The following is a 57671-nucleotide window of genomic DNA, read 5'->3' as shown; positions in this document are numbered from 1 at the left end:
GGGCTATGGGCAAAGCCTGTTTATCGACCAGACCAGCGCGGTGGATTCCCTGAATCTGGCGGTCTCCGTGGCGGTGGGGACGTATGTGTTCACCCAGAAAAACGGAAGGCTGGGATCGGAAAAAGGCTGAACTGCTGCTGTTCTATCAGAGGTTCGGAAAGAAATAAATTTTAGAAAGGAAGAGGTCGCCATGATAAAAAATGTAGTGTTCGATATGGGAAATGTGCTTTTGCGTTATGATCCGGAGCTTCCGCTGGAGGCGTTTTGCGGCTCGGAGGAGGAGAAGGCGCTGATCCGCCGGGAACTGTTTCAGGGGCCGGAATGGGTCCAGGGAGACCTGGGGCTGATCCGGGACGAGGACCGGTTCGAGTTAATTAAAGGCCGCGTTCCCCGGGAGCATTGGGGGGCGCTGCAAAGCTGCTGTGAAAAGTGGTATCACTATCTGCGGCCCATCGAAGGCGCCTTTTCCTTTTGCCGGCGCCTAAAGGAGCGAGGCTACCGGCTGTTTGTACTGTCCAATGCCAGCAACGCGTTTTACCGGTATTTTCCGGCATTGGTACCGGAGGAATATTTTGAGGGGATCGTCGTTTCCGCCGACCTCCATCTTCTGAAGCCGGATCGGAAAATCTATGAGCATTTGCTTTCGCAATATGGCCTCAGGGCGGAGGAATGCCTGTTTCTCGATGATCTGCTGGAAAACGTGGAGGGCGCCCGGGCCGCCGGAATGCAGGCTCTCCAATTTCAGGGGGATTACGGCCCTGCGGCGGAGCTGCTTTTGTAAGACGATCACCACTTGAAAAGAGGTTTTTTTATGTGGCCTTGGATCTTATTGGCTGTTTTCCTGCTGCTGGTGCTGGCCCTGCTGGGAGCGGGGCAGTATTTTTTCCGGTTCGCCGTTCTCCGGCAGCCTCAGGAGCGGGGAGATGAGGAGTATGAGCAGGAAAGCTCCATCTGGAATCCCTTCCGGGAACGAATGCGGGAGGCCCAGAGGTGGATCGGAGAACACACGGTGGAAACCCTGGAGCTTACCTCCCATGACGGCCTGAAGCTGCGGGCTCTGTTTCTTTCGGCGGAGGGGGAAGCTCCCAGGGGGATCGTTTTGGCCTTTCACGGCTACCGCTCCCTTGCCACCATCGATTTCGCGCTGGAGGCGAAATTCTTTCACGACCTGGGCTATGGAGTGGTGCTGCCCTACCAGCGGGCCCACGGGCTCAGCGAGGGAAAGTACATCACCTACGGCGTAAAGGAGCGGCTGGACTGCCGGGACTGGGCCCGGTATCTCGCAAAGCGCTTTGCCCCCCAAAATCTCTTCCTCGCAGGCATTTCCATGGGGGCCTCTACCGTGCTGACGGCTTCTTCTCTGGAGCTGCCGGACACGGTGCGGGGCGTGATCGCCGACTGCGGCTTTACCTCTCCCTGGGAGATCATGAAGCACGTTGCTCAGCGGGATTTTAAGCTTCCCGGCTTTCCGCTGCTTTCTGTTCTTGACCTGATCACAAGAATGCGGGCAGGCTTTTCCCTGAAAGGGGCGGATTCCCGCAAGGCACTGGCGGAGAGCAGCCTTCCCGTGCTGTTTCTCCACGGCGAGGCGGACGATTTTGTTCCCCTTTCCATGACCAGGGAAAATTTCGCCTCCTGCGCCGGGGAAAAAGACGTATTCCTGGTGCCGGGAGCGGGCCACGCCCAAAGCTTTGCCATGGACACCCCGGGCTGTGAAAAAAAGATCGCAGCCTTTCTGGAAAAGTATGAGCGAAAATTCTGAAAAAACCTTCGAAAAGGGTATTGCAAACCCCGATAGACCATGATAAGATAGCAATATTCGGCCTGAAAGCGGCGAAGGCGAAACAATTCGCTTTCGCTGCTTTTTCGATGAGAAATTAGGAATGAGCAATGAGCAATTTAAGGTCAAGGACGGAGTTTGAAAAATTGGAATAGATATGGCACCCTTGGCTTTCTCGCCTGCCGGCTCGGTCAGGTCAGAACGGTCTCCACTGGAGACCTTCCCCCCCCCCACTGGGGCACAGCAACCGAAGCGAAGCGTAGAAAGCTGGCATGCGTTAGCATGACTGAGGGGTTCTGTGGTGACGAAGTAGAAAAGTCAGGTTTTATGCGGTCCGCCAGCGAGCTGGAACCTCTCCACCACCTGACGGTGGTCCCAGAAGGTTGCAAAGCAACCTTCTCCCCCTATTCAGGGGAGGCAAGGGTTTCTGCTGGTCATCGGTTCGCTAAATTCCAATTTATCGAATAATTCCTTCAAAACTCTCTAACTGGAAAGGAAGCGTTTCATGGCACAGCGGATCCGGAATATGACGGAGGGCTCTCCTGTTCGGCTTTTGATCTCCTTTGCCCTGCCTTTGATGGCGGGCAATGTGTTCCAGCAGCTGTACACGGTGGTGGATACCGCCGTGGTGGGGCAGGTGGTGGGGGTCAAGGCCCTTGCCGCGGTAGGCGCGGCGGACTGGCTGAACTGGATGGTGCTGGGCATCGTACAGGGATTGACCCAGGGCTTTTCCATTTTGATGGCGCAATATTTTGGGGCGGGGGACCATCGGGAGCTTTCCCGGTCTGTGGGGGCCTCTCTGACCTTGTGCGCCGTTTCTTCCGCACTGATCCTGCTTTTGAGCCAGCTTTCCGCCGGGCCGGTGCTGCGGCTTCTCAATACCCCGAACGACATTTTCGGGGATTCCCTGCTCTATCTGCGGATCATTTTCGCGGGTGTTCCCGTGATCACCGCATACAATTTCCTGGCCGCCATTCTTCGGGCTTTGGGCGACAGCAAAACGCCTCTTTACGCTATGATCGTGGCGGCGCTGATCAACGTGGGGCTGGATCTGCTGTTTGTTATGGGCTTCCACTGGGGCATTGCCGGCGCGGCGGCGGCCACTGTCATCGCCCAGGTGTTTTCCGGGGTATACTGCTTCTTTAACGTGAAAAAGGTCACTTTCCTCAAGCTGGAAAAAAAGGATCTGCTGCCTTCCCGGCAGATGGCGGTCTCCCTGTTGAAGCTGGGCACTCCCGTGGCCCTGCAGAACGGCATTATCTCCGTGGGCGGCATGGTGGTGCAGTCCGTTATCAACCGCTATGGAATGCTGTTTATCGCGGGCTTTACCGCCACCAATAAGCTCTATGGCATTTTGGAGATCGCCGCCACCTCTTACGGCTACGCAGTCACCTCCTATGTGGGGCAGAACCTGGGCGGAAGGCTTTTACAGCGCATCAAGCGGGGCATGCGCAGCGCCGCCGTGATCGCTCTTGCCACCTCTGCGGTGATCGCCGTGTGCATGCTGCTGTTCGGGAAAATCTTTTTAGGCTTGTTCATTTCCGGTACGCCGGGGGAGGTAGAGGCCTCCATGGGGATCGGCTATCATTACCTGGCGATCATGAGCCTGTGTCTGCCGATTCTGTATCTGCTTCATATTTACCGGGCGGCTCTGATGGGGCTGGGGGATACGGTGATCCCCATGGCCTCGGGCTTTATGGAAATGGCAATGCGGATTGCGGTGGCGCTGCTTCTGCCCCTTGCGATCGGGCAGGAGGGCATCTTCTACGCGGAGGTAGGCGCGTGGCTGGGCGCGGCGGTTTTGCTGACGATCTCATACTATGGAAGAATGCATGGACTCTCCCGCTCCAGGGGCTGGCGGCAGGAAGTAGCGGAAGGAGAAAACGGACTTGAGTAAGGTGAGAAACAGGGAAAACGGCATTACTGAGGGCGTGATCTGGAAGCAGCTGCTGGGGTTCTTTTTCCCTATTTTGATCGGCACCTTTTTTCAGCAGCTCTATAACACGGTAGATACCGTGATCGTGGGGCAGTATGTGGGCAAGCAGGCATTGGCCGCCGTTGGTACCACCGGAACGCTGATCAATCTGCTGGTGGGCTTTTTTGTGGGCCTCGCTTCCGGCGCTACTGTGATCATTTCTCAGTTTTACGGCGCCGGGGACGCGAAAAATGTTTCCAAGGCGGTACATACCTCCATGGCCCTGGCTCTTGCGGGGGGCGTGCTCCTCACTGTGGCGGGTATTCTCACCTCCCGGCCCGCCCTGCTGCTGATGGGGGTGCCGGAGGAAATTTTGGACGGGGCGCTGACCTATATCAATGTGTATTATGCGGGAGTCATTGCCTGCCTCATTTACAATGTGGGCACCGGGATCCTTCGGGCCATCGGAGATTCCAAAATGCCCCTTTACGTGCTGATGGTTTGCTGCCTGGTCAATATCGTGCTGGATCTGCTTTTTGTCGTGGCCTTTCATTGGGACGTGTTCGGCGTGGCGCTGGCGACCGTGCTTTCCCAGGTGGTAAGCGCCGTGCTTGTGATGCTTCGGCTGCTGCTGACCCGGGATTCCTATCGGGTGGAGCTTCGTCAGATCCGCTTTCACCGGGACGTTTTTAAGAATGTACTTCGGATCGGTCTGCCCTCCGGGGCTCAGTCTGTGCTGTATTCCATCTCGAACCTGCTGATCCAGGCCTCCATCAATTCCTTCGGCACGGACGCTATCGCCTCCTGGGCCGCCATCGGCAAGATCGACGGCTTTATCTGGATGGTAATGGGGGCCTTCGGCATTTCCATTACCACCTTCGCGGGCCAGAACTTCGGCGCGGGGAAATACGACCGGGTGAAAAAAGGTACCCGGGTCTGCCTTTTTATGGCGCTGAGCTCCACCATTGCTCTTTCCGCTGTCGTATTTTTCTTTGGCGGCCGGCTGCTGCGCTTTTTCACGGCGGACGAGGCTGTGATCTCCATCGGGCAAAGCTTTTTCCACGTGCTGGCGCCCTCGTATTTTACCTATGTGTTTATCGAGATCCTTTCCGGCACTATTCGGGGCGCGGGAGAGGCCCTGCAGCCTATGCTGATCACCTGCTTCGGCGTGTGCGGCCTGCGCATTCTCTGGATCGCGGCGGCGGTACCCCTGCACCGCACCATGCAGATGGTGGCCATGAATTATCCCGTCACCTGGGTGGTGACCGCCGCGGTATTTTTGATCTACTATTTCCGCATGAACTGGTTGAAGCGGAGCATTGCCAGGCAGAATCCGGAAGGGCCGCCCACGGCGGAAAGCGGGCAATAAACCAGGAAGGGCGGAGGCGGCAATTCGCCGTTTCTGAATCTTCAAAAAGGATTGCTTTTTTTCCTGGTCTGCATTATGATAGAGATAATAGCCAGCGGCAGCGGGCTGCTTGAAAACAGAAAAATCCCCTGGCTTGTTCGGGTGCGGGCGGTTTCAGAACGAAAACCGCAGGAAACCGTCTGCTTCCGGTGAAACAGACGGTGCTTTTGGCCTTTCAAGCGACCCTGAATAATAAAAACGGGAGGAACTGCTATGAAGAACATTCCAGAAGTAAAAATAGGTGTGGTGGCTGTTTCGAGAGACTGCTTCCCGGAAAGCCTTTCCGTAAACCGCCGGAAGGCGCTGATGAAGGCCTTTTCGGAAAAATACGGAGCGGAGAGCGCCAGTGTGTACGAGTGCCCCATCTGCATTGTGGAAAGCGAGATCCACATGGTACAGGCGCTGGAGGACGTAAAAAAGGCCGGGTGCAACGCTTTGGTGGTGTACCTGGGCAATTTCGGCCCGGAAATTTCCGAGACTCTCCTGGCAAAGCACTTTGACGGCCCCGCCATGTTTATCGCCGCGGCGGAGGAAAGCGGAGATAACCTGATCGGCGGACGGGGCGACGCTTACTGCGGCATGCTGAACGCCAGCTACAACCTGAAGCTTCGGGAGATCAAGGCCTATATTCCCGAAAACCCCGTGGGAGACGCGGAGGAGTGCGCGGATCGGATCCATGAGTTCCTGCCCATTGCCAGGGCTATTGTGGGTCTGCGGGGCCTGAAGATCATCAGCTTCGGCCCCCGGCCTCTGAACTTCCTGGCCTGCAACGCCCCTATCAAGCGGCTGTACGACCTGGGCGTGGAAATCGAGGAAAATTCTGAGCTGGATCTGTTTGAATCCTTCCACAAGCATGCGGGCGACCCCCGTATTCCGGAGGTCAAGGCCGATATGGAGCGGGAACTGGGCGAGGGCAACCAGAAGCCGGAGATCCTTGAAAAGCTGGCCCAGTATGAGATCACCCTGCTGGACTGGATCGAGGCCCACAGAGGTTACCGGCAGTATGTGACCCTCACTACCAAGTGCTGGCCCGCCTTCCAGACCCAGTTCGGCTTTGTGCCCTGCTATGTGAATTCCCGCCTGACCGGCCGGGGAATTCCCGTTTCCTGCGAGGTGGATATTTACGGCACACTTTCCGAATTCATCGGCACCTGCGTCAGCGGTGATATTGTCACCCTGCTGGATATCAATAACACCGTGCCCAAGGATATGTATGAAGGCGAGATCCGGGGGAAATACCAGTATACCCTGTCCGATACCTTTATGGGCTTCCACTGCGGCAACACCTGCTCCAAGAAGCTCTGCAAGCCCACCATGAAGTATCAGATGATCATGGCCCGCACCCTGCCGGAGGAGGTCACCCAGGGAACTCTGGAGGGCGATATTACCCCCGGTGATATCACCTTCTTCCGGCTGCAAAGCACGGCGGACAGCATTCTTCGGGCCTATGTGGCACAGGGAGAGGTTCTGCCTGTCGCCACCCGTTCCTTCGGCGGCATCGGCGTGTTTGCCATTCCGGAGATGGGCCGGTTCTACCGCCATGTGCTTATTGAGAAGAATTATCCCCATCACGGGGCCGTGGCCTTCGGCCATCACGGCAAGGCCCTGTTCGAGGTCTTTAAGTACCTGGGGGTTGCCGACATTGGCTTCAACCAGCCCAAGGGTATGCTCTACCCCAGTGAGAATCCCTTCGCCTAAAGCATTTTTTGCAATTGAAAGAGCCGTGCGGCATGTTACTTGCCGCACGGCTCTTTTGTCTAATATCATGTCCTTTTAGAGCTTGTTATTCATGCCACGCCCTTTGGCGCGGTATTGATGTTTTTTGGCTAGCGGCGGAGCAGCAGGCAGGAAAGGTCGTTGACGTTGGTACCGGTGGGACCGGTGAAAAGAAGACCGTCAATGGCTTTCAAGGCGTGGTAGGCGTCGTTTTCCCGGAGGACCTCGTCAGGGCTTAGCCCCGCTTGCCGAAGCTTTTCGGCGCTTTCTCCGGTGCAGATGCCTCCGGCGGCATCGGTGGGGCCGTCTGTGCCGTCGGAGCCCAGGGAGAACACGGCACAATTTTCGATGCCATCGATCCCCTTGGCGGCGGACAGGGCGATCTCCTGGTTTCTGCCGCCCAGGCCCTTTCCGGTCAGGTGGACCACCGTTTCTCCGCCGGCGATATAGGCCAGCGATTTTCCATCGCCTTTGTGGGTTTGGGCGATGGCGGCCAGGAAGCTGCCGGCCTCTCTAGCCTCGCAGCAGAGGTCGGCGGTGAGAATGACCGGCTCATAGCCAAGCTCCACGGCGGCCTTGGAGGCGGCCGCACACAGTTGGCGGACAGACCCGGTGATCTGGGAGCGGACGTTATGGAGCTCCTTGGGTGTTTCGGTTTCCAGCAGGGCAAGAGCCTCCGGAGAAAGCTTTAGACCGTACTTTTCCACAATGGCCCGGGCCTGGGCGCTTGTGGCGCTGTCGGGATAGGCGGGGCCGGAGGCGATCATATCCATGGGGTCCCCTAAAATATCGGAAAGCACCACGGAAAAAACCTGTGCCGGGGCGCAGAGCTGGGCGAATTTTCCGCCCTTTACGGCGGACAGCCGCTTTCGCAGGGTGTTCATTTCCACGATATCCGCCCCGCAGGCCAGAAGCTGGCGGGTGATATCGTCCATTTCCACCGTGTCGATCAGGGGCTTTTCAAAAAGGGCCGAGCCGCCGCCGGAGATCAGGAACAGCACCAGGTCGTCCGCCCCCAGGGGCGTGATCAGGTCAATGGCGGCCTGGGTGGCGGTGTAGGAATCCTCATCGGGCACGGGGTGGCCCGCTTCCCGAATCTCCAGGGGGCCGATGGGCCCCTGGGAATGGTCGTGCTTTGTAATAACAATGCCGCCGTCAACGCGCTCCCCTAAAACATGCCAGGCGGCCGAGGCCATTTGCCAAGCGGCCTTGCCGATGGCCACCAGGATCAGCCTTCCCCTGTACAGGGGAAGCTCTGTCAGCGCCTTTTTTACGGCGGTATCGGGCAGGGCCGCGTCTAAGGCGGCCTTCATGATGATTTGAGCGTCTTCTGTCACACGCATGGTTTGTTTCCTCCGCTTCCAGTAAAATGGCCGCCGCTGCCGCGGCGGCCACAGGGTCACTAACGAATAAAATCAGTGCACAATAAGGCTGACGACAAATACGGCGAGCATGGACGTAACGCCGATGACCAGAGTGGACATGGTCTGGGTCTTGTAGCCGTCCTCTACCGTCATATCACCGAAATTGGTAACGACCCAGAAGTAGGAGTCGTTGGCATGGGAAACCGTCATGGCGCCCGCGCCAATGGCAATGACCGTCAAAGCGGCGCGCACCGGGCTATCCAGCCCCAGCTGGGGCAGCAGGGGGGCGATGATGCCGGCCGTGGTGGTGATGGCCACCGTGGAGGAGCCCTGTGCAGACTTCAAAATGGCCGCCAGCAGGAACGGGAAGAAGATCCCCAGTGCGGAAAGCACGGTGGAATGGTCGGTAATGTACTGCACCATGGAGCCGGCGCTGATGACCTTGCCCAGCACGCCTCCGGCGGCGGTTACGAACAGAATGGGGCCAACGGTCTTCAGGGTCTCGTTGGTGATCTCATAGAATTCGGCGGTCTTGCCGGAAGAGAGCAGTACAAAAACGCTGAAGATCACGCCCACTGCCAGAGCGATCACGGGAGTGCCCAGGAAGGCAAGGGCCGGAACGCTGATGCCCGCCATGGAGAAGGCGGAGCCCAGGCCCATGAGAATGATGGGAACCAGAATGGGAGAGAAGCTCAGGAAAGCGCCGGGAAGCTTACCGTAGGAAGCCACCAGCTCTTCGTAGGTCTGTACCACCTCTTCGCTGTTTTCTTCCCGCTCGGACTTATCCTTCACGCGGCTGCCAATGAACTTGGCATAGAAATAACCGGCGACCAAGGCGGGAATAGAGATCAGCGCGCCCAGGCCCATTACGGTGAGCAAATGGTCGCCAACGCCCAGAGTTCCGGCGGCGGCAATGGGGCCCGGCGTGGGCGGAATGAAGCAGTGGGAAATGTAAAGGCCCACGGAAAGGGCCACCGTCATGGCCACGGAAGAAGTCTTGGTGCGCCGAACCATAGCGCGGCGAATGGGATCGAGAATGACAAAGCCGGAATCACAGAACACAGGAATGGAAATGATCCAGCCCATCAGCAAAATCGCCAGCTCCGGGTGCTTTTTGCCCACGAGCTTGACAACGCAGTCGCTCATTTTCAGAGCCGCGCCGGTCTTTTCCAGAACCAGGCCGATCAGCGCTCCCAAAATAATGACGATGCCGATGCTGGAGAAGGTACTGGAGAAGCCTGCGCCGATGGTGCCGGGCACATCGCCCAGCTCCAGGGAGAGCAGCGCCAGGATCAGGGACACCCCCATGATCGAAAGGAACGGATGGATCTTGAACTTACTGATTGCCACGATCATTACCACAATAGCCAGCACAAAGGCAATGATTAGAGGAATACCGGACAGCATATTTCTACCTCCTTCAATTTCCGGAGCCTGCCGGTACCGCATAAAATTTTTCCGGTAGGTTCCTGTATGGTAAATAGTATATAATAAATTAGTGAAAAATTAAATAACTTTATGAAATATTTGGGATGGCTTTGTTCCTTTTTGCGTTGCGGAGGCTATTATGGCAGGGAAAGGGCGGCAAGCTTCCGGTTGATGGCGTTTAATACTTTCTTTTTGTTCCGCGTCCAGTCCGGCGCCAGCAGCAGCCGGGCGGGACCGTCGCCGGTGAGGCGGTGAAGCACGGTCTGTTCCGGCAAAAGCCTTACGCTTTCGGCAATGAGGTCTGTGTATTCCTCCATGCTCAGCAGCGGGAAAGGGGCTTTTTCATAGCGTCGCCCCAGTTCGGTGTGCTTCAGCACATGAAGCATTTGCAGCTTCACCCCGTCCGGCGGCGGGGTCAGCCGGGCAAGATAGCGTACCGTTTCCAGCATATCCTCACGGGATTCCCCCGGCAGGCCGAAAATTACGTGGATAACGGCTGTGAGCCCCGCTTCCTTTACCCGGCGGTAGCCCTCCTCAAATACCCGAAGATCATATCCCCGGTTCAGGGCCCGGGCGGTTTCATCGTGGGCGGTCTGCAAGCCCAGCTCGATCCAAACAGGTTTGTGGGAATGGAGCTCCCGCAGCATTTCCATAACCTCTTCCCCCAGGCAGTCCGGCCGGGTGCCCAGGGAGAGAACAGCGATATCGTCCCGAAGAATGGTTTCCCGGTACAGGGCCTTCAGGCGGTGGATATCGCCGTAGGTGTTGGTGAAGGACTGAAAATAGGCGATAAAGAGCCGGGCGTTTGTCTTTTTTTGAATCAGGCGCTTTGCCGCTTGGATTTGTTCCTCAATGGGCAGAAACGGCGGGGCAAATTCCCCGGAGCCGCCCTCGGAGCAGAAGGCGCAGCCGCCCACGCCCACCGTACCGTCCCGGTTGGGGCAGGTACAGCCGGAATTCAGGGAAAGCTTATACACCTTTTCCCCGTACTCTTCCTGTAAAACTTTAGACAGCCTGCGCATGGTTCCTTCTCCGTTTCTCAGCCCGCGTTTTCCGGATCGGCAAATTCCTTGATGGCGGCAAGGAAATGCTTTCCATACCGGTCGGCCTTGTGCACGCCCACGCCGGAAACCGCCAGCAGTTCTTCCCGGGTGGCGGGCCTGCGCCGGGCCATGTCCGCCAAGGCGGCGTTTGTGAATACCACATAGGCGGGAACGCCCTCCCGCTCCGCAATTTTTGTGCGAAGCCTCCGCAGGGCCTCATACAGGGGGTCTCCCGAAAGGTCTGCTTTGGACCTTGCCTTTTTCACGGAGGAAGTCGTGGGGGCGGGGCGGTCCACCCGGACGCGCATGGTCACGGTCTCGCCCCGGAGCAGTCCCAGGGCGGTCTCTTGGGGCTTTAAGGTGTTGTATTGGGGGTCTACCAGCAGATATCCTGTTTGGATCAGATGGTTCAAAAGCTCCCGAAGCTCTGTTCTGGTTCCCGCCATGGAGCCGTGGCAGGGCAGTTTGTGCAGCCCCAGCTCCAGCACCCGCTTTTCCCTGCTGCCGCACAGGGTGCGGACAATGAGGGTGGCCCCCACATAATAGCCCAGTTTTTCCCTGATCGCCAGGATACCTTGCACGAGCTTTCGCGCCTCCTCCGAAATGTCCCGTTCCCGGTAGTCGGTAAGGCAGTTGCCGCAGTTGCCGCAGGTATCTGGGCCCTTTTGGCCGAAATAGCGCAAAATTTTATGGCGGAGGCAGGTTTTTGCCGTGCAGTAGCGCACCATTTGCTCCAGCCTGTGATAATCCTTCTGCCGTACCTCCTCCTGCTGCGCCGGGGTAAGCTCTTCGTTTCCGCTGTTCTGGATCAGATACCGGGCCGTGGCGACGTCTCCGGCGGAGTACAGCAGAATGCAGTCCGCGGGGTTGCCGTCCCGCCCGGCCCGGCCCGCCTCCTGATAATAGGCTTCCATGCTCTTCGGCATATTGTAGTGAAGGACAAAGCTCACATTGGATTTGTCGATGCCCATGCCAAAGGCGTTGGTGGCCACCATGACAGTCTTCCGGTCGAACTGAAAATCCTCCTGGTTTTCTTTCCGCTCCTCGTCAGGAAGCCCGGCATGGTATTTTGCGGCGGGAACGCCCTTGGCGCAGAGCAGCTCGTACACCGCCTCCACCGTTTTTCGAGTGGAGCAGTAAACAATGCCGCTTTGATCCGTTCTCCGGGAAAGCAGACTCAGCAGCGCCTCCGGCTTTTTGCGGGGCGTCTGTACATCGAAGAAGAGGTTTGGCCGGTCAAAGCCGGTCAGCTCCGTAAGGGGCGATCTCAGCTCCAGCAGGCGAATGATATCCTCCCGCACGGGGGCGGTGGCGGTGGCGGTAAGGGCGGCCACCGGGGGCCGGTGAGGCAGGGCGCTGAGAAATTCCGCGATCTTTAAGTAGCTGGGGCGAAAATCTTGCCCCCATTGGGAAATACAGTGGGCTTCGTCCACCGCGAAAAGGGAAAGGGGCAACCCTTTGGCGGTTTCCAAAAAGTCCGCCGTCATCAGGCGCTCCGGCGCCACATAGACAATTTTATATTGCCGCTGCCGAACGTTTGCCGTGGCGTGCCGCAGCTGGCCAGGGGTCAGCGAACTGTTCAGATAGGCGGCGCTGACTCCCGCGTTTTTCAGGGCGGCCACCTGATCCTTCATCAGGGAGATCAGGGGAGAAACCACAAAGGTGACCCCCGGCAGGAGCAGGGCGGGGATCTGGTAGCACAGGGATTTCCCGCCGCCGGTGGGCATGATCCCCAAAATATCCCGCCCGCCGAGAAGCCCGTCGATCAGCTTTTCCTGGCCGGGCCGAAACTCCGTATAGCCGAAATAGGTCTCCAGAGCCCCGTACTTGTCCATCATAAAGCACCGCTTTCTTTTTCTATCATTTCTGCACATAAGACAGGGAACCTCTAAACTCTGCCATTTTTGCACGATTTGAGTGTTTAGAGGTTCCCTTTTGAATACTGGTCTTTAAATCAACTGGTTATAAATACTGTCTACCTTGCCGTGCTTCAGGTAGACTCGGGGGACGCGCTTGGAGAGGGCGCAGATCACCTCATAGCCGATGGTGCCCTCCCGGGCAGCCAGTTCGCCGGCGGTGATCTCCTCTTCGCCGTCTCTGCCGATGAGGGTCACCAGGTCGTCGATTTTTACGTCTTCCAAAGCGGAAACGTCCGCCATCAGCTGGTCCATGCAGATCCGGCCCAAAATGGGGCAGCGCTTGCCGTGGATCAGCACCTGAGCGCCGCCGGGGGCCAGACGGCGGGGGTAGCCGTCCGCGTAGCCGATGGGAATGGTGGCTACCCGCAGCGCCTTGTCCGCCGTAAATTCTCTTCCGTAGCTGACGGTAGCCCCGGCCTGAATGGTTTTCACATGGGACACCACCGAATACAGGGAAAGGGCGGGAGAAAGGGAAGGGCGGTTCCGCAGCTCATCGGAGGGGTACAGGCCGTAAATGACGATGCCCGCCCGCACCAGGTCCAGGTGGGAGAGAGGATAGTCGAAGATGGCGGCGGAATTGGCGCAGTGACGCACTTCAAAGGAAAGGCCCTCCCGCAGCAGGGCCTCGATCATTTCCTTGAAGCAGCCGAATTGGCGCATGGTGAAGGCGTCTCCCTCCCTGCCGTCGTCGGACACGGCAAAATGGGTGAAAATGCCCTCCGGATACAGCCCGGGCAGAGAACAGACGGCCTTGATCTGCTCCACGGCGCCCTCGTCCCGGTTGATATCCTGAAAATAGAAGCCCAGGCGGCTCATGCCGGTATCGACCTTCACATGGATCTTCACCGTTACGCCGGCTTCGAAGGCGTGGCGGGAAAGCTCCCCTGCGTATTCGGGAGAATAAACGCACTGGGAAATATTGTGCCCGGACAGGGTTTTTGCTTCCTCGGCGGGAGTAAAGCCCAGCACCAGAATGGGCTTCTCGATGCCGGAAAGCCGAAGCTGCAAGGCCTCCTCCAGATTGGAAACGGCGAACCAGTCCGCCCCCAAGGTCTCATATTCCTTTGCCATGCGCACGGCCCCGTGGCCGTAAGCGTCTGCCTTTACCACACAGCACACCCCGGCGTTTGGGTGGGCGGCCCGGCGCACCGCCTGAAAATTGCGTGCCACAGCGTCCAGGTCGATCTCCGCCCAGGTTCTTCTGAGGATTTCCTTCATTTTGTCACCCCGGATTTTAGTAGTGAGTAGTGAGTAGTTAGTTGTTAGAGAAGGGCGAGTTCTCCTTTCCGTTGTCATTACTGAGGAAAAGAAGCTTCGCTTCTTTACGAAGAATCTCGCTCTCAATTCCAGGGCAAAAGGACAAAGGACGAGATTCTTCACAAGAAAGCAAAGCTTGCTTTGCTTTTTGTTCAGTAATGACAGATGGGAAGAAAGCGGCTTACCGATAAATTGCATTGCCCTTCGGCTCCACTTATCTATAAGGGGAGCTGTCAGCCTTCGGCTGACTGAGAGGATTGAAATCCAGCGATTTGATGCGGCTTTCTGTGCAAGCCCGATCCCTTCCGTCATGCTTACGCATGCCACCTCCCCTTGTAAACAAGGGGAGGCTAAGGGCAAATAGATTCCAATTTATCGCTCAGTTTGCGGTCGGGTCAGAAACCGATTTCCCGTACCAGGCAGCTTCACGAGTGCAGGCAACACAAGTGTTGCCTGCGGCGGCTCGCCGCCCGTTACTTAAAATATTTTACGCCGGACTCAAAGAGAAGTTGATCCTTTTTGCCGGGAACATTTTTGTAGAGATCTTTTCCCTTTCGCTCGGAATGGCCCATTTTGCCGAGAATTCTGCCGTCGGGGCTGGTGATGCCCTCAATGGCGCACACAGAGCCGTTGGGGTTCCAAAGGGTCTCCCCGCACACCGTACCGTTGGGGTCCACATACTGGGTGGCGATCTGCCCGTTTTCCACCAGCCGCTTCAGGGTGGCGTCGTCCGCCACAAAGCGGCCCTCACCGTGAGAAACGGGAATGGTGTGGAGCTCTCCGACGGTCACCCCCGCCAGCCAGGGAGATTTTACGCTGGTGATCCTGGTGTATGCCATACGGGACACATGGCGGCCGATGGCGTTGAAGGTCAGGGTGGGGTCATTTTCCTTGGGTTCTGTGATCTTTCCATAGGGGACCAGGCCCAGCTTGATCAGGGCCTGGAAGCCGTTGCAGATGCCCAGCATCAGGCCGTCCCGCTGCTCCAGCAGGTCGGTGACCGCCTGAGCCAGCTTGGGGTTGCGGAAGGTGGTAGCAATAAACTTGCCGGAGCCCTCCGGCTCGTCCCCGCCGGAGAAGCCGCCGGGAAGCATGATGATCTGCGCCCGGCGAATGGCCTGCTCCATGCGGTCGATGGTTTCCTCAATATCCTTGGGGGTGAGGTTTTTCACCACCAGAATTTCAGTTTCCGCGCCTGCCTTCCGGAAGGCCCGGGCGCTGTCTACCTCGCAGTTGGTGCCGGGGAAGGCGGGAATAAACACCCGGGGCCTGGCCGTTTTGATGGCAGGGGCCTTCTGCTCCCGGCGTTCCCACAGGGGGATATCCGCTGTAAGCCTGCCGGGCTCCGCGGAATTGGGGAAGATCTTCTCCAAAGTGCCGTTCCAGGCGTCGATCAGCTGGTCAATGCCGATCTTCTCCCCTTCCAGCTCCACCATGCCCGTGCCGGTGGTACGGCCCAGCACCGCGCCGCGGCTGTAATGGAGCTCGGCCTCGCTGGAAAGCTCAATGACCAGCGCCCCGGCCTTGGGGGCAAACAGCGCTTCTCTGGAAAGGCCTTTTTCAAATTTGAAGCCCAGCTTTTCGCCGAAGCACATTTTCAGCACACAGGCGGCTGCGCCGCCCTCCCGCACCACACCGGCGGAAAGAATATCCCCTGCCTCCATGTGGCGCAGAACAGAACGGTAATATGCTTTTAGCCCGTCCCAATCCGGCGTGCCGTCCGCCCGTTCCGGAATGGGGAGCAGCACTACTTTAGCGCCGGGATGCTTCAGAGAGGCGGAAAGGGTTTTGCTGGCCTTTGTCATGGCTACGGCAAAGCTGACCAGGGTGGGGGGCACGTCCAGCTGCTCAAAGGAGCCGGACATACTGTCCTTGCCGCCGATGGCCGGCAGCCCCAGCCCCAGCTGGGCGGACAGTGCCCCCAGTAAGGCCGCGGCAGGCTTTCCCCACCGGGCGGGGTCCTCGTGAAGGCGCTCAAAGTATTCCTGGAAGGTAAGCCGGGCCTTTAAGGGGTCCGCCCCTACGGCGGCCAGCTTTGACAGGCTTTCCACCACGGCGTACTGGGCCCCCAGGAAGGGGGAATACCGGGCAATGCCGGGAATATAGCCATAGGACATGGCGGTGCAGTCGTCGGTTTCTCCCTCCAGCAGGGGGATCTTCGCCACCATGGCCTCCTCGGGGGTCAACTGATACCGGCCCGCGAAGGGCATCAGTACCGTGGAAGCGCCGATGCTGGAATCGAACCGTTCCGAAAGGCCCTTCTGGCCGCAGACCTGCAGCCGGGAAAGGTTTTTCTTCAAAGCCTCCGCGGCGGATAAGCCCCGCAACTGCTCCGGTACGGCACTGCGGTAGTTTTCTCCTTGGGGCGCGGAAATTTTTGCACGGGCGTTCTGGGTAACGCCATTGGTATCCAAAAAGGCGCGGGACAGATCCACGATCCGGTCTCCCCGCCATTCCATTTTCAGCCGGGGTTCTTCGGTGACCGCAGCCACCGCCTGGGCATCCAGGTTTTCCTCAGAGGCAAGGGCGCAAAACCGCTCCGCGTCCTCCGGGGCCACCACCACCGCCATGCGCTCCTGAGATTCGGAAATGGCAAGCTCAGTGCCGTCCAGGCCCTGATACTTTTTGGGTACCCGATCCAGATCGATCTCAAGGCCCGGGGCCAGCTCTCCGATGGCAACGCACACGCCGCCCGCGCCGAAATCGTTGCAGCGCTTGACGAGCCTTGCGGCCTCCGCGTTGCGAAACAGCCGCTGAAGCTTCCGTTCGGTAGGTGGATTTCCCTTTTGCACCTCGGCGCCGCAGACCTCCACGGATTTTTCCGTGTGGGCCTTGCTGGAGCCGGTGGCGCCGCCGATGCCGTCCCGGCCGGTAGCGCCGCCCAGCAGAAGAATGGTATCTCCGGGGGCGGGCTCCTCCCGGCGGACATTTGCCTTGGGGGAAGCGCCGATCACCGCGCCGATTTCCATGCGCTTTGCCACATAGCCGGGATCGTAAAGCTCTGTGACCTGTCCTGTGGCAAGGCCGATCTGATTGCCATAGGAGGAATAGCCGGCGGCGGCCCCGGTGGTGATCTTCCGGGTAGGCAGCTTACCGTGTAAAGTCTTTTCAAAGGGAACGGTAGGATCACCGGAGCCCGTGACGCGCATAGCCTGGTACACATAGGCACGCCCGGAAAGGGGGTCCCGAATGGCACCGCCCAGGCAGGTGGCCGCGCCGCCGAAGGGCTCGATCTCCGTGGGGTGGTTGTGGGTCTCATTCTTAAACTGAATGAGCCAGGTTTCCGTTTTGCCGTCTACGGTAATGGGGGCCTCAATAGAGCAGGCGTTGATTTCCTCGCTGACGTCCAGATCCGGCACCAGGCCCTGTTTGCGAAGGGACTTTCCGCCGATGGTGGCCATGTCCATCAGGCAGACGGGCTTGTCCTTTCCGGCGTACAGCTCCTCCCGGACAGTGAGATATTGCTTCAGGGCGGCCTCCACCGCATCGTGAAGGGGCCCGGCCTCGATCTCGATCTCGTCTAAACGGGTCAGGAAGGTGGTGTGGCGGCAGTGGTCGCTCCAATAGGTATCGATCACCCGCAGCTCCGTTACAGTGGGGTCCCGTTTTTCCTCGTTCCGGAAATAGGTCTGGCAGAAAAGCAGGTCGGAAAGGGTCATGGCAAAGCCCATGGAATCGAAATACCGCTTCATTTCGTCTTCCTTCCACTGAATAAAGCCGGAAACGCGGGCCACGTTTTCCGGAACGGCGGCGTCAAGCTCCAGGGTTTCGGGCTTTTCCATGGAGGCAACGCGGGATTCCACCGGGTTCACCAGATAGGCCTTGATCTTTTCAAATTCCCCATCGGAAACCTGTCCCTTTACGCCGATGACCTTGGCGGAAAGCACGGCGGGGCGCTCTCCCTGAGTGAGAAACTGCACGCATTGGGCGGCGGAATCCGCCCGCTGGTCATACTGGCCGGGCAGGTATTCCATGGCGAAGGTCCGGTATTCTCCGGGTAGGCGGAACTCCTCTCCGTACACGGTATCCACATTGGGTTCGGAAAGAATGGTGCGGGCTGCCGCCTGAAACTGCTCCGGGCTCAGCCCGGAAACGTCGTAGCGGTTGAGAATGCGTACCTCCTCCACGCCGGAAATGCCCAAGTTTCCCGTAAGATCCGCCTTGAGGTGAGAGGCCTCGATATCGTATCCCTTTTTCTTTTCCACAAAAACTCTCGTTACCATGCTGCCGGTTCCCCTTTTTTATGAGAATTTGATTCGGTTCCCTTTTCAAAATTTTGAAAAGGGAACACAGAAAATAGCAACGACATTTGTCGTTGCTATTGTATCACAAAAGCTTTTTTGTGGAAACAAAATTCCACTTTTTTTAGAAAAGTTCTCTGTTCTACACAAAATCATTTCTGAGAGGGATCGCTCAAATCTCCAATGGACACCGCCACCGAGTGGCGAATAGGCTTCCACTCCACATTGCCAAATACCGCCAGCAGCATGGCAATACCGAAGGTGAAAACAAAGAGGGGAAAGGTAAAGGCGTAAAGCACCCGTTTCCGGCGGGAGCAGCGGATCCGCTTCCGCTCGGTCACAAGGGGCATCAGGCCCATGAGAAACAGCACGCCGTAGGAGTTTACCAGGGCGCTGATCACGGAAAAGGCGAAAAGCCCCATTTCATGGCGGGCGGAAACCATGCCCACAAAGAACATGACCGTGTTTACCAGAAAGCTCAAAACGGTCAACACCGCCGCGGGAATGGTGTTCATCAACATATCGTAGCAGGCAAAGCGGCCGGTGGCGGTAAGGGTGTGCAGCAGATCCCCGCCGTGCTCCGCAATGACCTGAAAATAGCCTTTGATCCACCGGGAACGCTGGCGAAGGGACTGCTTAAAGCTGCTGGGCTGTTCATCGTACAGAACGGCGTCGCCGCAATAGGCGATCTTTTCTCCCCGGATCACCATTTCCGCGGTAAATTCCAGATCCTCCGTCAGGCAGAACCAATCCCAGCCGCCCTGCTCCTTCAAAATGCTGTCGGCGAACAGAAAGCCGGTGCCGGACACGGCGCAGCCGATATTCAGCGTATCCCTGGGGCGGTTCAGATATTCGGATTCCCGCAAGAACCATAAGCCGTACCCGGCGGTGATCCAGTTATCCTCAAAATTTTTAGTGTTTCGGTAGCCGGTGACCACCCGGTGACCGGAGGAAAACACCTTGTTCATTTCCGCAATGTAATGGGGGTCCAGAAGGTTATCGGCGTCAAAGACAAAATAGCCGTCATAGCGCTTTTCCCCGTGCTCCTCCTGAAGCTTTCCCAAAAGGAACGCCAGGGCAAAGCCCTTGCCCACCTGGGCCTTGTTCTGCCGCTGATAGACCATAGCCCCGTGGGAGGCCGCCACCTGAGCGGTACTGTCGGTACAGTTATCCGCCACCACATAGGTGTCAATGAGCTCCGCGGGGTACTCTTGCCCCCGAATGCTGTCCAACAGCTGACCGATCACGGCCTGTTCGTTCCGGGCGGCAATGAGCACCGCGTACCGGCACAGCTTCCGCGTCTGAAACCGGCGGCGTTTTCCGGAAAGCCGCACAATGGCGAACACAGCCTGGTAGAAGCAGCAGGCGGCAAAAATGGCCGCCAGCGCGAAATTTATGTAAGAAAGTGTTTTCATAATTGGAAATACCCCTCTTTCTTTTGCCGAACCTTTCTGTTCAGAACAAGTACCGCCGCATGGCAGCTGCTCTAAGTATTTCAGAAAAATTTCAAAAAATTTTCAACCGCACCCGCAATTTTAACAATATCCAGCGTCCAGTATAGCAGAAAATTTACCATAAGGATATTGGAAAAGTCTAAAAAAGAACAGAACGATTTTCTTAAAAATTTATGACGAATGAGGCATTTTTGAAAATTTTCCGGGAAAACAGGAAATAGGACTTGCTTTTTTCCGAAGAATCGTGTAAGATAATACAGCAATATTTGGGCGCTTAGCTCAGCTGGCTAGAGCACCTGCTTGACGTGCAGGGGGTCAGCGGTTCAAGTCCGTTAGCGCCCACCAAAAGTCGAAGAGAGGACCCTGCGTCCTCCCTTCGATTTTTTTGCTAGCGGACTTGAACCGTAAGACGGTTTGCCAGTTTGGAAATTGCCCCGGTGGGACAATTTTAGGGCAAAATGGCGCGGAAGCTATGCTTCAAGCCATGCCGGTGCGCAGCACAGGCGTCCGTTAGCGCCCACCAAAAGAAACCCGCTTAAACATTGAGTTTTTGCGGGTTTTCTCTTTATAAATAACACTCTTAATAACACACTTTTATTTTTCGGCGGTTTTTTCCGGGGTTAATATTCTTTGGAAAAGGCCAGTTATCATGCCGCTTATATCCTGTATGGTTTTCTTTGATCGTCCCATTGCCGCCGCTTTCTCAAGAATATTCTAAATATCCCCATCGCAGAGATCGGGAGTTTTCTTTTTGCCAAGGTTTGGGACGATCTACACCCGCCCAATGCTTTCCACGTGCTTATATTCCGTGGCGCTGAGGATTTCTTTGCTTTCCGTTTTGGGATTGTTCATAAAAGGCCGCTACCCGTTCCCCAGTAGGGCTGATCCCGTGGTCAAGCTATGCGTCCGCTTCCCGCTCTTTTTTACGGTGAAAACGCCGCTATGAGCCTCTGGCGGGACGTTGTCGCTATTTTCACATTGCTTTGCTGCGTTCATAGAGATATTCCGGCGCTATATCGATTTCTCCATTATTCCACACAGGAACGCCATAATCCAGGTACACGCCTTGGAAAACATCGGGATTTTTGAGTGGTGCATAGCAGGGCTTTTCCATCAGCGGCTTGCAGAGCCCCAGTCGCCAGGTTCCCCGGGGAAGGGAGGCCCGCAGGCTTCTGTCCGGCTCCACGTTCTCTGTAAGGTCCCGCAGCTCTCCCGTGGTCTGTTCCACGGCGGTAACGCTGAGAAGCGTGTCCTCGGGAAGAGAGGGGGCGTCCTCCACCGCCAGGCCGAAGGGCCCGGAACTCTTGCGGTTGGGGGCCTGCAGAAACGCGCCGGTATCCAGGCTGATTTCCCCTCCGGCAAGTTCCTGGCCGCGATAGCAGAGCCCCTGACGGCGCAGCTCCAGGGGAGCGTTCTTCATGGCCCCGTTGGCAAAGCCCGTGGGGAAATGACTGTCGTCCAAGATCCAGACCTTCATGCCCCGCCGCTTGGCTTCGTCCAAAATAATATCCACATCCTGCCACCACCGGGGGCCGCGGTAGTCGGGGTGGGGGCGGCTTTCCAGGCACACCGCGCCGATGCCGCAGGAATGAATAGCCCTCATGTAATCCCGCAGAACAGCCTCCTTTTCTCCGTGAAGCCAGAAAAAGGGCAGAATGTGGTTTTCGGTTTTTTCGCTTAGCAGAGCGTGAACCACAGTATTCATAAGCTATTTCTCCTTTTGCGCGCCATGCGGGCAGACTTTTTTACATTATAGAAGAAATGTCCGAAAAAATCCAGCGCCGCTTGGCTGGTTTTTTCTCAACAGAAAACAAAAAGTTACAAAAGAGAAGGAAAAGAAAATATTTTGCAGTTTTAACTTTGATAACTTGCAAAAACTGGCAAACAACCCTTGACAAAAGAATGAAACAGGTGTAATATATAACATTGTTCAGGGGCGCTAGCAAGGTTTTCTCAGTTGTCGATATTCTGGGAGATTTCATTTTTCTTCCTGCATTTTGACGTTAAAAATCTCAGGCGTTATACTGACAGTAGAATGGTACCGTTACAGCCCAGCGCTGGAGGTATAAAAATGATTGCCTTGCAGTCATTGGAGTTGGCGTGCTTTGCGCGCGGAAAAAGACAGGAGGAAGTGCAATGGACAAAAAGTGTGGAAACGTCTTTTGGCGGTGCTGCTCAGCGCGGCTCTGCTGATCGGCGCCATGCCTGTGGCTCTTGCGGCAGAAGCCGGGGAAGACGGCCAGTGGACATGGGAGCAAACAGACAACAGCACGGTAACGGCTGCTTTGAGCCGTCAGTCCGTGGCCGAAAAGGAAGAAGAGCCGCCCTATGCGGAGGGAGAAACGGTTCGTGTGTCCATCGTGTTGGAGGATAAACCTACCCTGCTGCGGTTCCCCAAGGCGGCGGACGGCGACATCGCCTCCAATACCGCGGCGAAAACCTATCGCAGCAAGCTGGAAGCCCAGCAGGACGCTATGGCGAATACCATTTCGCGGGAAGTCCTGCAAGGGAAAAAGCTGGACGTAGTGTGGAATTTGACATTGGCGGCGAATATTATTTCCGCCAATGTGGAATACGGCAAGCTGGAAGAGATCAAGGCGCTGGAGGGCGTAAAGGACGTCTTCGTGGAAACGCAGTATGAGCCTATGGTGGCCTCTGTGGGCGGCGACGACCCCAACATGCAGATCTCCAGCGATATGACCGGCACCACCCAGGCCTGGAACAACAAATATAAGGGCCAGGGCATGCGTGTGGCCATTATCGATACCGGTCTCAAAACCGAGCATCAGTCCATGAATGCCGCGGCCTTTGACCATGCTTTGGAAGAGGACGCCACGGCGGACGGAAAAACGGTGGCGGATTATAAGCTGCTGAACCAGGCTGAGATCCAAAGTAAGCTGACCCAGCTGAATGCTTACAAGCGGGACGGCGCTAAGGTGACTGCCGCTCAGCTGTACCGCACCACAAAGATCCCTTACGGCTATGCCTATGTGGATAAGGACCTCGACATTACCCATGACAATGATACCCAGGGCGATCACGGCTCTCATGTGGCGGGTATCGCCACGGCCAACCGCTACCTGAAAAAGGCGGACGGCACCTTTGCTTCCGCCATGGACGAGGTACATATGACCGGCGACGCGCCGGACGCTCAGGTCCTGGTCATGAAGGTGTTCGGCAACAACGGCGGCGCTTATGATTCCGATTATATGGTGGCCATTGAGGACGCAGTTGTTTTAGGCTGCGACACCATCAACCTTTCTTTGGGTTCCGGCAACCCCGGTACCGCCGCCTACGGCAACGATGAGTACCAGAAGATCCTGGATTCCTTTGTGAAATATCAGTCCCTGGTGGTCATTTCCGCCGGCAACTCCGGCACCTGGGCGGAAAGCAGCGAGGTGGGCGCCCTGTACAGCGACGACGCCAGCTTTGACATGGTAGGCTCGCCCGGCAGCTACACCAACGCCTTTACCGTTGCCTCGGTGGATAACAACGGTATGATCGGCATGGGCTTTACCTATGGCAGCGGTACTTTGGTGATCCCCACCGATACCGTTGGGAATTTTTCCGCTTTGGACGTGAGCGCCGATAAGAGCGGCACGGCCCTTGACTATGTGTACCTGGATAAGATCGGCGCGGCGGCTGACTATACCAGCGATGTGACAGGAAAGGTGGTATTTGTCAACCGCGGGGATACCTCTTTTGTGGAAAAGGCCACGGTTGCCTTCCAGAAGGGCGCCGCCGCCTGTATCGTTGTGAATAATCAGCCGGGTACCATCAGCATGGCGCTGGACGATTTCGTAAACGCCGGCGGAACCATGCCCTGCGTTTCCATCACCCAGGCGGAAGGACAGGCAATTAAGGCCACCGGCGCCACCGGGCAGATCACCGTGCTGGGAAGCTCCAAGGTCATGAACGGCAGCGCTTCTTCTCCCGATTACACCATGAGCGATTTCAGCTCCTGGGGCGTGCCGGGAGACCTGAGCCTGAAGCCGGAAATTACCGCCCCGGGCGGTAATATCTGGTCCCTGTATGGCACAGGGACCGATAATGGCAAGTATCAGCTGATGAGCGGCACCTCCATGGCGGCGCCTCAGATCGCCGGTATCGGCGCGCTGGTCAAGCAGTATATCGAAACCCAGGAGCTTTCTCAGGAAGGCCTGACTGACCGGGCGCTGGCCCAGTCTTTGATCATGTCTACGGCCACGCCCCTGAAGGACGGCGCAGGAAAGTATCAGTCTATTCTGAACCAGGGCGCCGGTATGGTGAATACCGCCGCCGCGACCTCTGCCGATTCTTACGTTCTGGTGGACGGCCAGGAGGACGGCAAGGTCAAGGTAGAGTGGGGAGACGACCCCGCCAAGGCCGGAAAGTACAGTGTGAAATTTACCATCAACAATATGGATCACAAGGCCCGCAGCTATCAGCTTTCTGAGCAGCTGTTTACCCAGGCGACCCAAAGCGATGCTTATGGTACCTATTGGCAGCTGGGAACCCAGAATCTGGCTTCTACCGTTACCTGGGTAGTGGACCAGACCGGCGGGATCGATTTTAACAACGATGGCGTAACAAATATCGACGATGCCCAGGCCCTGCTGGACTATGTGGTGAAGGGCACGGCGCTGAAGAAGGACGAGGATAAGGCCGATGTCAACAACGACGGCACGGTAAACACGGCCGACGTTGCAAAATTCCTGCAGGATATCGCGCTGGCGGCAGATGAGCCTGTCACCGTGCCTGCCGACGGCTCTCTCACCGTATACGGCGAGATCACGCTGGACACTTCCGCGGCTGAGGCCGTTCTGGCAAAGGCCCCCAACGGCTTCTATGTAGAGGGCTATATCACCGTTGAAGCCCAGCCGGACAGCGAAGGCGCGGTAGGCACCGGCCACAGCATTCCTATGCTTGGCTGGTACGGCAGCTGGAGTGCCCCTTCCATGTTCGATAAGGGCTCCTATGCGGAATATTACCACGAGACCGGCGAGGAGCGCGCCCCGTATCTCTATACCGGAGTTGATGAAAACGGTTACCCCATTCCTCAGATCGATGGGAATTACCTCACCGTAAAATATGGAGACGGAAGCGGTGTTTCTCCCTTTATCGGAAACACCTTCCTGAAGGACGACCAGTATCTGGAGGAGCGCAACGCTTTGAACAGCCAAAACGGCGACCAGCTTGATAACTGGAGCTTTGCGCTGATCCGAAACGCCTCCGCTTCCCGGCTGACTATTACAGACGCGAACACCGGAGCGGTATATAAGAGCCAGGAGCTGGGAGGCGCGGAAGCCGCTTTCTATTACAGCAATGAGAGCACCTGGATGAAAACCAGCCTCGCGGCGCCTGTTTCCTGGGCCGGTACCGACGCCAAGGGAAAGCCCCTGGCAGAGGATACCGTAGTGGATCTGAACCTGACCCTTGTTCCCGAATATTATGTGGACGGCAATACCGTGCGCTGGGAAGAACTGGAGGAGGGCGCGAGCCTGACCACCCGGCTTACCATCGATAACACTCCGCCCACTTTGAAAACCGTGGAGGGCGCGGCCAGCGCCGATAAAAAGCTGACCCTGGAAGCGCAGGATAATCAGTATGTAGCGGCCATCGCTCTGTTTGACGCCAGCGGAAAGAAGCTTTTAAGCGCGGAAACTCCCAATCAGACGGAAAAGGGAGCGGTTGCTTCCGCCACGTTGGATGTAGATGGGATCGTCGGTAAAAGGTTCAAGGTGCAGGTGTTTGATTACGCCGGAAATACCGCTACCTTTGATGTAGCCTATACCGGCCTGGATCCTGAGATCCAGGATCCCGATTACATTTTCTATGATGATTTAAGCTCTAACTGGTACGGCGTGAAGGGTAGCGATGTGGGCCTTTACGCCAACGGCAGCTTTACCGCCGTGGCGGCGGAATGCGTAAACGGCCGGGTATTCGTGCTGGAAGACGCCAACGATTACCAAAACAGCATTTACGCTGATTCCGTCAAGCTTTATACCCTGCCTGTGGAGGATATGAACGCTTCTGTGCTGGCCGCCTCTGTTTCCCTGGAGGGCAATTCCGGCTGGGCCCAGGATATGGCCTACAGCACGGTAGATCACAAGCTCTATGCCCTGATCTATGTACTGGACGGCTCAGAGGAAGAGCCGCCGCCCCATCTGTTTAAGATCGACCCCATGAGCGGAGCTTACGAAGACCTGGGCAAGCTGGGTCAGAACACCTCTACCTTGGCGATCGACGATGCCGGGAACTTCTACGGCATTGTCAATGTGGTGAATCCTGATACGCTTGCGGAAACCGGAACACTCTACAAGTATACTCCGGAAACGCTGGAAAACCCTGTGGAAGTGACAGTTACCGGCCTGATGGCTCCCGGAAGTTTCCAGTATGCCGCCACGGATTGGGTGGACGGAAAGCTGATCTACGGCAGGTTTGATATGAGCGAGACCTTTGAAGCACCGCTTCAGTCCATCGATGTGGAAGCCGGAACCGTTCAAGAGCTGCATTCTGATTTGGGCAAGCTCTGCCTGAAGGCCCTCTTCTCCGCAAAGGGAGAAGACGCGGCGCTCGATTTGGATACTCCTGCCTCCGCCGCGGAAGCGGTGATCCTCTCCGCAAGCAGTGCCACCGTCATGAAGGGCTCCACTCTGCAGCTCACCGCCGCGGCTACTCCGTGGAACCTTGAAAACCGGGAGGTCACCTGGAAGAGCGGCAATACCCGCGTTGCCACGGTGGACGCCAACGGTTTGGTGAAGGGTGTTTCCACCGGTACAGTGACCATCACGGCGGCCAGCAAGGCCACGCCCTCTGTAACGGCCACCTGCGAGGTTACTGTAAAGTCTATTGAGACTGATCTGAACGCTCTTGTATGGGACGAGGAAGGTAAGATCTGGTGGTCCAAGTTCAACACCGGAAAGCTGCCCGCCTATACCAAAAATAAAGAGGTGGAAACCAGCCTGCAGCTGGCTGCCGCCGCAAAAGATGGAAAGGGCGGTATGTATGCGGCCTCTTTGGATACAGACACGCTGACCTCTTCTTTCTATAAAATCAACCCCACCACCATGGAGGCTACGCCCACCGCGGAAACGGGCTGGGGCGGAGGCGCCATGGATCTGGCCTATTCTCCGGCCTATGAGCTCTATGCCACCGTATACGCCAGCTACCTGATCCTGTGTGATCCCGAGACAGGCGATTATTACGGCTTGGCCCGTGTGAACGGCGACAACACGAATTTGTACGGTGTGGGCATCGCCTATTACACCACCGTGCACAATACAAAGTACGATACAGATGTAGATTATTTCCTGGTGGTGGATAACGCCGGAAACCTCTATCTGACCGGATTCGGCTATATCCAGGGGATCCCGGAGCTGCAGGAAGGCTTCTATACCTTCGGCGGGCTTGTCGATAATACCGGCTACAGTACCGAAAAGCCCTACTTTAACTCCCTGGAGTATACCACTGCTTCCGATGGCAACCCTTATCTGTTCTGGAGCCAGTGGGACGGCGGCGACTATGTAAAGCTGATCGCTATTGACGTGGACAGCGATGAGGGCGGCATTTATGAGCTTGGGAGGTTCCCCGCCACCGTGTGGCCCGCGGCGGGCCTGATGAGCGGGTCGATCCCCGGAAACAGAAGCGCGGCAGGCCGCCTGACAAAGACGCTTGCGGAAGCTGAAGCTGCCGGTACTGAGCCGCTTCAGATCCCTGAGAAGGCAGAGTTGGAAGGTCTTTTGACCGGCGGGATCGAAAAGACGGCGAAAACTGCCCCGGCGGAAGCCGTGGCCGCGGACGAGCCGAACGCCCCTCAGGGAAGAGCTCCCAGAGCGGGCACAGGCGCGGCCGCCGGAGCGGCGGCAGTAGACCCGGTCGCCAAGACGGTAACGGTGCCGGTGGAGGTTTCCGCCAGCAGCAACGGCCTCTTTACACTGGAATACGACAGAAGCGTTCTCACCCTGAGCTCCGCCGAATACAGCGGAACAGCTCTTCACAGCGACGTGAAAGCTGCCGGAAGCTTCAAGGCCGGTTATGCCGACTTTGAGGAGTTCACCGGCAGGCTGGTAGATTTGACCTTTACCTACAAGGCCAAGCCGGAAGACCAGACCACGGAAGTGACTGTGAAGGTCTTTGAGGATGGCGCCACGGTAACCGAGGAACCCGCCGGAACGCCGGTGGAGATCACGCTCCCCGCAGGGGAGAACACGCCCGTAACTCCCGCGCCCGGCCCCTCGGGCGATAATCCGGTGCACGACTGTCCCTCTGAGAAATTTACCGATGTAGATACCTCCAGGTGGTATCATGAGGCCATCGACTATGTGGTGGAAAACGGCCTGATGTATGGGGAAACCACAACGCGCTTCGCGCCGGATACAGGCATTTCCAGAGCCCAGATCGTCACCGTGCTTTACCGCCTGGCCGGTTCTCCCGCGGTAAGCGGCTCCACACCCTTTACTGATGTCAAGGCCAATAGCTACTATGCCGACGCTCTGGTGTGGGCCTATCAGAACAAGCTGGCCGCCGGAAATACCGCGACCACCTTCGCGCCCAATAAGACAGCCACCAGAGAGGAAATGGTATCCTTCTTCGCCAGGTTCGCGAAGCTCAGCGGCCAGACGGTGGAGGCCAAGGGCGATCTTTCCGCCTTCAAGGACGCGGGCTCAGTCAGCAAGTACGCGGTAGAGTCCATGACCTGGGCGGTGGAGAGCGGCCTGATCCACGGCGTATCTGCCGACAGGCTCAGCCCCAAAACCACCTCTACCCGCGCGGCTGTGGCACAGGTGCTCATGGAGTACTGCCGGAAATTTCCGAGATAGTTTTGCGTAACGCAATAGGATAAAAAGGAAGCGTCCGACGCTGTAAAGCGCCGGACGCTTCCTTTTTTAGTTGTTAGTTGTTAGAGAAGAGAAAGAACAAAGAACTTTGGCTTTTTTGAACAGCCAACAGCTCGTTTTTGACGCTTTGGAAAATAATCCTGCAAAATTACTTTTTATTTTTGGGAATATTCCGGCGTTTCACTTGATTTTTGCAGGAGAAAGGCTTAAAATGAATTATACGAGCAAATCAGGGAAACTGTATGGGTGAAAAGGAGAGGATCGTACCATGAACAGCCAGCTTTCTGAGAGGATCCGGCTGAAAAGCCCGGAATTCTCAAAAGGACAGAGGGCGATTGCCAGATATATCGAAGAGCACGCGGACAAGGTCGCTTTTATGACGGCCTCCCGGCTGGGAAAAACCGTGGGGGTCAGTGAATCCACCGTAGTGCGGTTCGCCACGGAGATCGGGTATTCGGGGTACCCGGCCCTGCAGCAGGCCATGCAGGAGATGATCCGCAGTAAAATGACCAGCGTGCAGCGGCTGGAGATGACCTCGGCCAATATCAGCCCTACCCGGCTTTTGGACGCTGTGCTGGAGCAGGATATCGATATTTTGAAGCGCACCAAGGAAAATATGGATCAGGAGGCCTTTTACCGGGCGGCGGACGCTCTGACAAAGGCCAGGCGCGTTTATGTGCTGGGTGCGGGCAGCTCCCTGGCCTTAGCTACCTTTCTGGCCCATTACCTTCGCCTGGTGTTCGGCACGGTGCAGCTGATAGAAGCCGTCAGCGAGGCCAGCATTTTGCAGCAGATCGTCCGGGTGGGAGAAGGAGACGCCATTATTGCCATCAGCTTTCCCCGGTACTCGAAAAAGGCGGTAAAAGCGCTGCAATACGCTTCCGATAAGGGAGCGGCCACAGTCGCCGTTACAGACAGTCCCCTGTCCCCCCTGGCCCAGTATGCCGCCCACCTGCTGCTGGCCCGCAGTGATATGGTCTCCTTTGTGGATTCGCTGGTGGGTCCCCTGAGCGTGCTGAACGCCCTGATCGTTTCCGTTGCCATTCGGAAGAAGGACGAGGTGGCGGATACCCTGCGGCAGATCGAAAGCATTTGGGACGAGTACGGAGTTTATGAAAAGGTGGATGAAAAAAGCACTTGAACCGGGAAAATTCGTTTGACGCCATCGTGGCGGGCGGCGGGCCCGCCGGGCTGATGGCGGCCGGAATCGCGGCGGCCCGGGGCCGCCGGGTGGCCCTGCTGGAAAAGAACCGGCAGCTGGGAAGAAAGCTGCGGATCACCGGAAAGGGACGCTGCAATGTGACAAATCACTGCTCGGTAGAGGAGGCCGTGGCGGCCGCGCCCAGAGGGGGAAAATTCCTGTACGGCGCGTTTTCTGCCTTTCCCCCGGAAGCAGTGATGTCCTTTTTTGAAGACCTGGGGGTCCCGCTGAAAACCGAGCGGGGCCGCCGGGTGTTTCCCGTGTCCGACAAGGCGGAGGATATCGCGGAGGCCTTAGAGCGGTTTATTTTGCAGGCAGGAGTCCAGGTGATCCGGGAGCCAGTTTCCGCCGTGCTGACGGAAGGCGGCGCCGTGTGGGGCGTGCGCACCCCTGCCGGAGAATACCGGGCCTCCTCTGTGCTGCTGGCCTGCGGCGGGGCTTCCTATCCCGGCACGGGCTCCAATGGAGACGGCAGCCGCTTGGCGGTGGCCCTGGGCCACACCGTAAAGCCGTTAGTGCCGTCCCTTGTTCCCCTGGTGGAGCAAGGCGGGTACTGCCCCCGGCTGATGGGTCTTTCCCTGCGCAACTGCGGGCTGAAGGTGACGGAGCGGGGGAAGAAAAAGCCGGTTTATGAGGATTTCGGCGAGCTGCTGTTTGCCCATTTCGGCCTTTCCGGCCCCACGGTGCTCAGCGCCTCCGCCCATATGCACCCCATGGAGCCGGGAAGCTATACGGTGCATATCGACCTGAAGCCGGCGCTGGATCACCAAAAGCTGGACGCCCGCCTGCTGCGGGATCTGGAAAAAAACCAAAACCGCATGTTCCTTCATTCCCTGGAAGAGCTTCTGCCCCAAAAGCTGATTCCCGTGGTGGTGGAGCGCTCCGGCATTCCGGGAGAAACCCGGTGCCACTCCGTTACCCGGGAACAGCGAAGGGAGCTTGCCGGGCTTTTGAAGGATTTTACCATAGAGATCCGGGGCTTTCGCCCCTTGCAGGAGGCCATCGTCACCTGCGGCGGCGTAAGCCTGAAGGAGATCGACCCCCGCACCATGGGCTCCAAGCTGGTTTCCGGCCTTTTCTTTGCGGGGGAGATCATGGATTGCGATGCCTACACCGGCGGCTATAACCTGCAAATCGCCTTTTCCACCGGGCATTTGGCGGGCAGCTTTCTGTAACCCTGTTTTCAGGGGGATAAAGAAATTCCCTGCCCGGCGGCGGAAAAAGCGCAGGCGTTGTTGATCCACAGGGCAAGGTTCGAAACGTCCCGGCCTATCCAGGAAACCTCATCATAAAGATCGGAAATAGCCTGCTTCACCGTCTCCTCAGAATACCGCTCGGAAAGGCTCCCCTCTTCCCAGGCCCTTTCCAGGCTTTCCAGCTTTAAGAGTGTGGATTCAAAAAGAAGCACGTTGGAACGAAAGTCCCGCAAAAGCTCAGTAAATCGTTTTTGATCTTTCATGTTTATCACCTCGGGCACTATTATGGACCAAAACGGCTGAAAAGTCAATAGCCCAAATTGGCTTTTCTAATTTTTGGGAGTGAAAATTATGCTGTATAAAAGAATTAAAGAATTGCGCAAAGAGGAAAAAAAAACACAAGCTGATATGGGCGCGGTACTGGGCATGAGCCAGCGCGCTTACGGTCATTATGAAAATGGCGACCGAGATATGTCGCCAGAGGTTTTGATTGCCCTGGCAGATTACTATGATGTAAGCATCGATTATCTTTTGGGGAGAACAAACAAAAGAAATTTAAAAAAATAACCGCGCCCTTAGGCTCCCCTTATTTATAAGGGGAGCTGTCAGCCGACAGGCTGACTGAGGGGATCGTTCCCTGGCGAGTTTTGCAAAGAACGCAGAATGTGCTCTGCTAAAAAATTTGTAAATTCCCTGATGGGCTATTATAATTAAAAAAGAAATTTGCTCTATAGAGGCGGGCAAACAGTAAGAGGCCAGCGGGCTGATCCCCTCAGTCACGGCAACGCCGTGACAGCTCCCCTTGTAAGCAAGTGGAGCCTTTCTTTAGGCTCCCCTTATTTATAAGGGGAGCTGTCAGCCGACAGGCTGACTGAGGGGATCGTTCCCTGGCGAGTTTTGCAAAGAACGCAGAATGTGCCTTGCTAAAAAATTTGTAAATTCCTCAAGGGATTAGTATAATTAAATAAAGAAATTTGTTTTATAGAGGCAGACAGACAGCAGGAAGCCAGCGGGCTGATCCCCTCAGTCACGGCAACGCCGTGACAGCTCCCCTTGCAAGCAAGTGGAGCCTTTCTTTAGGCTCCCCTTATTTATAAGGGGAGCTGTCAGCCAACAGGCTGACTGAGGGGATCGTTCCCTGGCGAGTTTTGCAAAGAAAGGAGAAAGGTGGGAATGGGGAAGAAATACAATCCCGTTTTAGTTCCTTTCGCAAGGGAGCTTCGAAAAGCCATGACGAAGGAGGAACGCCATCTCTGGTATGATTTTCTGCGTCCTTATCCGGTGAAATTTCAGCGGCAGAAGGTATTGGGGCAATACATCGCGGATTTCTATTGCAGTAAAGCGCGGCTGGTGATTGAATTGGACGGAAGCCAGCATTATGAAACCGAGGGGCAGAAAAAAGACACGGAACGCACAAAATTTTTGGAGGAATACGGGCTGCAAATTTTGCGGATCCCCAATAATGAGGTAAATCAGAATTTTGCGGGTGTATGTGAATATATCGATATGGCCGTGAAGAATGCTTTGTGATAAAATAACTACGAAAGAAATTTGCATTTTTCACTTTCGGTTTCCCTTGTCAAACAAGAACCTTTTCGATAAGATAAATAAACAGGTTTACCCCTGAAAGGAGATCAAAGCATGGCGGAGGAACGGCTGTTTCGGGAGGATATTCTGAGACTTTTGAAGGAACTGGATTTTTTGGAGGAAGGCTGCTGGCTGACCTCCGGGGCGGCGCTGGTGCTGTACGGGGTGAAGGAAAGCACCCGGGATATTGACCTGGTCTGTACCACCGAGCTGGCGGACCGGCTGGAGCGGCAGGGGGTCCCCTTTCGCCTGGACGGGCTGGACGGCACCCGGATCTTCGCGGTAAACGACCGGGTGGAGGTGCTGGAAAACTGGCACACCGATGAGGTGGTCACGCTGGAGGGCGTACCGGCCGCCAGCCTGCTGAGCATTCGCAGGCAGAAGGAGGAGCTGGGCAGAGAGAAGGATCTTCTGGATATTCGCCTGATCGATGAATTCCTGGAGAGGAAGCAGGGCCTATGATCAAGTTGGAAACGGAGCGGCTGATCCTGCGGGATTACGTCCCGGAGGACCGGGAAGACTATATCCAGCTGAAAAGCGACTCGAAAACCATGTATTATTTGCAGGATATTCAGCTTCACTCCCGGCAGGAGGGAGAAGCGGATTTTGCCGGGGTGCTGGCGGACGCCGCTTCTACAGAGCGGCGGTTTGTATTCCTTCGGGTGGAGCGAAAGGACACCGGGGAACAGCTTGGCAGTGTGGGCTATACGGTGAGAAGCCGGACGCCCCTGGGAAAGCTGGTGGACGCGGGATACTTTTACCTGCCGGAATTCTGGGGCCGGGGATACGGTGCGGAAGCGTTCCGGCGGGTGCTGGAATTTGCCTTTTTGGAGGACAACGTCTACCGGGTGACCACCGGCTGTCTGCGGGAAAACCGGGGCTCCGAGCGGGTGATGCAGAAATGCGGCATGGTGCTGGAGGCGGAGCGTCCGGGCTGGGAATGGCACGATGGAGCCATGAAGACCCGCATGGAATACCGGCTTCTGCGGGAGGAGTTTCAGAGAGGGAAATCATTCTGTACAGAAGAATTTTCAAAGTGATGACGAATAAATTAAGAACGGTAACTATGCTTGCAGCAGCATGAGGCGGTCCGTTTCGGGCAGCTCCGGACTACTTGGTGCTGTAGTTTAGATAGAGAAAAAGGAGAGTTACAGTTATGTTTGCAGTAGCATTAGACGGTCCGTTTCGGGCAGCTCCGGACTACTTGGTGCTGTAGTTTAGATAGAGAAAAAGGAGAGTTACAGTTATGTTTGCAGTAGCATGAGACGGTCCGTTCCGGGCAGCTCCGGACTACTTGGTACTATAAGTTTAGGTAGAGGGAAAAGGAGAGTTACAATTATGTTTGCAGTAGCATTAGACGGTCCGTCCGGAGCGGGAAAGAGCTCCATTGCGAAGGCGGCGGCGAAGGAGCTGGGCTTTGTGTATGTGGATACCGGGGCGCTGTACCGCACCATTGGGCTGTATCTGCTGGAGCATGGGCTGGATCCGAAGGATCCGGCGCAAGTAGAGCCGGCCCTGCCTGAAATTCAGGTGGAGCTGCGGCATGACCCGGAGGGGCAGAAAATGTTTCTTTGCGGCAGGGAGGTCACGGGGCTGATCCGCACGCCGGAGGTTTCCATGGCGGCCTCTCGCTGCTCCGCACACCCGGCGGTGCGGGCGTTTCTTCTGGAGCTGCAGCGGGAGCTGGCCCGGAAAAACAACGTGCTGATGGACGGCCGGGATATCGGCACCGTGGTGCTGCCGGAGGCGCGGCTGAAGGTGTTTCTCACCGCCACCCCGGAGGAGCGGGCCCGGCGCAGGGTAAAGCAGCTTCAGGAAAGCGGGCATGAGGCGGAATACGGGGAAATTTTGAAGGATATCCAGCAGCGGGACTACCAGGATACCCACCGGGAAACCGCCCCTCTAAAGCAGGCGGAGGACGCGGTATTTCTGGATACCACGGAACTTTCCTTCACGGAGGTCGTGGAAAAGCTGGTGGGGCTTGTAAACGGCAGGCGTTAAAGGGGTGTTGTCCTTTTGAAAGGGCAGGCCGCTTTTGCGGATCCATATCATGAGGGCGAAAAATGCCCTGCAATGGGGAGGGTTTTTGAGATGGCGAAGGAAAAAAGAAAGGCAAAACGGATGGGCTGGCTTTATGCCGTAGGGCAGTTTTTACTGCGGCTGTTTTATGTTCCGGTGTACCGCATTCGGGTGATCGGCAGGGAAAATGTGCCTAAGGAGGGGCCTGTTCTGCTTTGCAGCAATCATGTGACCATGAAGGATCCGGTGATTTTGGGCATTGCCCAGCGCCGCCAGGTATTTTACATGGCCAAAGAGGAGCTGTTTCAAAACGGCTTTATCGGCGGCGTGCTTCGGGGACTGGGTGCGTTTCCGGTAAAGCGCGGCACCGGCGGGACGGACGCTTTGGAGGACGCCTATGCCCTTTTGGAGGAAAACGCCGTGGTGGGTGTGTTTATCGAAGGCACACGCTCCAAAACAGGAGAACTGCAAAGGCCCAAAACGGGAGCAGCTCTGCTGCATTACCGGACGAAGGCCCCGGTAGTGCCGGTGTGCATTACCGGAAGCGAAGGCGGAAGGCCCCTTCCCTTCCGGCGCACCGAAATTCGCTTCGGAAAGCCGATCCCCGCTGAAGAATTGGCGATCCCGGACGAATCCAGCATGCAGCTGAGAAAAGCCAGCCGGGTGGTGATGGAGCGCATCGCTGCACTGCGGGCAGATTCCCGGGAAGCCCTGGGCCTTCCTGCCCCCCAGCCGGAAGCAAAGGAGGAAGGCTGATTGCCGGTAACAGTAGCGCAGACCGCCGGGTTCTGCTTTGGGGTGGATCGGGCGGTAAATACGGTATACGAGCTTTTGAAAAGCGGAAAAAAGGCCGCCACCCTGGGGCCGATCATTCACAACCCCCAGCTTGTGGAGGATCTGAGAAAGCGGGGGGTAAAGATCGTGGAGAGCCCCCGGGAGGTTTCCCCGGGCTATACCCTGGTGATACGGTCTCACGGAGTGCCGGAAAGCGTGGAGGCGGAAATCGAAGAGCTGGGGCTTCCCTGTGTGGACGCCACCTGTCCCTTTGTGAAAAAAATCCACCAGCTGGCCAAAAGGGCCGGGGAAGAGGGAAAGCCCTTCCTGCTGTTCGGCGACCGGGATCACCCGGAGGTTCAGGGCATTATCGGCCATTGCGGCGGGGAATATTTCGTTTTGAAAAACAGGGAAGAGCTGCAGAAGCTGCTGGAAAATAATTTTGATTTAGAAAAAAAACCGCTGGTAGTGGCCGCTCAGACCACTTTTCACACGGAAGAATGGCAAATTTGTTTGGAAACTCTGAAAAAAGTATGTACAAACGCCGCAGTTTTTGCTACAATATGTAATGCAACTGCGAAGCGACAGAAAGAAGCAAGGGCTCTTGCCCTGAAGTGCGATCGAATGATCGTGATCGGCGGCAGGGACAGCTCCAATACCGCGAAGCTGCGGGATATTTGCGCACAGTACTGCGAAACGTATCTCGTGGAAACAGCGGACGAGCTGCCGGCCCTTCCCACCGGGCTCCGCGTTGGCATTACCGCGGGGGCTTCCACGCCCGCAAGCATTATAAAGGAGGTACTTGTTACCATGGCAGAAGTGAACACCAATGAGCAAAATTTTGAGGAGATGCTTGAGGAATCCCTCAAAAGCTTAAATACAGACGAAAAGGTACACGGTGTTGTCGTGGGGATCTCCCCCACAGAAGTGTATGTGGACGTCGGAAGGAAGCAGGCAGGCTTTATTCCCGTGGCGGAGCTCTCCAACGATCCCGCCGCCCGCCCGGAAGATCTGGTAAAGCTGGGCGATGAGATGGAGCTTCTCATCATGAAAACCAACGACCAGGAAGGCACCATCATGCTTTCCAAGCGCCGTGTGGACGCCATGCGGGGCTGGGACGATATCGAGAAGGCTCAGGAATCCGGCGAGGTGCTGGAGGGCAAGGTCATTGAAGTGGTCAAGGGCGGCGTGATCGTTTTGAAGGACGCCATGCGCATCTTTGTTCCTGCTTCTCAGGCCACCGCTTCCAGAGGGGAAGAGCTGGAGCCCCTGAAGGGCCAGGAAGTAAAGTTCCGCATTATTGAAGTCAACCGTCAGCGCCGCCGGGCCGTGGGCTCCATTCGCAGCGTGCTTCGGGACGAGCGCAAGGCCCAGCAGGAGAAGTTCTGGGAAACCGTGGAGGAGGGCCAGCAGTTCACCGGCAAGGTGAAGTCCCTGACCAGCTTCGGCGCCTTTGTAGACCTGGGCGGTGTGGACGGTATGGTTCACATTTCCGAGCTTTCCTGGAACCGGGTGCGTCACCCCAGCGAGGTGGTGAACGTGGGCGATACTGTCGATGTATACATCAAGAGCCTGGACAGAGAGAACAGCAAGATCTCCCTGGGCTACAAGCGTCCGGAGGACAACCCCTGGGTCAAGCTGGAGCAGGAGTATCCCGTGGGCACCGTATGTGAGGCCAAGGTGGTGGGAATGACGCAGTTCGGCGCGTTTGCCAGCGTGATCCCGGGCATCGACGGCCTGATCCATATTTCTCAGATCGCCGACCACCGCATTGAAAAGCCTCAGGATGTGCTGAAGGTTGGGGACACCGTAACGGTGAAGATCACGGAGATCGATTTTGACCGCCATCGGGTCTCTCTTTCGATCCGCGCCCTGCTGGAGGAGCAGCAGGCTGCCGCCGATGAGGCCGCTGCCGCGGCCCCCGCGGAGGAAGTGGTATATGTGGCCGGTGAGGAAGCTCCCGCCGAAGAGCCGGAAGAGACCGTAGAGCCGGAGGCGCAAGCCGCTTCTGAGGAACCCGCAACAGAAGAGGAAGCTCCCGCTGAGGAATGATTTGAAAACACAGCGCGGGGTAGAAAAAGGGCCGGGGCACATGATGTGCTCCGGTACTCCCGCCGGGCCTTTTCAGATAGCGCCGCCAGACGGCGCCGCCTGAAAAGGAAGCCGGGGGAGTTTTCCTTTGATTGCCCCTCGCTTTTGCAGGAACGTAAAAAATCTTGGCCGCCCGCAAAAGTCTGAAAAAAGGCGGCGGTCAAATTGGAGGCAAAGACCCATGAAGCGAGTAAAAAAACCTGTCTTTTTTGTAGTGCTGATTTTGATTGCGGCGCTGGTGTATACGTCTCTGTTCGGCGTATACGGACAGAACGGCGATTTCAAAACCACTATGATCAAAGGGGCGGGAGATATCCGGTGGGGCATCGATATCCGTGGCGGTGTGGAAGCCACCTTCAGCCCGGCCGGAGAAGTAAAGGCCACCGGCGACCAGCTGAGCGCTGCCAAGGAAATTGTGGAGACCCGTATGGTGTCTCAGAACATTACAGATTATGAACTGTATACCGATGAAGCCAACAACCGCATTATCGTGCGGTTCCCCTGGAAGAGCGACGAAACGGATTTTGACCCGGAAAAGGCCATCAACGAGCTTTCCGCCACCGCTCTTTTGACCTTCCGGGAGGGCGGCGAATATGCGGATATGGGATATGATGAAAACGGAAACCCTGTGTATAAGACCCCTGCCGGAACCACTGCGGAATCTGTTATTCTGGAGGGCGCCGAGGTGGTAAAAGCCGAGCCCGCCGTAAACCAGGACCGGGAAACCGGCGCAACCCAGTATGTAGTGTCCCTGGAGCTCAGTGACGAGGGAGCGCAGAAATTTGCCGAGGCTACGGCACGGCTGCAGGGCCAGACCATTTCCATCTGGATGGACGATGTGCGGCTTTCCGCACCCACAGTAAATGCCGTAATTTCCGATGGCAAGTGTGTGATCGAAGGTAATTTTACCAGCGAAAGCGCCACTCAACTGGCGGCACAGATCCAGGCGGGCGCTTTGCCCTTTGCTCTGGAAACCTCAAACTTTAACGCACTGGCCCCCACCTTGGGCTCTCAGGCGCTGGACGCCATGATGCTGGCGGGAATGATCGCCTTTATCGCCATTGCGGTATTGATGATCGTGTGCTTCCGGCTGCCCGGCGCGGTAGCCGTGATCAGCCTGGCGGGCCAGATGGGCCTGGTATTCGCGGCTGTTTCCGGGTTCTTCCCCGATATGAACTCCTTTACCATGACGCTGCCCGGTATTGCGGGTATTATCCTTTCCATCGGTATCGGCGTGGACGCCAACGTAATCACTGCCAGCCGTATTCGAGAGGAGCTGAAAAACGGGAAAACCCTGGACGGCGCGCTGCAGAAGGGCTTCCAGAGCAGTTTCTGGGCCATTTTTGACGGCAACATCACCACCGCTATCGTGGCGATCATGCTGATGGGCGTATTCGGCCCCAGCAATATCCTTTCCATGATCTTCGGAGAATCCACCACGGGTTCTATCTTCTCCTTCGGCTACACCTTGCTGATCGGCATTGTGGCAAACTTCATTATGGGTGTGCTTGCCACCAGATTGATGACCCTGTCGCTGGCGGGCTTCAAGTGCCTGCATAAGCGCTGGCTCTTCGGCGGCTTTAAGGAGGACGAACAGCCGGAGACTGAGAGAAAGACGGCAAAAATTGATTTTTACGGAAAGAAAAAGATTTATTTTGCCATCTCCATCGCCTTGATCGTGGTAGGCGTGATCGCCAGTGTAGTGGTAGGCCCCAAGCTGGATATCCAGTTTGCCGGCGGCGCCATGATCCGCTATTCTGTGGAGGGTGAGGACGTTTCCCCCGATGAGATCCAGTCCGTTGTCAAGGACAAGCTGAATAAGGACTGCTCCGTGGTGGTGAACCAGGATATCAATTCCGACGCGAAGCATGTGACTATTTCCTTCTCCGGCAACCAGAGCATGACGCCGGACGAGCAGACCGAGGTGGCCACTACTTTGAGCGAAACCTTTGACCAGGCGAATTTCACCCTGCTGGAGTCCAACTCCGTAGACGCCACCATGGGCGCGAAGTTCTTCCAGAAGTGCCTGGTATGCTTCGCTATTACGGCGGTGCTTCTGCTGGTGTACATTGCCCTGCGCTTTAAGAAGATCGGCGGCCTTTCCGCCGGCGTCACCGCTATTGTGGCTTTGCTCCACGATATTTTGATCTCCTTCTGCGTGTTTGTGATTTTCGGCATGGCAATCAACGATATCTTCATCGCCGTGGTGCTGACGATTTTGGGCTACTCTCTGAACAGCACCATCGTCATTTATGACCGCGTCCGTGAGAATAAGCGGAAGCTGGGCCCCCGGGCAGGCTACACCGAGATCATGAACGCCAGCTTGAACCAGACCCTGGGCCGCACGCTGCTGACCTCCCTGACCACCTTCTTCGCTCTGTTGGTGGTGTGCGTTGTGGCAATGCTTTACGGGATCAGCAGTGTGGTATCCTTTGCCCTGCCCATGATCGCAGGCGTTGTGGCAGGCTGCTTCTCCTCTCAGTGCATCGCGCCCTGCCTCTTTGGCTTCTGGCAGCTGCGCAAGCGGGAAAAGCTGAATACCGCCAAGGCAAAGAAATAAGGAAGCCTCCCTTTCTGTGGGAGCTTAATAGGCAAAAAGAGAAGACCCGCTTTGCAAGCTTTCTTGCAGGGCGGGTTTTCTTTTGCAGTTTGAATGGCTTTTGAAAGGCGGTTTTCACTTACCGTATCACACCGCAGGCGATCATTTTGCCCGCGTTGCCGGAGGGCTGGGAGGTAAAATCATCGGGAGAAGCGTGGAGAATCACGGTGCGGCCTAAAATATCCCGGATCGTAAAGCGGGAAGTGAGAAAAACCGTCCAGGCGTAGCCGTTTTTCGCAAAAAGCGGGGGCAGATCTCCCATGTGCTCCGGGTGGGGGACTCCCGTGGGATTCAGGTGGCCCTCCGCTTCTCCGAATTCCATTTCTCCCGTTCTGCCGCAGCCCCCTCCGCTGTGGATATGAAAGCCGAAAAAGCCGGAAGGATTTTTCTCCTGAGAAGGCAGCCCCCAAACCTCTGCTAAAACCAGTACGCCCGCCTGGGTCTGAAAAAATTTTACGCTGCCCAAAAGCCGGGGATAGTCCTGCCCGCCCCGGATGGCCGCCCAGGCATTGGCCCGGCGGTTCAGTCTGTGGCAAAAAGCCTGTGTGTTGCTGTGGATCATGGCTTCACCATCTTTCCCAAATCTGGAGCCAGGCTTACGGGCATTTTGGTGCGCTTGAAAATAGCCCCGGCCATTAAACTCCGGATTCATTTTATGCGCGCTCTTTCGGCAATACTACCGGGGGACAAAGCAGTTTCCCATAGTTTTGGAATTTTTTGGAACCGCCCGGCGCTCATAATTTTTTCCGCCCGGCAAATCCTAAAAAAGAAAAATCCAGCGGGAAAGGAAGGCAAAGGCGGCAATGAGCAGAAAAAAGAAATCGATAGAATATCACGAGCACGATACGCCGAAGGAGGGGACATTTCCCGATCTCTCCAGCGTGGCTTCCGCCACAGAGTGTACCGGGCTGATGCATAGGGTACCCATGGACGGCGAGGAATTGGAATCTTATCAGGAGCTTTCCTCCATGGGGATCCCGAAGGTGGAGGAAGAGGAGCAGGAGTCTTTGCAGCTGGAGCTGCACCATGCGAAAACGGCTAAAGAAACGGGAAAAGCCGTGGAAAAGGCCGGCGGCGAGTACAGCCCCAGGCACATGAGGGAATAAGAAGGAGCGGGCGGAAAACGAAAGCTTTCCGCCCGCTCTTTTCGTTGACAAAAAGCGTAAGGGCAGGGTACAATGTACCGTAAGGAATAAGGCAGCACGATACCGCGCCCAGTTTGGGAAGAAGCGCGTAAAATTGGCAATGAGGAAGGACAAGGAAAAAGTTTGATGAATTGGAATTTAGCGGACTAATGAATAGCACTAACCCCTTGCCTCCCCTGAATAGGGGAAACAGACTGCTTCGCAGTCTGCGGGGACCGCCGATAGGGTGAGCGCGTCCCGGTGGGGGGAAGGTCTCCAGTGGAGAACTCAGCTGTCGCTTCAGACATTGCTGAACGTGCCCCACTGGGGCACAGCAACCGCTCTGACCCGTTCTCGTTTGTCAACTCGGTCGTTGCTGGACGTGTGCCACCGGCACACAGCAACCGAGCCGACAGGCGAGACCGCTGGTGCGAACTGTTCTCAGCTGTCGCTTCGGTCGCTGCTGGGCGTGCCCCACCGGGGCACAGCAACCGAGTCGACAGGCGAGAAAGCCAAGGGGTGCCATATAAACTATAATTTACCACTTCGCCTCTGCCCTTCATTCCTAATTGCTCATTATACGCCGCTGCGTAGCAGCGCTGCCATTATCTAGTATCTGGAACGTCCGTCTGAAAACGAAATTATGGATTTTTGGGGGTGTGTTCTTTATGGAACGGGAAAAATGCCGGGAAATTTTTGATACCTGGTGCAAAAGGCTGCGGCTGACGCCCGGGTGGGATATGAAACTGGAATTTGTGGACGATCCCCAGTGGGGGAAGACCGGAGATTTCAAGATAGACTGCGAGGACAGAAAGGCCATTCTGCTGCTAAACGCGGCTGACCCGAAGGACGAAAACCTGGAGGAAACCATCGTCCATGAGCTGCTGCACCTGAAGCTGTACCCGTTGGATCAGACAACGGAGAGCCTGATCCTCAGTCAGTTTCAGGAGGGAACCGCCGCCTGTAAATTTGCTTACCGGCAGTTTTTTATTACGCTGGAGCAAACCGTGGAGGAGCTTGCCAAATGCTTTCTGCTGGAATTCGGGGAAAACCGGGAGCTTTCCTTTGGGCGCTGTGAAAGAAAAATGTCCTTCAACGAGCTGTACGACGGACTGAAAAATCTATAACCGGAGGTACATAACGATGTCGATCAAAATCAAATGGCTGGGGCATTCCTGCTTTGCGGTGGAGTGTAAGAATTACCGGATCGTGCTGGATCCCTTTGAGCCGGGCAGTGTGCCGGGGCTTTTGTCGGTACGGGAGGAGGCCGATCTGGTGCTGTGCAGCCACGAGCATTTCGACCACAACTACCGGGCCGGGGTAGTCGTTCCCGAGCAGCCCGGAGAAAGTCCCTTCCGGGTGACGGCGCTTTCTTCTTATCACGATGATCAGCAGGGAGCCCTTCGGGGAAAGAACACCATTTTCCTGCTGGAGGCGGAAGGCATGCGGATCGTCCACTTTGGCGATATCGGCTGTATGCCTGGGGAGCTGGTTTTGGAAAAGCTGCGGGGCGCGGACGCTGTGATGATCCCCGTAGGCGGCCACTATACCGTAAACGCGGCGGAAGCACAGGCCATTCTGGACGAGATAAGGCCCCGGGTGGTGATCCCCATGCACTACCGCTCGGAGAAATTTGGCTTTGACGCGCTGAGCACGGTGGAAGATTTCTTGAAGCTGTGCGGCCCTACGGTTCGCTTCGGTGGCACTTTTCTGGAGCTTACTCCGGAAACGCCCCGGCAGGTCACCGTGCTTTCCTGCCCGGTGGAGGAAGAATAACATGAAGCTGAGCGCGGATTGCATAAATCGCTGGGAATGCGCCATGCAGCCGGAAAAAAACTGGGCGGCGGACAATCAGGGCGTTCCCCTGCTGGACGGGGAGGTGGAGCGGTATCTTTCCGTTGTTCCTACAGAAGCCCAGCTTCGGCAGGCGGAGCGGCCCTTTTACGCCTTTCTTCATTTTGGTATGAACACCGCTACCGGGCGGGAATGGGGCACCGGGTGGGAGACTGCCGCCGACTTTACCATAAAAGCTGTGGACTGCGCCCAGTGGGCCGGCGCTGTAAAGGCCTCCGGCGCTTCGGGGATCATTCTGACCTGCAAGCACCACGACGGCTTTTGCCTGTGGGACACGGCCTGTACAGACTTTTCCGTGATGCATTCCCCTTACGGAAGGGATATCGTCAAACAGGCTGCCGACGCCTGCAGGGAGGCGGGGCTTTCCTTCGGCGTGTACCTTTCCCCCTGGGATATGCACGAAAGCACCTACGGAACTCCCGCCTATAACGACTATTTCTGCCGGCAGCTTACAGAGCTTCTCACCGGGTACGGGGAGATCTTCGAGGTCTGGTTCGACGGGGCCAAGGGAGAAAATGCCCGGGAATTTACCTATGACTGGGAGCAGTACTATGAAACCGTCCGCAGACTTCAGCCGGGGGCCAATATCGCGGTGTGCGGGCCGGACCTTCGCTGGGTGGGAAACGAAGCGGGAAAAACAAGGGCGGCGGAATTTTCGGTGGTGCCGGAGGAACTGACCCGGGCGGAAACCGTGCAGGAGCGTTCTCAGCACCGGGAGGAGGAAGGAGAAGCCATGAAGGCGCTGACCTCTTCCGATGAGGATCTGGGCTCCCGCGGTGTTTTGCGGCGGGCGAAAAAGCTTTGCTGGTATCCCGCCGAGGTGGATGTTTCTATTCGCAAGGGGTGGTTTTACCATGAGGAAGAGGACAGCACGGTGAAATCGGCTGACGAGCTGTTCTCCATTTATTTGTGTTCTGTGGGGAACAACTGCTGTCTTCTCTTAAACGTGCCGCCGGACAGAAGCGGCAGGATCTGTGAAAAGGATCGGGCGGTGCTGGAAGAGCTGGGGGAAAAGCTCAAGGGGATCACGCGGCGGCCGGTGCTGGAGGAAGCTCCGGGCAGGCTGACGCCGGAGCGGCCCGTGCTTTTCTTTTCCTTTGGGGAAGCCCGTACATTGCGCTACTGCGTTTTGGAGGAGGAGCTTCGGGAAAGCCAGCGGGTGGAACAGTTTGAGCTTTATCTCAAAACCCCGGAGGGCAGCATAGAAAAGGTGGCCTCCGGCACAGTGATCGGCGCCAAAAGGATTCTTCCGCTTTCCGGCCGGGCAGTGGAGGCGGCCCTGGTGATCCGCCAGTCCCGCTCCGCGCCGGTGCTGAAAAAAGTGGGGTTTTATGAATAGAACGCTGTTTTGAATGGCCCTGCTTTTTCGCAGGGGCCAAACAGCCAAAGGAGGCACGTGGTATGAGTGAGATTTTGGAATTTGCCGATAGGGAGGAATTCAGAAGCTGGCTTTCGGAGCATTGCCGGTCAAGCGCCGGCGTGTGGCTTCTGTTCGGCAAGGCCGGCGGGCCGAAAACCGTAAAGGCGGGAGAGGCTCTGGAGGAAGCCCTCTGCTTTGGGTGGATCGATGGGCAGATGCAGAGTCTGGATGAAAAAACCTACCGGAAATATTTCTCTCTGCGCAGGGAAAAAAGCAAATGGTCGGAGAAAAATAAGGCGCTGGTCAAAAGCCTGGAGGAACGGGGGCTGATGACCGAGTTCGGCAGGGAAAAAATAGAAGAAGCCCGGAAAAACGGTCAATGGGACGCCGCCCCCACGGCAGTCACAGAGGAGCAAATAGAGCAGCTTTCCAACCTGCTGGAGGGCCATGAGCCCGCTTGCGCAAATTTCAAGGCCATGTCCCTATCGGTAAGAAAAACCTATACCCGGGCCTATTTTGACGCGAAAACAGACGCCGGGAGAGAAAAACGAATAGCTTGGCTGATAGACCGGCTCAATAAAAACCTGAAGCCGATGCAGGCATAGTCGTTAGATGTTAGTAGTTAGTTGTTAGAGAAGGGCGGCGGGGCGCAATGAAGAACGATGGGGGAAAAGGTGAGCTTGCTGAATTGAAACTTAGCGGTTATTTGCTTACCCCAGGTATGTCATTCTGAACGAAGTGAAGAATCTCGTCCTTTGCCCTTTTTCGGAATCAAGGTCGAGATTCTTCGCCGGGAAAGCGGAGTCTACTTCGCTTTTTGCTCAGCAGTGACAAAGCAAGACAGTTAGTGCGATAAATTGGAATTTGCAGCGTTGGTTACAACGCTTGTGCCGCTGCACCCACTCGTGAAGCTGCTTGGTGAGGGAGGACAGTTTCTAGCCCGATCACAAGCTGAGCGATAAATTGAAACTTAGCATATAAGTTGTTAGCGGTTAGTAGTTAGTTGTTAGAAAGGGAAAAGGCCCCCTCTCTGTCATCCTGAGTCGCCGAAGGCGGCGAAGGATCTTGTCCTTTGCCTTTTTAGGGAATCAAGGGCAAGATTCTTCGTAAAGAAGCAAAGCTTCTTTTCCTCAGTAATGACAGTGGGGAACCGTTCGCTAAATTGGAATTTGCAGCGTTGGTTACAACGCTTGTGCCGCTGCACCCACTCGTGAAGCTGTTTGGTGAGGGAGGATAGTTTCTCACCCGACCACAAGCTGAGCGATAAATTGAAACTTAGCGGTTATTTGCACACCCCAGGTATGTCATTCTGAACGAAGTGAAGAATCTCGTCCTTTGCCCTTTTTCCGGAATCAAGGTCGAGATTTTTCGTCACTTCGTTCCTCAGAATGACAATAGAGGGGAGAACTAGCCCTTCTCTAACGACTAATAACTAACCGCTAACAACTAGTTCGCTAAACTTCATTTATCGTTCTGCTTCTGTCTTTTTTACCTGTACTGCGCGGCAGCGCTACCATCTGGGATCTAGAATTCAGTATCCAGCGTCTAAAAAAGCAAGGCAAGCTTAAAGAGCTTGCCTTGCTTTTTTGTCAAACATAGTAGGGATTTGGCTTGAAAAGCAGGGAAATAAAATCAATGAGTACGCCGATGCCAAATAGGCCCATTGTGAAAATGTAAAGAATTCCTCTACCGGTTTTGCCCTCATAGAATTTATGCGCCCCCAAAAAGCCCAGGAAGAAGCACAGCGCCAGGGCCGCCCACTTGCTACGGGCCTTGGACTGCATATAGGCGTTCATGGTGTTTATATTGGTATTTGTGTTTTCGTTGGAATTGTTGATGACGATGCTAGGGGCGGCGGCTCCGCCCATTTCCTCCACCTGCCTGCCGCACAAGGTGCAGACCACCGCGTCCGCTGGGATCTTTCCTCCGCAGTGCTTGCAGAATTTCTGGGGCGCTTCCGGCTGGGGAGCCTGTGTTTCCGCAGGCTGGGGAACGGCAGTCTGCGGCTGCTGTACTTTCTGTTCTGTATCCATGAAATTACCTCCTCAAGATGAGCAGACAATGCGCCGGAAGCGTAAAAGAGCGGCCCCGATGCTGTCTGATTTTGTAGAAAGTATAGCACAGAAGGAAGAGGCTGTCAAATTATAATAATCAAAGATGATAATTTTATATCACAGAGCGCAAGCTATAATTGACAAAAAGGAGCGTGCGCCTGTGGTGATCCAGACAGATAACCGAATCAAGAAGCTGAGAACGGCCAGTGGCATGACCCAAAGTGATCTGGCAAGGCTTATGTCCGTGACCCGTTCCAGCGTCAATGCCTGGGAAATGGGCATCTCAGCGCCTACCGCCGCCAAGCTGGTAGAGCTTTCCCAGCTGTTTCACGTGTCCACCGACTATCTGCTGGGTCTGGAGCAGCGGGAAATGATAGAGTTGGATAGCTTCAGCGAGGAACAAAAGGGCATCCTTTATGCCCTGGCGGCCTATTTCCAGAAACAGAACGGAACGGAATAACTGAAAACACCCTCGAAAAAGCGTTGAGCTTCGAGGGTGTTTTGCGCTGTTGTGTTATTCTTGAAATTTGCTTGGAGCCGGAGAAATACGGTTTTCAAAAAGGAAGCTCCGCCCAGCCAAAGAGTATTTGGCTGGGCTATTTTGCCTTTATGCCTGATAATCCAGCTGCCCCGGCGTCCAGTGCTCCAGCACCTGAAGCATATCCTCCGCCACAGCCTTTGCGCCGGGCAAGTCGTGCTCCCGGTAGTTGCCGCATTCCCGGCGCTTGCTGCCGGGGATTTCCCCGGTAAATTCCCGAAGGAAGGCAAAGCTTTCCCGAACCAGGGAAATGGCCTCCTGCGTTGAGACCGTGTCCCGCAGCAGAAGATAAAAGCCCGTGCGGCAGCCCATGGGGCCCACATAGAGCACACTTTCAGAAAACCGGCTGTTTCTGGCATAGGTGGCGAAGAGGTGTTCGAAGGTATGCAGGGCGCCGTTGGAAAGGTAATCTCCGCCGTTGGGCTTTTTCATGCGGATATCATAGGTCACAACATCTCCGTCAATGCGGGAAAGATACATTCCCTTTTCCAGCTTGTCGTGATCTACGGTAAAGCTTGCGATGGTTTTCATGGATAAAACCTCTTTTCCTTTGTTTGTTCCACGAGGGAAGCGGATAAGAAAAGGCCCGGCTCTCTTTCAAAATAGCCGGGCCTCATTTGTCAAGCAGTGATCAGAAATTTCCGCCGGTCAGATCTTCTACGATCAGCGTGCGGGGAGAATTGTCGTCCGCCTTGGCGGGGGCGGCAGGGGCGGCTGCGGGAGCGGCTTCCTCCGCGCTGTGATCGCCGTCTCTCCACTGCAGGAATTTTTCCGCCACCTGGGGGAACAGGGCCAGGCTCAGAACGTCTTCCTCGCTGTGTGCCAGACCCTTGTTGGTATACTCGGCCCGCAGCTTTTCCATTTCCGGCTCCAGCAGATCGGCAGGGCGGCAGGTAATAACCTCCGCGTCGCCAATGGCCTTTTTCCGCACTTCCTCATTGACCTTACCGGGAAGCTGGCCGTATTCGCCGCGAAGCAGGCCCTTGCTTTCCTTGGTGATCATCTTGTAGCGCTCTCCGGAAAGCACGTTCAGCACGGCCTGGGAGCCAACGATCTGGCTGGTGGGGGTCACCAGCGGCGGGAAGCCGAAGTCCTCGCGAACCCGGGGCACCTCCGCCAGCACATCGTAATATTTATCCTCGGCATTGGCCTGCTTCAGCTGAGAGATCAGGTTAGAAAGCATGCCGCCGGGCACCTGGTACAGCAGGGTGTTGGTATCCACCTTCAGCACCTTGGGGTTCACGTCCAGCTTTTCCGCTACGCCGCGGAAATGGGCGGCAGCCTCGGAAAGCTTTGTGAGATCCAGCCCGGAATCCCGGCTGGTGCCCTGCAGGGTGGCAACCATGGACTCGGTGGCGGGCTGAGAGGTGCCGTTTGCCAGGGGGCTTAAGGCACAGTCTACAATATCCACGCCGGCCTGGGCCGCCATCAGGTTGGTCATATCGCCGGTGCCGGTGGTGTTGTGAGTATGCAGGTGAATGGGAACGCCTACATTTTCCTTCAGCTTTTTCACCAGGGAGTAGGCGTCATAGGGCAGCAGAAGGTTTGCCATGTCCTTGATGCAGATGGTGTCCGCGCCCATTTTTTCCAGCTGCATGCTGAGCTTTACAAAGTAATCCTCGTCGTGAACGGGGCTCTTAGTGTAGCTGATGGCAACCTCCGCCATGCCGCCGTATTCCTTGACGTACTTTACAGCGGCCTCCACGTTCCGGGGATCGTTCAGGGCGTCGAAAATACGAACGATATCAATGCCGTTTTCGATGGACTTTTTGCAGAAGGCTTCCACCACGTCGTCGGCATAATGGCGGTAGCCCAGAAGGTTCTGTCCCCGAAGCAGCATTTGCAGCTTGGTGTTGGGCAGACCCTTTTTCAGGGTGCGCAGACGCTCCCAGGGATCTTCATTCAAAAAGCGCATGCACACGTCGAAGGTGGCGCCTCCCCAGCATTCCAGGGACCAGTAGCCGATACTGTCCAGAAGGGGCAGAACGGGCACCATGTCCTCCAGTTTCATGCGGGTAGCCGCCTGGGACTGATGGGCGTCGCGCAAAATGGTATCTGTAATTTTTAAGGGATTTTTAGCCATAACTTAACGCTCTCCTTTCCCGGCTTAACCGAACAGGGCCAGCAGTACGCCTGCGGCCACCGCAGAGCCGATCACACCGGCCACATTGGGGCCCATAGCGTGCATCAGCAGGAAGTTTGAGGGATCCTCCTTCTGGCCCACCACCTGGGAAACACGGGCCGCCATGGGAACGGCGGAAACGCCGGCGGAGCCGATCAGGGGATTGACCTTTTCCTTGGAGAACACGTTCATCAGCTTGGCAAGCAGCACGCCGCCGGCAGTGCCGAAGCCAAAGGCGATCACACCCATGGCCAGGATCTCCAGAGTCTGGAGATTCAGGAAGTTCTTGGCGGTGGCGGTAGCGCCCACGGACACGCCCAGGAAGATGGTGACGATGTTCATCAGCTCGTTCTGAACGGTCTTGTTCAGGCGCTCTACCACGCCGCACTCACGCATCAGGTTGCCCAGCATCAGGCAGCCCACCAGGGGAGCGGCGGAAGGCAGCATGAAGGAAACAAAGATGGTCACGATGATGGGGAACAGGATCTTTTCCGTTCTGGAAACGGGACGAAGCTGCTTCATCTTGATCTTCCGCTCCTCAGGGGTGGTCAGCAGCTTCATAATGGGCGGCTGAATCACCGGCACCAGCGCCATGTAAGAATATGCCGCCACAGCGATGGGCCCAAGCAGCTTAGGCGCAAGCTGTGCGGTGGTGTAAATGGCCGTGGGGCCGTCCGCGCCGCCGATGATGCCGATGGAACCGGCCTCAGCGCCGGTAAAGCCCAGCAGCTGCGCGCCGATAAAGGTAATAAAAATACCTACCTGCGCCGCCGCTCCCAGCAGCAGTGTTTTGGGGTTGGCGATCAGGGGGGCAAAATCCGTACCGGCGCCTACGCCGATAAAGATCAGGCAGGGGTAGATGCCCAGCTTTACGCCCAGATACAGGTAATCGAGCAGGCCGCCGTGGCCGGTGCCCAGCTCCGCCCAGTTAATGACGCCGTTCGCAAAGTACTCGGCGTGGTACATTCCCGCGCCGGGCAGGTTTGTCAGCAGCATGCCGAAGGCAATGGGAAGCAGCAGCAACGGCTCAAACTTTTTAACGATGGCAAGATACAGCAGAAAGCAGGAAATCGCGATCATCACCAGACACAGTGGATCTTTGGCGATGAAGGCAAAGCCGGTGCTCTCCAGAAAGCTCATAATTGCGTCCATGGTTTACACTCCTTTTATAGTATGTGGTAAAAAGCCTTTTAAGCAATGGTGCAAAGGAGTGTGCCCGTCTCTACGGAAGCGCCCTTGGAGGTGGATACGGCGGTGACGGTGCCGTCCTTGGGAGCCATGATCTCGTTTTCCATCTTCATGGCCTCCAGGATCATCAGCACATCGCCGGCCTTTACCGCCTGACCGGCGGTGACTTTCACGTCCAGAATGGTGCCGGGCATGGGAGAGGTGATCTGCTCCCCGGCGCCGGCGGGAGCCGGAGCGGCAGGAGCGGGGGCAGCAGCCGGAGCAGGAGCAGGGGCAGCAGCCGGAGCAGGAGCAGCCACGGGAGCGGCAGCGCCGCCCTTTACTTCTTCTACGGTAACTTCATAAGCAGTGCCGTTTACATTCACATTGTACTTTCTCATGATACGATATCCTCTCTTTACAGTTTCTTTCAAAGTGATTTGCCGGAAATGTTCTCACAGCTTACGGATGGAATGAATTTTCAGGTGATCTACATCGGCGCCCATGTCCTCCGCAATAGCGGCGGCAACAGCGGCGACCAGCTTCTGCTTTTCCCCGGGCTGGGAAACGGCAGGAGCCGGAACAGCAGGGGCCGGCGCGGCGGCAGGCACCGCCTTTTTCTCTGCGACCTTGGTCATAATGAGCCCCATGAGCTTGATAATAAGGATCAAGCAGATCAGCACGACGAAAACAGTGATAAGGCCCATCAAGACAACTTGCAGGGTATTTGGATTCGCATTTTCCATGCTTTTGACCTCCCTTCGCTGTGAAATTATTTAGAAAAGAGCTCAGTACAAATGGGTGAGATTCTGAAAAAATACCATTCTTCCCTATTTTATCAAAATCAGGTACATCATACCATGAAAGGAGCTTTTTGACAATGGGTTTTCGGGGGCTTTCGGAAATTTTTTTACCCCGCGGTAACACGCATTGAAGAAAAGAATTCAGAAGCCGGGCCGGAGGCGCAGGCAGCCTTGAACTGACAGGCCGCTGTACAGTGCGGATCTTGGAGCTTTTTCTATAAACCTGGTATTGACAAAAAAGTTTCAGATGTTAAAATATAAATAGAAAATAAAGTATATAAAACAGCTTTCTGTCAGGAGGTTTTTGTATGATAGGCGCTGTGATCGGTATCATTATTTGGGGCGTTATCTGGGGCGCGGCGACACAGACGGTCGTGTACAATAAGGGATATGAGGAAAATTGGTTCTGGTGGGGCTTTTTCTTTGGTTTTATCGCACTGCTTGTGGCCCTTTCAAAGCCGCAGCTTTATTCGACAGGCCCCCTTTCTCCCCAGCTGGCGCGGGAGGCTGAGGAACGGCGCACCATGGAAGCGGGTGGCTGGAAATGTGTCTGCGGCAGACTGAACCCTTCCTACACCGGTACCTGTGCCTGCGGAAGAAGCAGGCAGGCGGTGCTTGCCGCAGCAGCCGAGCCCGCCCTGGAGAACGAGGGAGCTACCGTAAGAATGATCAAGCAGTATAAAGAACTTCTGGATTCCGGGGCCATCACCCAAGAGGAATTTGAAAAGAAAAAGCGAGAGATCTTGGGGTAAAAATGAGATCAAAAAGGTGCGCCCGCAAATGGCAGGCGCACCTTTTTGATGTTTTGTGATATAAGAACGGCGGTTTCTCCCATGTTATTACTGAGCGGAATCTTTTTCCCCAGTAATGACTGTAAGTGCGGATGCCTGGCTCGTTCCCCACTTGTCATTCCTGAGCAGAAAACAAAGCAAGCTTTGTTTTCGAGAAGAATCTCGCCCTTTGATTAACCGGTATGCGCAAGTGTTATTTTGCGCCGGTTTGTGCTGGTCGAGATCCTTCGTCGCCTTGCTCCTCAGGATGACAGTGAGTGCAGAAGGCCGGTTTGCCCCCCTCTTGTCATTCCTGAGCAGAAAGCAAGCTTTGTTTTCTGGAAGAATCTCGTCCTTTCACTGGCAGGTATGCGTAAATCTCGTTTTGCGCCAGTCTGCGCTGGCCAAGATCCTTCGTCACTGCGTTCCTCAGAATGACAGTGGGTAAGGGCCGTTGGTATGTTCGCATTGATTTCTCCGTTACCCTCTTACTTTCCTCTTGTCATTCCTGAGCAGAAAACAAAGCAAGCTTTGTTTTCGAGAAGAATCCCGCCCTTTGATTAACCGGTATGCGCAAGTGTTGTTTTGCGCCGGTTTGTGCTGGTCGAGATCCTTCGTCGCCTTGCTCCTCAGGATGACAGTGAGTGCAGAAGGCCGGTTTGCCCCCCTCTTGTCATTCCTGAGCAGAAAGCAAGCTTTGTTTTCTGGAAGAATCTCGTCCTTTCACTGGCAGGTATGCGTAAATCTCGTTTTGCGCCAGTCTGCGCTGGCCAAGATCCTTCGTCACTGCGTTCCTCAGAATGACAGTGGGTAAGGGCCGTTGGTATGTTCGCATTGATTTCTCCGTTACCCTCTTACTTTCCTCTTGTCATTCCTGAGCAGAAAACAAAGCAAGCTTTGTTTTCGAGAAGAATCCCGCCCTTTGATTAACCGGTATGCGCAAGTGTTGTTTTGCGCCGGCTTGTGCTGGTCGAGATCCTTCGTCGCCTTGCTCCTCAGAATGACAGTGGGCGGGGGTGGACAGTTTGCTCAATGTTGATTTATCGCCCTGGCTGCGGTCGGATCAGAAGCTTTCCTTCTGTACCAAGAAGGGATACAAGTGCCAGCGGCGACTTGTCGCGGCTCTTTTTGCTCATTTTTTTACCAGCTTCGCCGCTCGTTCTCTGGCGGCTTCGTAGTCTACGTTTTCCAGAAGGTAGGGCTTGACGGGGCGCTCCGCACAGGGATCTAAGGGTGTCAGGGTATAGTACAGAAGCTGCTCTCCTTCTGCTGTTTCTTCCGCCGGGGCAAAGCCCATGGCTTGGAAAAAGGATAGGGCTTCCCGGTTACGGGGGTCTATTCTGGCGAAAACCTGTTTGCGGCTGCCCAGCTCCATCATTTCCCGCATCAGGGTCCAGAGGGCGGTTCCCACGCCTCTGTGCTGGAATTCCGGCTTGACATAGAGCTGAAATTCCACGGAAAACAGGTTTTTGGGGTCGTTTCTGTCCTCGGTGAGGTGGCAGAAGCCCGCGGGGGTGGAATCGATCTCGCACAAAAGCCAGCCCAGGCCGTAGGTGTAGGTATCGATCCGGGCAATATAGTCCTGCAATTCCGGCGGCTCCTGCTCCGGGGCGTGAATGGTGCCGGTGTAGGGGCTGTAGATCTTCAGCATGGACGGGCCGTCCCATTCATTTACACGCCGCACCGCTATTTTTGCCATAAAGAGCGCTCTCCTTTAAGAGGTTCTTTTATTTCCCGCCTTCCGGAAGGGTGAAAAGCTCTCGCTGCTTTTCCCCGCCGCCGAAGGCGTTGTTGTACTGCAAAACGGCGTATTGATTGAGCCAGGCGGCATACTCCTCCGGCGGGGTCTCCGCCAGGACGCCGTTGCCGTTTTTGTAGAGGTTCCACTCCTTATCCATAGTGCCCAGAGCGCTGATCACAGGCAGCTCCTGCCGGATATTTTCCAAAAAATTGGTGTAGGAAGTGCCTTGAAGCCCCGCCGCCCGCAGCAGCAGGCCGGACAGGTAATTCAGGCTGGTTTTTCCGATGTAATCGCCCTCCAGCGGGTAATTGGCCCAGATCAGGAAGGGAACCTCGTGCTCCCGCATCAGGTCTTCAAAGGTCAACTCCTCCGTGTCCACATTCAGCAGGTTCCGGGCGAAGTCCGTTTCCAGGTTGGGCCAGTGGTCGCCGAAGAGCAGGATCACCACCGGTTCCTCCTGCCGCTCAAAATACCGGAAAAATTCCTCCGTTGCCCGGTCAGTTTCCTTCAGCATGCTCAAATACTGCTCTGCCTGAGGATATTTCGGATCGAGGCTCAGATCCTGCACTTTGTCGCCTACCTGCAAAATGCGCACGGTGCTGGGATAGTCCTCTTTTTCATAGCCGCCGTGGTTTTGTATGGAAATGGTGAAGAGGAACTGCCGCTCATCCGGCTCTCTGCTTTCATATTCCTGAATGATCTGGTTATAGTGAGATTCATCGCTGATCAGGCCGTGCTCCCGCTCTCGGAAGGTGTATTTATCTGCGGAAAGAAAGGTCTCAAAGCCCAAGTAGGGATAGGCCGTTTCCCGGTGCCAGGCAGAGGCGTTTCCGGGGTGCAGCGCCGTACAGGTGTAGCCCTGGCTTTTCAGAATAGAAGGCAGGGCGGTCTGCTCGTGATCCACATACTGCTGGTAGGGCTTACTGCCGGTGGGGAGAAAGCCCAGAGTGTTTCCGGTCAAAAACTCATATTCGCTGTTACAGGTGTCGCCGCCGTACACAGAGGAATAGGCGGTGCCCCAGATCACATTGTCCTTTCCCTGCATGCTGTGCAAAAAGGGCTGGCAGTCCTCGTCCAGCTTCAGGGTGCCCACGTTTTGCAGGTCGGTCAGGGATTCGCTCATCACCACAATGACGGTGGGCTCCTTTTCCGGCTGTCCCAGCGGAGTGGGCGCTTCCCAGGAATCGATGGTTTCTCCCAGCTCCCGCACCTTTTCCGCCGAATAGTTTTGCGGCTTATTGACCATGAGGAACTGGATATTGGCGAAAAACCCGGTGAGCACGCCAGTTTGCTCGGAACTGACCTTCTGGTTCCAGGCCCACACGGAAATTCCCATATCGGTCAAGAGGTCGCAGGGAAAGATCTGGATCGCCAGCACGGCGAACAGCACCAGGGCGATCCCCCGTTCCGAGGCCTGCAGCTTCCAGCTTTTCTTTTTCCGGCGGGTTTCCAGCCGGAAGCACAGCAGAGTTAAAAAGGCCAGCAGCATAACGGCAAAAGCCATCATTCTGGTGATTTCATAGTGGTAGCCGCCGGAAACCTCAAAGGCCGTGCCGATGGCTTGAATGTCCCAGGGCAAAATAGGCTTGCCGCGGAACTGAATGACAAAGTAATTGGCAATGCCGAAAAACAGGCAGGCACCGCCGCCGATCAGGGTGGTCAGAGAGGCCCGGCGGCACAGGGCGTACACCAGGGCAAACACCAGCAGATAGCAAAGATAATTGGCAAAAAGCCTTCTTTGGGAAAAATACAGCACCTTGGTATCGTTGATCAGATCCACCGCGTAAAAAACGGCCCAGGGAACGAGCAGAGTCAGTACCCAGCCGGAAACGCGGCGAAGGAGCTCCGGCAGCCGGAACTCCAGCAAACAGAGCAGGACTCCCGCAAGGGTGAGCCCTGCATAGCCCATCAAAAAGACCTTGTGGACCTGATATACGCCCTCCGCGGTGGTTTCCCAAATGGTAGGGGCGGAAAGCGCCAGTAAAATGCCGGAAAGCAGCAAGAAAAAGCCTGCCGGCAGCCAGCTTTTCCTCTCCCTGGAAAACGCAACTCCTACAGGGCACCGCCGGGCGGTTTCCGGCTGAGCCTCCGGGGAGCATTCGGTTTCTTTTTCCTCCGGTTCCTTATCCAGTCGATTCATTGTTTTTCAAACCCTCGCTTTTCTGGTTTGCCGCCGTTTCAGGAAGGCTTTACGCCAGACGGCCTTCCGCCCAACGTAAAATGGCGTCCGCTATGCGGCAGCTTGCCTTGCCGTCTCCATAGGGATTGCTGGCATGGCTCATGCGGTCATATTCCTGCCGGTCTGTCAGAAGCTGCCGGATCAGGGAATAAATGGTTTCCTCTTCTGTTCCCGCCAGCTTCAGCGTTCCGGCCTTGATCCCTTCCGGCCGCTCGGTGGTATCCCGCAGAACGATCACGGGCTTCCCCAGGGAAGGGGCTTCCTCCTGAATTCCGCCGCTGTCCGTCAGGATCAGATACGAGCGGGCCAGGAGATTGTGGAATTCCACCACCTCCAGGGGAGAAACCAGACGTACCCGGTCACAGCCGCCCAGCTCTTCTCCAGCGGCTTTCTGTACCAGCGGGTTCAGGTGGACGGGGTACACCATTTTCACATCGGGAAATTCCTCGATGATCCGGCGAATGGCCCGGAACATACGGTGCATGGGCTCTCCCAGGTTTTCCCGGCGGTGGGCGGTAAGTACCAGCAGCCGGGAGCCCTTTGCCCAACCCAAAAGCTCATCGGAATAGTCCTCCCGCACGGTAGTGGAAAGGGCGTCAATGGCGGTATTTCCTGTGACCACAATGGTTTCCGGGCGCTTTCCCTCGCTTAAAAGATTTTGCCGGCTCAGCTCCGTGGGGGCAAAGTGCAGATCCGCCATGCAGCCCACGAACTGCCGGTTCATCTCCTCCGGGTAAGGGGAGTATTTGTCGTGGGTTCGAAGCCCGGCCTCCACATGACCCACCGCCACTCTGGCATAGTAGGCGGCCAGCGCCCCGGCGAAGGTGGTAGTAGTGTCTCCGTGGACCAGCACCATATCGGGCCGGACCTCCGCGATGACTCCCTCCAGCCCCTGCAGCACCCGGGCGGTGATATCGGAAAGGGTTTGTCCCTGCTTCATGATATCCAGGTCGTATTCCGGGACAATGGAAAAGGCGGAAAGCACCTGATCCAGCATTTGCCTGTGCTGGGCGGTGGCGCAGACCACGCTTTCAAATTCCTCCCGGCTTTTCAGCTCCTTCACCAGCGGAGCCATTTTGATGGTCTCCGGCCGGGTGCCGAACACGGACAGCACCTTCACTTTTCTCATGGGATCAAAACCTTTCCAAAGGATATTTCAAAAAAATCAAATTCTTGTCTACAAAGAGCTTACGGAACTCTTACGATTTTTCGTAGAAGAGACTGTTGCCCGTATATTTGCAACAGCCTTTTTTCTGTATCTGGCAGCTTCACTTGACAAGGGAAAACACGGTTTTGCGGCAATTTTTTATTTTCCGGCGGCTTTTCGCACCTCGCCCAGAAATTTGATGTTGTTTTGATAGAATCTTCCCAGCCGGGAAGGCTCCCGCAGAATGCGGTACAGCCATTCCGTATTGGTTTTTACAAACAGGGCGGGGGCCCGCTGCTTTTTCCCGCTGAGCACATCAAAGGAGCCGCCCACCCCCATAAATACGCCCTTCTGAAATTTTTCCAGGTGGCGGGAAATCAACAGCTCCTGGGCGGGGGCGCCCAAGGCCACCAGCACCAGATCGGGCTGGAGCCCGGCGATCTCCTCGAAGATCTGATCCTTGTCGCCGTCATAGCCGTTGCGGTAGGCCACGGTGACGGCGGGGTATTCCCGCTTCAGCTTTTCAGCCAAAGCGGAAACCACCTCTTCCTTCGCCCCCAGCAGAAAAACGGATTTTCCGGCTTCCCCGGCTTTTTTCAGCAGTTTTTCCGCCAGATCCACTCCGGTAATTCGCTCCTTTGCCGGCAGACCGCACATACGCATAGCCTTTACCACACTGATGCCGTCCGGCGTAATGGCTGTCTGCTTGGAAAGCAGCAGCTCCCGAATTTCTTCTCTTTTTTCCGCATGCATGATGATCTCGGGGTTTGCCGTAACAATAAACAGCTTTTCCCCGGAAAGCATGGCCTGCTGGGCTTTTCCGGCAAATTCCTCTGCCGTGCCGGGGAATACCCGTTTCAAATACTCCAGGATCGCCATAGCTCAGTCTCCTTCTTTTTCAGAGCCGGTCTCCGCTTCCTCCGGCTTTTCCGGTGCTGCCGGTTCTTTTTCCGTATCTGTGGCTTCCTGCCGCTTTTTCCGGGAGTTTCTGGAGCGCCTGT

At 56.1% G+C, this 57671-nt stretch carries 46 protein-coding genes and 1 tRNA gene (2 of these 47 cut by a window edge); 26 read left to right on the top strand and 21 right to left on the bottom strand.

What is annotated here, in order from left to right; genetic code table 11:
- The 6 genes from U8T64_RS02080 to U8T64_RS02055 all read left to right on the top strand — a co-directional run.
- A protein-coding gene (locus U8T64_RS02080) for a TrmH family RNA methyltransferase (protein ID WP_322180449.1) crosses the window boundary here: on the top strand, nucleotides 1-130 show its 3' portion. Its footprint begins 629 nt before the window's first position; only the last 130 of its 759 coding nucleotides appear in the window; its start codon lies off the left edge, out of view; it ends in the stop codon at nucleotides 128-130.
- Nucleotides 131-190: 60 nt separating this feature from the next.
- Nucleotides 191-781 carry an HAD family hydrolase gene (locus U8T64_RS02075; RefSeq protein WP_322180447.1) on the top strand — a complete coding sequence of 197 codons (591 nt, stop codon included), beginning with the start codon at nucleotides 191-193 and terminating at the stop codon, nucleotides 779-781.
- 30 nt (nucleotides 782-811) lie between these two features.
- Nucleotides 812-1762 carry an alpha/beta hydrolase gene (locus U8T64_RS02070; RefSeq protein WP_322180446.1) on the top strand — a complete coding sequence of 317 codons (951 nt, stop codon included), beginning with the start codon at nucleotides 812-814 and terminating at the stop codon, nucleotides 1760-1762.
- Between the two features lie 523 nt (nucleotides 1763-2285).
- The gene (locus tag U8T64_RS02065) at nucleotides 2286-3677 is read left to right on the top strand and encodes an MATE family efflux transporter (RefSeq protein WP_322180444.1); all 1392 of its coding nucleotides are present in this window, start codon (nucleotides 2286-2288) and stop codon (nucleotides 3675-3677) included.
- A gap of 1 nt (nucleotide 3678) precedes the next feature.
- Nucleotides 3679-5064, top strand: coding sequence for an MATE family efflux transporter (locus U8T64_RS02060; protein WP_322180489.1), 1386 nt, complete (start codon nucleotides 3679-3681; stop codon nucleotides 5062-5064).
- Between the two features lie 252 nt (nucleotides 5065-5316).
- A complete protein-coding gene (locus U8T64_RS02055) occupies nucleotides 5317-6801 on the top strand; it encodes an L-fucose/L-arabinose isomerase family protein (RefSeq protein ID WP_322180442.1) in 1485 nt (494 codons plus the stop codon).
- A 128-nt stretch (nucleotides 6802-6929) separates the two neighbouring features.
- On the opposite strand, the gene U8T64_RS02050 is transcribed toward U8T64_RS02055, so the two are convergent.
- The 7 genes from U8T64_RS02050 to U8T64_RS02020 form a co-directional block, all read right to left on the bottom strand.
- Complete coding sequence (locus tag U8T64_RS02050; RefSeq protein ID WP_322180440.1) at nucleotides 6930-8162, bottom strand: glycerate kinase type-2 family protein; 1233 nt, start codon at nucleotides 8160-8162, stop codon at nucleotides 6930-6932.
- A 72-nt stretch (nucleotides 8163-8234) separates the two neighbouring features.
- On the bottom strand, nucleotides 8235-9590 hold the full coding sequence (locus tag U8T64_RS02045; protein ID WP_367575388.1) for a GntP family permease: 1356 nt from the start codon (nucleotides 9588-9590) through the stop codon (nucleotides 8235-8237).
- Between the two features lie 158 nt (nucleotides 9591-9748).
- Entirely contained in the window at nucleotides 9749-10633 is an 885-nt protein-coding gene (mnmL, locus tag U8T64_RS02040) for a tRNA modification radical SAM protein MnmL/YtqA (protein ID WP_322180438.1), read from the bottom strand.
- A gap of 17 nt (nucleotides 10634-10650) precedes the next feature.
- Nucleotides 10651-12492, bottom strand: coding sequence for a DNA helicase RecQ (gene recQ, locus U8T64_RS02035; RefSeq protein ID WP_322180436.1), 1842 nt, complete (start codon nucleotides 12490-12492; stop codon nucleotides 10651-10653).
- Nucleotides 12493-12603: 111 nt separating this feature from the next.
- Nucleotides 12604-13791 (bottom strand): alanine racemase, encoded by a 1188-nt coding sequence (gene alr, locus U8T64_RS02030; RefSeq protein WP_322180434.1) that lies wholly within the window; start codon nucleotides 13789-13791, stop codon nucleotides 12604-12606.
- 512 nt (nucleotides 13792-14303) lie between these two features.
- Nucleotides 14304-18053, bottom strand: coding sequence for a phosphoribosylformylglycinamidine synthase (locus tag U8T64_RS02025; protein WP_322180432.1), 3750 nt, complete (start codon nucleotides 18051-18053; stop codon nucleotides 14304-14306).
- A gap of 170 nt (nucleotides 18054-18223) precedes the next feature.
- Nucleotides 18224-19486: a glycosyltransferase family 2 protein gene (locus U8T64_RS02020; protein ID WP_322180430.1), complete on the bottom strand. Its 1263-nt coding sequence runs from the start codon at nucleotides 19484-19486 to the stop codon at nucleotides 18224-18226.
- A gap of 307 nt (nucleotides 19487-19793) precedes the next feature.
- Here U8T64_RS02020 and U8T64_RS02015 point away from each other — a divergent pair.
- A tRNA-Val gene (locus tag U8T64_RS02015) sits at nucleotides 19794-19870 on the top strand.
- Nucleotides 19871-20498: 628 nt separating this feature from the next.
- On the opposite strand, the gene U8T64_RS02010 is transcribed toward U8T64_RS02015, so the two are convergent.
- Nucleotides 20499-21230 (bottom strand): hypothetical protein, encoded by a 732-nt coding sequence (locus U8T64_RS02010; RefSeq protein ID WP_322180429.1) that lies wholly within the window; start codon nucleotides 21228-21230, stop codon nucleotides 20499-20501.
- A gap of 442 nt (nucleotides 21231-21672) precedes the next feature.
- On the opposite strand from U8T64_RS02010, the gene U8T64_RS02005 reads away from it, so the two are divergent.
- The 4 genes from U8T64_RS02005 (at nucleotide 21673) to U8T64_RS01990 (ending at nucleotide 30720) form a co-directional block, all read left to right on the top strand.
- On the top strand, nucleotides 21673-28326 hold the full coding sequence (locus U8T64_RS02005) for a S8 family serine peptidase (protein WP_322180427.1): 6654 nt from the start codon (nucleotides 21673-21675) through the stop codon (nucleotides 28324-28326).
- 106 nt (nucleotides 28327-28432) lie between these two features.
- Entirely contained in the window at nucleotides 28433-28594 is a 162-nt protein-coding gene (locus U8T64_RS02000; protein ID WP_322180425.1) for a hypothetical protein, read from the top strand.
- 18 nt (nucleotides 28595-28612) lie between these two features.
- Entirely contained in the window at nucleotides 28613-29485 is an 873-nt protein-coding gene (locus U8T64_RS01995) for a MurR/RpiR family transcriptional regulator (protein ID WP_322180423.1), read from the top strand.
- Nucleotides 29482-30720: a BaiN/RdsA family NAD(P)/FAD-dependent oxidoreductase gene (locus U8T64_RS01990; RefSeq protein ID WP_322180421.1), complete on the top strand. Its 1239-nt coding sequence runs from the start codon at nucleotides 29482-29484 to the stop codon at nucleotides 30718-30720. Before U8T64_RS01995 ends, U8T64_RS01990 begins: the two co-directional genes overlap by 4 nt.
- An 8-nt stretch (nucleotides 30721-30728) precedes the next feature.
- On the opposite strand, the gene U8T64_RS01985 is transcribed toward U8T64_RS01990, so the two are convergent.
- Nucleotides 30729-31004: a hypothetical protein gene (locus U8T64_RS01985; RefSeq protein ID WP_322180419.1), complete on the bottom strand. Its 276-nt coding sequence runs from the start codon at nucleotides 31002-31004 to the stop codon at nucleotides 30729-30731.
- A gap of 88 nt (nucleotides 31005-31092) precedes the next feature.
- Here U8T64_RS01985 and U8T64_RS01980 point away from each other — a divergent pair, with 88 nt between their 5' ends.
- From U8T64_RS01980 to secF, 8 genes are all read left to right on the top strand, one after another.
- The gene (locus U8T64_RS01980) at nucleotides 31093-31308 is read left to right on the top strand and encodes a helix-turn-helix domain-containing protein (protein WP_322180417.1); all 216 of its coding nucleotides are present in this window, start codon (nucleotides 31093-31095) and stop codon (nucleotides 31306-31308) included.
- A gap of 606 nt (nucleotides 31309-31914) precedes the next feature.
- Nucleotides 31915-32271: an endonuclease domain-containing protein gene (locus U8T64_RS01975; RefSeq protein WP_322180415.1), complete on the top strand. Its 357-nt coding sequence runs from the start codon at nucleotides 31915-31917 to the stop codon at nucleotides 32269-32271.
- Between the two features lie 111 nt (nucleotides 32272-32382).
- Nucleotides 32383-32790, top strand: coding sequence for a hypothetical protein (locus U8T64_RS01970; RefSeq protein ID WP_322180413.1), 408 nt, complete (start codon nucleotides 32383-32385; stop codon nucleotides 32788-32790).
- Entirely contained in the window at nucleotides 32787-33368 is a 582-nt protein-coding gene (locus tag U8T64_RS01965; protein WP_322180411.1) for a GNAT family N-acetyltransferase, read from the top strand. Before U8T64_RS01970 ends, U8T64_RS01965 begins: the two co-directional genes overlap by 4 nt.
- A 298-nt stretch (nucleotides 33369-33666) precedes the next feature.
- The gene (gene cmk, locus U8T64_RS01960; RefSeq protein ID WP_322180409.1) at nucleotides 33667-34329 is read left to right on the top strand and encodes a (d)CMP kinase; all 663 of its coding nucleotides are present in this window, start codon (nucleotides 33667-33669) and stop codon (nucleotides 34327-34329) included.
- A gap of 90 nt (nucleotides 34330-34419) precedes the next feature.
- Nucleotides 34420-35103, top strand: a complete 684-nt coding sequence (locus U8T64_RS01955) for a lysophospholipid acyltransferase family protein (RefSeq protein ID WP_322180407.1) — start codon at nucleotides 34420-34422, stop codon at nucleotides 35101-35103.
- Nucleotides 35104-37173 (top strand): bifunctional 4-hydroxy-3-methylbut-2-enyl diphosphate reductase/30S ribosomal protein S1, encoded by a 2070-nt coding sequence (locus U8T64_RS01950; protein ID WP_322180405.1) that lies wholly within the window; start codon nucleotides 35104-35106, stop codon nucleotides 37171-37173.
- A 220-nt stretch (nucleotides 37174-37393) separates the two neighbouring features.
- Nucleotides 37394-39772 (top strand): protein translocase subunit SecF, encoded by a 2379-nt coding sequence (secF, locus tag U8T64_RS01945; protein ID WP_322180403.1) that lies wholly within the window; start codon nucleotides 37394-37396, stop codon nucleotides 39770-39772.
- 118 nt (nucleotides 39773-39890) lie between these two features.
- Here secF and U8T64_RS01940 read toward each other — a convergent pair whose 3' ends face one another.
- Nucleotides 39891-40373, bottom strand: a complete 483-nt coding sequence (locus U8T64_RS01940) for a superoxide dismutase family protein (RefSeq protein ID WP_322180401.1) — start codon at nucleotides 40371-40373, stop codon at nucleotides 39891-39893.
- Nucleotides 40374-40614: 241 nt separating this feature from the next.
- On the opposite strand from U8T64_RS01940, the gene U8T64_RS01935 reads away from it, so the two are divergent.
- The 5 genes from U8T64_RS01935 (at nucleotide 40615) to U8T64_RS01915 (ending at nucleotide 44754) form a co-directional block, all read left to right on the top strand.
- On the top strand, nucleotides 40615-40917 hold the full coding sequence (locus U8T64_RS01935; RefSeq protein ID WP_322180399.1) for a hypothetical protein: 303 nt from the start codon (nucleotides 40615-40617) through the stop codon (nucleotides 40915-40917).
- Between the two features lie 686 nt (nucleotides 40918-41603).
- Entirely contained in the window at nucleotides 41604-42062 is a 459-nt protein-coding gene (locus U8T64_RS01930; RefSeq protein WP_322180398.1) for a hypothetical protein, read from the top strand.
- Nucleotides 42063-42078: 16 nt separating this feature from the next.
- Nucleotides 42079-42711: an MBL fold metallo-hydrolase gene (locus U8T64_RS01925; RefSeq protein WP_322180396.1), complete on the top strand. Its 633-nt coding sequence runs from the start codon at nucleotides 42079-42081 to the stop codon at nucleotides 42709-42711.
- 1 nt (nucleotide 42712) lies between these two features.
- Entirely contained in the window at nucleotides 42713-44128 is a 1416-nt protein-coding gene (locus U8T64_RS01920) for an alpha-L-fucosidase (protein ID WP_322180394.1), read from the top strand.
- Nucleotides 44129-44190: 62 nt separating this feature from the next.
- Complete coding sequence (locus tag U8T64_RS01915) at nucleotides 44191-44754, top strand: YdeI/OmpD-associated family protein (RefSeq protein ID WP_322180392.1); 564 nt, start codon at nucleotides 44191-44193, stop codon at nucleotides 44752-44754.
- A 984-nt stretch (nucleotides 44755-45738) separates the two neighbouring features.
- Here U8T64_RS01915 and U8T64_RS01910 read toward each other — a convergent pair.
- Nucleotides 45739-46182, bottom strand: coding sequence for a TM2 domain-containing protein (locus tag U8T64_RS01910; protein ID WP_322180391.1), 444 nt, complete (start codon nucleotides 46180-46182; stop codon nucleotides 45739-45741).
- A 181-nt stretch (nucleotides 46183-46363) separates the two neighbouring features.
- Here U8T64_RS01910 and U8T64_RS01905 point away from each other — a divergent pair, with 181 nt between their 5' ends.
- Complete coding sequence (locus tag U8T64_RS01905) at nucleotides 46364-46663, top strand: helix-turn-helix transcriptional regulator (protein WP_322180390.1); 300 nt, start codon at nucleotides 46364-46366, stop codon at nucleotides 46661-46663.
- 147 nt (nucleotides 46664-46810) lie between these two features.
- On the opposite strand, the gene U8T64_RS01900 is transcribed toward U8T64_RS01905, so the two are convergent.
- The 5 genes from U8T64_RS01900 to U8T64_RS01880 all read right to left on the bottom strand — a co-directional run bounded on the left by U8T64_RS01900 (nucleotide 46811) and on the right by U8T64_RS01880 (nucleotide 50776).
- Nucleotides 46811-47272, bottom strand: a complete 462-nt coding sequence (locus U8T64_RS01900; protein ID WP_322180388.1) for an S-ribosylhomocysteine lyase — start codon at nucleotides 47270-47272, stop codon at nucleotides 46811-46813.
- 100 nt (nucleotides 47273-47372) lie between these two features.
- Entirely contained in the window at nucleotides 47373-48824 is a 1452-nt protein-coding gene (locus U8T64_RS01895; protein ID WP_322180386.1) for a pyruvate carboxylase subunit B, read from the bottom strand.
- A 24-nt stretch (nucleotides 48825-48848) separates the two neighbouring features.
- Nucleotides 48849-50015, bottom strand: coding sequence for a sodium ion-translocating decarboxylase subunit beta (locus U8T64_RS01890; RefSeq protein ID WP_437125987.1), 1167 nt, complete (start codon nucleotides 50013-50015; stop codon nucleotides 48849-48851).
- Between the two features lie 38 nt (nucleotides 50016-50053).
- Nucleotides 50054-50431 carry a biotin/lipoyl-containing protein gene (locus tag U8T64_RS01885; protein WP_322180384.1) on the bottom strand — a complete coding sequence of 126 codons (378 nt, stop codon included), beginning with the start codon at nucleotides 50429-50431 and terminating at the stop codon, nucleotides 50054-50056.
- 54 nt (nucleotides 50432-50485) lie between these two features.
- Nucleotides 50486-50776: an OadG family transporter subunit gene (locus U8T64_RS01880; protein WP_322180380.1), complete on the bottom strand. Its 291-nt coding sequence runs from the start codon at nucleotides 50774-50776 to the stop codon at nucleotides 50486-50488.
- Between the two features lie 365 nt (nucleotides 50777-51141).
- On the opposite strand from U8T64_RS01880, the gene U8T64_RS01875 reads away from it, so the two are divergent.
- The gene (locus tag U8T64_RS01875) at nucleotides 51142-51585 is read left to right on the top strand and encodes an SHOCT domain-containing protein (RefSeq protein WP_322180379.1); all 444 of its coding nucleotides are present in this window, start codon (nucleotides 51142-51144) and stop codon (nucleotides 51583-51585) included.
- 1150 nt (nucleotides 51586-52735) lie between these two features.
- Here U8T64_RS01875 and U8T64_RS01870 read toward each other — a convergent pair.
- The 5 genes from U8T64_RS01870 to U8T64_RS01850 form a co-directional block, all read right to left on the bottom strand.
- On the bottom strand, nucleotides 52736-53302 hold the full coding sequence (locus U8T64_RS01870; RefSeq protein ID WP_322180378.1) for a GNAT family N-acetyltransferase: 567 nt from the start codon (nucleotides 53300-53302) through the stop codon (nucleotides 52736-52738).
- A gap of 28 nt (nucleotides 53303-53330) precedes the next feature.
- Nucleotides 53331-55484, bottom strand: coding sequence for an LTA synthase family protein (locus U8T64_RS01865; RefSeq protein WP_322180377.1), 2154 nt, complete (start codon nucleotides 55482-55484; stop codon nucleotides 53331-53333).
- A gap of 49 nt (nucleotides 55485-55533) precedes the next feature.
- Complete coding sequence (gene wecB / locus U8T64_RS01860; protein ID WP_322180376.1) at nucleotides 55534-56652, bottom strand: non-hydrolyzing UDP-N-acetylglucosamine 2-epimerase; 1119 nt, start codon at nucleotides 56650-56652, stop codon at nucleotides 55534-55536.
- A gap of 177 nt (nucleotides 56653-56829) precedes the next feature.
- Nucleotides 56830-57549 carry a WecB/TagA/CpsF family glycosyltransferase gene (locus U8T64_RS01855; RefSeq protein WP_322180375.1) on the bottom strand — a complete coding sequence of 240 codons (720 nt, stop codon included), beginning with the start codon at nucleotides 57547-57549 and terminating at the stop codon, nucleotides 56830-56832.
- 3 nt (nucleotides 57550-57552) lie between these two features.
- Nucleotides 57553-57671 carry the final stretch of a sugar transferase gene (locus tag U8T64_RS01850; RefSeq protein WP_322180374.1) on the bottom strand. 1375 nt of this gene lie beyond the right edge of the window, so 119 of the gene's 1494 nt are visible here — the last part of the coding sequence; its start codon lies off the right edge, out of view; its stop codon occupies nucleotides 57553-57555.

This window comes from Neglectibacter caecimuris (assembly GCF_034335015.1).
GTDB classification, from domain to species: Bacteria; Bacillota; Clostridia; order Oscillospirales; family Acutalibacteraceae; genus Acutalibacter; species Acutalibacter caecimuris_A.
This window is presented reverse-complemented; position numbering and strand designations above follow the sequence as displayed.

Excerpts from the sequence above, each read along its gene's own strand:
- U8T64_RS02075 (WP_322180447.1), top strand. The coding sequence starts at position 191 with ATGATAAAAAATGTAGTGTTCGATATGGGAAATGTGCTTTTGCGTTAT.
- U8T64_RS02070 (WP_322180446.1), top strand. The coding sequence starts at position 812 with ATGTGGCCTTGGATCTTATTGGCTGTTTTCCTGCTGCTGGTGCTGGCC.
- U8T64_RS02065 (WP_322180444.1), top strand. The coding sequence starts at position 2,286 with ATGGCACAGCGGATCCGGAATATGACGGAGGGCTCTCCTGTTCGGCTT.
- U8T64_RS02055 (WP_322180442.1), top strand. The coding sequence starts at position 5,317 with ATGAAGAACATTCCAGAAGTAAAAATAGGTGTGGTGGCTGTTTCGAGA.
- U8T64_RS02050 (WP_322180440.1), bottom strand. The coding sequence starts at position 8,162 with ATGCGTGTGACAGAAGACGCTCAAATCATCATGAAGGCCGCCTTAGAC.
- U8T64_RS02045 (WP_367575388.1), bottom strand. The coding sequence starts at position 9,590 with ATGCTGTCCGGTATTCCTCTAATCATTGCCTTTGTGCTGGCTATTGTG.
- mnmL (WP_322180438.1), bottom strand. The coding sequence starts at position 10,633 with ATGCGCAGGCTGTCTAAAGTTTTACAGGAAGAGTACGGGGAAAAGGTG.
- recQ (WP_322180436.1), bottom strand. The coding sequence starts at position 12,492 with ATGATGGACAAGTACGGGGCTCTGGAGACCTATTTCGGCTATACGGAG.
- alr (WP_322180434.1), bottom strand. The coding sequence starts at position 13,791 with ATGAAGGAAATCCTCAGAAGAACCTGGGCGGAGATCGACCTGGACGCT.
- U8T64_RS02025 (WP_322180432.1), bottom strand. The coding sequence starts at position 18,053 with ATGGTAACGAGAGTTTTTGTGGAAAAGAAAAAGGGATACGATATCGAG.
- U8T64_RS02020 (WP_322180430.1), bottom strand. The coding sequence starts at position 19,486 with ATGAAAACACTTTCTTACATAAATTTCGCGCTGGCGGCCATTTTTGCC.
- U8T64_RS02010 (WP_322180429.1), bottom strand. The coding sequence starts at position 21,230 with ATGAATACTGTGGTTCACGCTCTGCTAAGCGAAAAAACCGAAAACCAC.
- U8T64_RS01995 (WP_322180423.1), top strand. The coding sequence starts at position 28,613 with ATGAACAGCCAGCTTTCTGAGAGGATCCGGCTGAAAAGCCCGGAATTC.
- U8T64_RS01985 (WP_322180419.1), bottom strand. The coding sequence starts at position 31,004 with ATGAAAGATCAAAAACGATTTACTGAGCTTTTGCGGGACTTTCGTTCC.
- U8T64_RS01980 (WP_322180417.1), top strand. The coding sequence starts at position 31,093 with ATGCTGTATAAAAGAATTAAAGAATTGCGCAAAGAGGAAAAAAAAACA.
- U8T64_RS01975 (WP_322180415.1), top strand. The coding sequence starts at position 31,915 with ATGGGGAAGAAATACAATCCCGTTTTAGTTCCTTTCGCAAGGGAGCTT.
- U8T64_RS01970 (WP_322180413.1), top strand. The coding sequence starts at position 32,383 with ATGGCGGAGGAACGGCTGTTTCGGGAGGATATTCTGAGACTTTTGAAG.
- U8T64_RS01965 (WP_322180411.1), top strand. The coding sequence starts at position 32,787 with ATGATCAAGTTGGAAACGGAGCGGCTGATCCTGCGGGATTACGTCCCG.
- cmk (WP_322180409.1), top strand. The coding sequence starts at position 33,667 with ATGTTTGCAGTAGCATTAGACGGTCCGTCCGGAGCGGGAAAGAGCTCC.
- U8T64_RS01955 (WP_322180407.1), top strand. The coding sequence starts at position 34,420 with ATGGCGAAGGAAAAAAGAAAGGCAAAACGGATGGGCTGGCTTTATGCC.
- secF (WP_322180403.1), top strand. The coding sequence starts at position 37,394 with ATGAAGCGAGTAAAAAAACCTGTCTTTTTTGTAGTGCTGATTTTGATT.
- U8T64_RS01940 (WP_322180401.1), bottom strand. The coding sequence starts at position 40,373 with ATGATCCACAGCAACACACAGGCTTTTTGCCACAGACTGAACCGCCGG.
- U8T64_RS01935 (WP_322180399.1), top strand. The coding sequence starts at position 40,615 with ATGAGCAGAAAAAAGAAATCGATAGAATATCACGAGCACGATACGCCG.
- U8T64_RS01930 (WP_322180398.1), top strand. The coding sequence starts at position 41,604 with ATGGAACGGGAAAAATGCCGGGAAATTTTTGATACCTGGTGCAAAAGG.
- U8T64_RS01925 (WP_322180396.1), top strand. The coding sequence starts at position 42,079 with ATGTCGATCAAAATCAAATGGCTGGGGCATTCCTGCTTTGCGGTGGAG.
- U8T64_RS01920 (WP_322180394.1), top strand. The coding sequence starts at position 42,713 with ATGAAGCTGAGCGCGGATTGCATAAATCGCTGGGAATGCGCCATGCAG.
- U8T64_RS01915 (WP_322180392.1), top strand. The coding sequence starts at position 44,191 with ATGAGTGAGATTTTGGAATTTGCCGATAGGGAGGAATTCAGAAGCTGG.
- U8T64_RS01910 (WP_322180391.1), bottom strand. The coding sequence starts at position 46,182 with ATGGATACAGAACAGAAAGTACAGCAGCCGCAGACTGCCGTTCCCCAG.
- U8T64_RS01900 (WP_322180388.1), bottom strand. The coding sequence starts at position 47,272 with ATGAAAACCATCGCAAGCTTTACCGTAGATCACGACAAGCTGGAAAAG.
- U8T64_RS01895 (WP_322180386.1), bottom strand. The coding sequence starts at position 48,824 with ATGGCTAAAAATCCCTTAAAAATTACAGATACCATTTTGCGCGACGCC.
- U8T64_RS01890 (WP_437125987.1), bottom strand. The coding sequence starts at position 50,015 with ATGGACGCAATTATGAGCTTTCTGGAGAGCACCGGCTTTGCCTTCATC.
- U8T64_RS01885 (WP_322180384.1), bottom strand. The coding sequence starts at position 50,431 with ATGAGAAAGTACAATGTGAATGTAAACGGCACTGCTTATGAAGTTACC.
- U8T64_RS01880 (WP_322180380.1), bottom strand. The coding sequence starts at position 50,776 with ATGGAAAATGCGAATCCAAATACCCTGCAAGTTGTCTTGATGGGCCTT.
- U8T64_RS01875 (WP_322180379.1), top strand. The coding sequence starts at position 51,142 with ATGATAGGCGCTGTGATCGGTATCATTATTTGGGGCGTTATCTGGGGC.
- U8T64_RS01870 (WP_322180378.1), bottom strand. The coding sequence starts at position 53,302 with ATGGCAAAAATAGCGGTGCGGCGTGTAAATGAATGGGACGGCCCGTCC.
- U8T64_RS01865 (WP_322180377.1), bottom strand. The coding sequence starts at position 55,484 with ATGAATCGACTGGATAAGGAACCGGAGGAAAAAGAAACCGAATGCTCC.
- wecB (WP_322180376.1), bottom strand. The coding sequence starts at position 56,652 with ATGAGAAAAGTGAAGGTGCTGTCCGTGTTCGGCACCCGGCCGGAGACC.
- U8T64_RS01855 (WP_322180375.1), bottom strand. The coding sequence starts at position 57,549 with ATGGCGATCCTGGAGTATTTGAAACGGGTATTCCCCGGCACGGCAGAG.